This window comes from Megalodesulfovibrio gigas DSM 1382 = ATCC 19364 (assembly GCF_000468495.1).
GTDB lineage: Bacteria > Desulfobacterota > Desulfovibrionia > Desulfovibrionales > Desulfovibrionaceae > Megalodesulfovibrio > Megalodesulfovibrio gigas.
This window is the reverse complement of the sequence record NC_022444.1, coordinates 90,485-147,290: the sequence shown is the minus strand read 5'-3', so window position 1 is coordinate 147,290 and position 56,806 is coordinate 90,485. Positions and strand designations below refer to the sequence as shown.

Here is a 56,806-nt window from a genome sequence, read left to right as displayed (position 1 = left end):
ATTTCGGCCTGGGTCACGCGTTCGCAGTGGCAGACGATGTCGCCGGGGGTGCGCTGCTGCCAGGGCCGGTGCAGGTGTTCGGCCAGCATGGGCACCACGGGCCATTGCGGATTGGCCACGGGTCTGGCGGGTTTGAAGTGTTCGGCAACGGCCTCGGCGGCCATGGCGGCCACACCCAACGCCCCGGCCAGGCCCAGGGTGGCAATGCCGGCGATGGTGATCCAGCCGGCATCCGTGTCCACCTCGAACAGCAGTTCCTCGCTCAGATTGGCCGGCCGCACCCGGGCGTAGCCGGCCAGCACCTCTTCGCCGGCCAGGGCCGGCAACCGGGCCGCGGCCAGGCGCTCCAGGCGGGTCAGCTGCTTGGCGGCCGTTTCTGCGTTGCCGCGATCCTTCACCGTGGTGGTGTACGGGCCGGCCATGACATTGCCGAAGATGGACGGGAATACGGCCACGTCGCCGAAACCCGGGAACGGCAGCACGATGTGCTTGAGCAGCCGGGCGGCGTTCTTGGCGAAGCAAAGATATTGTTCCTTGCGCGGAGTCTGGTGGAATGCGCCAGACTGGCGCAAGGCTTCCACCACGTCGGCCTGCATGCCGGCGCAGTTGACCACCACGCGGCCGCGCACCGTGCCGCGGCTGGTGTGCAGCACCCATACGCCGTCCTCGCGCTGGCCGTCCTTCACTGCGGTCAGGAAGCGGAAGTCCGCCCCGTGCAGGGAGGCCTGCCAGGCCAGGGCCAGGGGGGTGGACCAGGGATCGACGACGGCTTCATCCTCCACCAGCAGTGCCCCGAGAGCGCCCGGGGTCAGACCTGGCTCCAGGGCCTGCACGGCCGGTCCATCCACCAGGGAGGCGGTGGCCCCGGCGGCCAGCGCCTGTTCCAGCAGATTCGGCAGGCTGGCGGCCTGTTCCGGCGTGGCGGCCGGCACCAGGGCGCGGGTGGCCAGCAGCGGCAGCTGGAAGCGGTCCTTGATGGCGGCGAACACGGCGCGCCCCTTGCGCACGCAGGCCAGGGACCGGCCCTGAAGGGGCAGATCGAAGCCGCTGCGCAGGATGCCGGGATCGCCCTTGCTGGCGCCGGCGGCCAGGATGTCCGCCCCGGCCTCCACCACGCAGACGTCCGCGCCGGCCAGGGTCAGGGCCTGGGCCACGGCGCAACCGGCCGCGCCGGCGCCAATGACCACGGCGTCATGGATGACGGGTTTTTTCATGAGAATGCAATGGCCTTGCAGGAGTGAGGTGCATTATGGGAAATGCCATTGCTTGCCGCAGCGGCGGCGGTCTTGTCAAGGGACCGCCTCCCGGCAGCGGTGGCGCATCTTGAATCTTCCCCCTGATCCATGTACTGCTACCGTGCAGCCCGAACAACCCGGGCTACCGGACTTCCTTGCTTAACCTTCCTGTTTCGGAGATCACACCCATGATTCCCGTCCCCAAAGGGTATTCCTTCGCGGCAGTGCCTGCCGGCTTCAAGAAGGACCGCAACGACCTTGCCGTGATCGTCTCCGACCGTCCTGCCGTGGCGGCCGGCGTGTTCACCACCAATAGATTTCAGGCCGCGCCCGTGCTGGTGGCCCGGGAGCGACTGGAACGGGCCGACGCCATGCGCGCCGTGGTCATCAATGCCGGCCAGGCCAACGCCTGCACTGGCGAAGCCGGTTTGGCGGATTGTCTGGAAAGCTGCCGCCTGCTGGCCGAAGCCCTGGGCCTGGAGGAAGGCGAGATCCTGCCAGCTTCCACGGGCGTCATCGGCGTGCGCATGCCCATGGACAAATGGGCCACGGCCATGCCCCTGGTGCAGGCGAATCTCGGCCAGGCCGCGGCCACGGACTTTGCCCGCGCCATCATGACCACCGACGCCTTCCCCAAAATGGCCGCCGCCAGACTCACCAGCCCGGACGGCAAGGAGTGCGCCATCTTCGGCATGGCCAAGGGCGCAGGCATGATCTGCCCGAACATGGCCACCATGCTGGGCGTGGTGCTCACCGATGCCGAGGTGGCCCCCGAGCAGTGGCGCAGCGTGCTGCGCGCCGCCGTGGACGCCAGCTTCAACCGCGTCACCGTGGATGGCGACACCTCCACCAATGACTGCGTGTTCGCCCTGGCCAACGGCGCCAGCGGCGTGACCATCGGCGACGGCGAGCTGCAGGGCCTGGCCGAGGGCGTGGCCCAGGTGTGTCAGACCCTGGCCTACATGATCGTCCAGGATGCCGAGGGCGGCTCCAAGGTGGTCCGCATCCATGTCAGCGGCGCCAGATCCATGGGGGATGCCGAAATCGTGGCCCGGACCATCGGGCATTCGCCCCTGGTCAAGACGGCCATGTACGGTCGTGACCCCAACTGGGGCCGCATCGTTGCTGCCCTGGGCCGCAGCGGCGTGGACTTCAACCCCGGCGACGTCAACCTCAGTCTGTGCGGCATTCCCATCTTCGCCAAGGGCGCGCCCATCCCGCAGGATCACAAGGCCCTGCTGGCCCCGCACATGCGCCGTCAGGACATCCATATCCATCTGTCCATCGGGTCCGGCCCCGGCTCCTATGTGCTGCTGGCCTCGGACCTGACCCACGAATACGTGACCATCAACGCCGAGTACACGACGTAATCATGTCGGATTCTTCAGAGTATTCAGATTTTCAGGCCAACTTCGCCGGGCGGGACACCCTGACCCGCCTGGCGGATTTCCTGTTTGAATGCGGCATGCTGCGCAAAACCCCGCGCACGGGCTACCAGTTTCTGGGCTCGGGCGCGGAAAATGTGGCCGAGCACTCCTTCCGCACCTCGGTGGTAGGCTATGTGCTCGCCACCATGACCGAAGGCGCCAACCCCTCCCATACGGCCATGCTCTGTCTGTTTCACGATTTGCACGAGGCCCGCACCGGGGACTTCAATTACGTGAACCGCCGCTACAACAGCTCCCAGCGCACGGCCGCCCTGGGCGATACCCTGGCCGGCACAGGCTTGGCGCCGCTGCTGCTGCCCCTGTGGCACGAGCTGGAAGCCGTGCAGACCCTGGAAGCCCAGCTGGCCCAGGATGCCGATCAGATCGACCTCATCCTTAATCTCAAGGAACAGCAGGACCTGGGCAACCCCTATGCCAAGGCCTGGCTGGATTGCGCCCTGGAACGCCTGCGCACCCCGGCGGGCAGGGAGCTGGCCGTACGCATTAGCCAGACGGATCATACCGACTGGTGGTTCAAGGGACCGGATCAGAGCTGGTGGGAGCGCAAGAACGGCAAGGCGTGACGATAGCGCATTGTATTCTTGAGGAAGATCTTTGCGAGAGGGGAAACCTTGTTGCAACAGGCTTTCCCCAGGGCGTTCTTTCCAAACACAACAGACCCTCGGGCGTTACTGCGGCCGGTCTGTCACGGTCATGCCGCACAGGGGCGAGTCGCAGGGCAGGGGCAGCCGCACCAGAAAGGTGGAGCCCTTGCCGGGTTCCGATTCCGCCCAGATGCGGCCGCCGTAGTGCTCCACAATCTGCCGGCAGATGGTCAGGCCCAGGCCGGACCCGCGCATGGAGGAGGGGAGCAGGGCGGCCTCTTCCGTCTGATAGAATTTATTGAAGATGTGCGGCAGGGAGGCCTTGGGGATGCCCACGCCGGAGTCCTGCACCCGGATGAGCAGACTGGCCGGGGATTCAGTCCTGGCATGTACCCGGATCACCCCTTGCTGCGTGAACTTCACGGCATTGGAGAGCAGGTTCACCAGCACCTGGGCCATGCGGTCGCCATCGGCCACGATGTTGGGCAGGTTGTGCGGCAGCTCCACTTCCAGTGTGAGATTGGGCCGGGAGGCAAGCTGCGGAGAAAGCGTTTCCACGGCATTCTGAATGAGTTCGTGCACATCCAGGGGCTGATCCCGCCATTCCATGCTGCCGGATTCAATCTTGTTCAAATCCAGCAGATCGTTTACCAGCCGGGCCAGCCGGGCGCCCTCGGTTTCGATGATGGCCAGATTATCCAGGATTCGCTTGGCCTTGGCCTGCACCTGGGGGTTGCCCTCCACCAGGGGTAGCAGGTGGCGGTTCAGGTCGCGCTGGATGAGTTTGACGAAGCCGAGCACCGAGGTCAGGGGCGTGCGCAGCTCGTGCGATGCGGACGAAAGAAACAGGGACTTGAGCTGATCCATTTCCTGCAGCCGGGCGTTGGCCAGCCGCAGTTCCGCGGTGCGGGCCTCCACCTGGCGCTCCATGTCGTCCCTGGCGCTGCGCAGGGCTTCTTCCGCGGCCACGCGCTGGGTGATGTCCCGGATGGATTCAATGGCCCCGATGAGTGCCCCGGTCTCATCGCGCAGGGGCGAGGCGATGCCGTGCACATGCGCGCCACGACCTTCGGACAGATGCGGGACGAACACATCCGCAATGTATGCCTCCCCGCGGCGCTCCAGTGCCCTGTAGCGCGTCGGCGCCTCGGGATGCTCCTCGAAAAACAGGTCAATGAGCAGGGATTTCGGCTCGCGATAAAAGGCCAAGGCGTAGTCGGCATTGCTTTTGCCCAGCATTTCCGCCTTGCTGCGGCCGGTCATCTCCTCCATGGCCTTGTTCCAGAACACAATGCGCCGGCTGGCATCCACCACAAAGGTGGCGTCCGGTAGGAATTCAATAATATCTTGTAGCTGTCTGTTGAGCTTACGCAGGGAGGCATCCGTCTCCATGCGCTCGGTCACGTCCTCCACCGCCCCTTCGTAGCAGACTTCGCCGGTGGCGGGGTCCATGGAAATCCTGGCAATGATTTTGACCCAAATCCGCCGTCCGTCCGCGCGGTGCACCTGGGTGATGAGGGGGCCGGGATCGCGCCCGGCCCGGAAGCTGGTCTTCCAGACCTCCAGGCGTTCGGAAGGGATGAGGATCTGATTGACGGGCACCGCCTGCAGGCTCTCCAGGTCCGGATAGCCCAGCATGTTCAGCAGGGTCGGGTTGGTCACGGTGAGTTTGTTTTCGAAGGACCACCGGAAAATGCCCACCGGAAGCCCGTGGAGAAAGCGGGCCAGATTCTCCTGACTCAATTTGCTGCGCTCCCAGAGCAGGGCGACGGTAATGCCGATGCAGTGAAACAGGATAAACTTGTAGATAAATTTATATGTATAATTAGGTATGCCGGCTGAGGTTTCGCCCACCAGGGGAGCGCCGGCCACCAGTCCAGCGGCCAGGGCAATGCCGAGACCGCCCAGGCGGCCCCAGGTGGTGGCTGCCAGCAGGATGGGGAGAATGAGGGAATACGTGAAGATTTCCTGCCACAGCGCGCCGATGGGTTCCACCTTGATGCAGTACAGCACCAGCAGCAGCCAGCCCAGGATAATCGCGGCCCTGAAAGGGGGGGCCCCCGGCGAGGCGCGAAAAATCGCAAGCAGTTTCGCCAGGCTGGAGGGATGGGAAGGGCCGTGTGGCTGGTGCATGGACGCTCGGGCTCCGCGAGAAACATGGGGGTGCCTGGGGCGCTGCAGGCCGGAGGCAATCGGCCTGCTCACATACCGCACCATGCCACAACTTGCCGTATTAGCAAAGGGCGAAGATGGCCAAGGCCCCCCGCGAAAGCATGGAAGAAGTCAAGCACAACAAATTCACGTGGCTGTAACCAAAAGGATTGCTCGTGAACTATTTCACCTTGACACAAACGGAACGAGATGGGAAAGAAGAACGCGCAAGTACAGCGGGATGTCCTGCAATCACTAAACTTTCAGAGGTGGTAGAGGGATATGGAGGAGAAGCGCGCGCACAACGCTGACACCGGCGGCCAGTGCTCGGTCCTGGGCGGCTTTCTGCCCTTCGGACTAGGCTTGGTCTTGTCTCTGCTCGTAGGATGGTGGCTTTCCCCGAAGCTGCTATTCAGCGAACAGTCCCAACCAGTCGCCTTCAACCACAAGATCCACAAGGAAGAGGCAGGGATGACGTGCTCCGACTGCCACTACTTCCGGGCGGATGGCTCCTACAGTGGCATTCCTGAGACCAAGGAATGTGCCGACTGCCACGAGTATCCCGTGGGCAGTTCCACCAGGGAGCGCGAGTACGTGAACGAGTATGTGAAGAAGGGGCAGGAGCCGGATTGGAAGGTGTACCAGATGCAGCCTGACAACGTCTTCTTCAGCCATGCCGCCCACAGTCTGGAGAATTGCGGTCAGTGCCACACGGACTGGACCGAAAAAGAACTCTGCAGCACGAGCGGCTGTCACCCCGACATTGGCGATTCTGAAACTCCGCCCAAGTATTCGGCGAACCGCATCAGCGGGTACAGCGCAAACACCATGAAGATGTGGGCCTGCGAATACTGCCATGCCTTGCCGGATCATCGCGCCTACAACGCCAACAACAACGCATGCTTCACGTGCCATAAGTAAAGAGGGCGGCGCAATGGGAATCGATAGACGCAGCATTGTGAAATTGCTGATCGGCGGGGCAGTGGGGAGCATGTTCACCCCGGTCCCCTGGAAGCTCACCGACGACATCTCCATCTGGACGCAGAACTGGCCCTGGGTGCCCAAGAACATCCGCGGCACGGATGCCTTTGTGCCCACAGTGAGCAAGCTGTGCCCTTCTGCCACGGCCATGCTGGTGCGCACCGTGAGTGGTCGCCCTGTGCGGACCATCGGCAACCCGGAGCATCCGCTTTCCGGCGGTAAAATTTCTCCGCTGGCCGCCACGGAAGTGCAGCTCCTGTACAGCCCCTCCCGCATCAAGCGGCCCCTGCGCAAGGCGGCCGATGGTGGCTGGAAGGAAATCTCCTGGACTGACGCCCTGGCCCTGCTGGACGAGAAGCTCGGCTTCGTCAAGGGCTCTGCCACCCGGCTTGCGGTCATTTCCGGCGACCAGACCGGCACCGTGAATGAGGTGCTCTCCGGCTTTACCGCCTCCATGGGCTCCAAGCAGTTTTTCCTCATGCCCTCCGAGGCCCAGACCTTGGCCCGTGCCTGGGAACTGATGGGCGGCGCTGGCATGCCGGGCTTCGAAACTGCCGGCAGCGACTACGTGCTGGCCCTGGGCGCGGACATCCTGGAGTCCTGGGGGCCGTCCACGCGTACCCGCCGGGCCTACAGCGCAGCCCGTCCCCATGGCGAGACCCCTGCCGCCACCTATGCGTATGTTGGGCCCAGCTGCACCAACACCGCCGTGGGTGCGGACATCTGGGTGGCAGCCAAGCCGGGAACCCAGGCGATCGTGGCCCTGGGGCTGGCCAACCTGCTCATCAAGGCCGGCGCCACCTCGCAGGCTCCTGATTTCGCCGCCTTCAAGACCCTGGCGGCCCGGTTCGAGCCGGCCACCGTGGCCCAGCTTGCCGGCGTGTCCGAAGCCAATCTGGTCATGCTGGCCGAAGGTCTGCAGAAAGCCAAGGCGCCGGTGGTCATCCCCGGTTCCGAATCCGGCCAGGGCGGCAGCGCGGCTGCAGCCGCTGCCGGCATGGCGCTGAACCTGCTGCTGGGCGCCTACAACCAGAAGACCGGCCTGCGCGCCGTGCCTGAGTTCGCCCCGGTGGTGGAAAAGGCCATGCCCCGCAAGGCCGTGATGGCCAACGATCTGGCTGCCTACATGCAGACCCTGGCCGGCGACGAAAAAGCCCGGCCCGAAGTGCTCATCACCTACGAAGCCAACCCCGTCTATGCCCTGCCGGGCGACGTGGCCGGCGTGGTGGCCAAGATTCCCTTCAAGGTCGCCATCGCCCAGTTCATGGACGAAACCGCCACCATGGCGGACCTGATCCTGCCCTCGCCCCTGGGCCTCGAACGCTATGACGACGTGGCCACCCCCATCGGGTGCGGCACGGCCATCTACTGCCTGAACAAGCCCGTCATCGACGCCGTGAATCCCGGCGCGAACATCCATGGCGGGGATGTCATCCTGGGGCTGGCTGCCAAGCAGAATGCCAACCTGGGCTTCAATTCCTTCAAGGACGTGCTGGCCGCCAAGGCCAAGGCCGTGGGCGCCAATGCCGCAGACCTTGCTGCCGGCAAGGCCTTTGTCGGCGAGGCCGTCACCGGCGGGCAGCCTTCCCTGGCGGCGGAAGCCATTGCCAAGAGCCTGGAAATCAAGGCCCCCGAAGGCGCATATGCCCTGGCCGTGGTGAACAAGCTGGGCTTCGGCACAGCCACCACTGCGGTGCCCCCGCAGAACCTCAAGCTCATCCGCGAATACGAACTCGCGGATACCTTGATGTACGTGCACCTGAACAAGGCCACTGCCGCCAAGGCCGGGGTTGCCCAGGGCCAGAAGATCACCCTCAAGGCTGGCGAAGGCAAGGCGATTCCCGCCCTGGTGAACATCAGTGAAATGGTCATGGACGGCGTGGTGATGGCTCCCTGCAACTTCGGCCACACGGCGTTCGACGAGTTCGCCAAGAACAAGGGCGCCAACGTGGCCCGGTTGTTCACGGCCCAGGTCGAGCCCGGCACCGGCCTTTCCATCTGGACCCAGACCGGCGTCGCAATCGAAAAAGCCTAAGGGGAAGGATCAGCAACATGTCAGGCGCTCAACAATCGTTCAAGATCCTCTGGGGGATGGCCATCGACCTGGACAAGTGCACGGGCTGCGGCGCGTGCATGGTGGCCTGCCAGGCTGAAAACAACCTGGCTCCCGAAAAGGATGCGTCCAATAAGCGGCGAGTCATGAACTGGCTCAAGGTCTATGAACTCTCCAACGGCAAGGCCTTCCCGGATCACGACACTGCCTTCCTGCCCCGGCCCTGCCAGCAGTGCGGCAACCCGGCCTGCGTGCCCGTGTGCCCGGCGACGGTGACCAAGAAGGACGAAGAGGGCGGCATCGTCAGTCAGGTGTACCCCCGCTGCTTCGGCTGCCGGTACTGCATGGCGGCATGTCCTTACAAGGCCCGGTACTTCAACTGGTACGATCCCGAGTGGCCCCAGGGTTGGGACAAGACCCTGAGCCCCGACGTCAGCGTGCGGCCCCGCGGCGTGGTGGAGAAGTGCACCTTCTGCCATCATCGCTGGATGAAAGCCAAGGACAAGGCCCGGGTGGCCGGCAACGATCCGTACGATCTGCCCGAAGGCGCGTACGTGACTGCCTGCACCGAATCTTGCCCCAACGGCGCCATCGTGTTTGGCGATCTCAACAATCCCAAGCACCTGGTGCACAAGCTGGCCCATAGCGAATACGCCTTCCGGCTCCTGGAACGGCTGGGCATGGACCCGCAGGTGTACTACCTGAGCCGTCGTGAGTGGGTGCGCCGCCTGGGCGACCACCACCTTGACAACGAAAAAACTGGTGACTTCACGCCTCTCGGAGGAGGACATCATGGATAAGGCGTTGCTCCCTGAGGGCTGCCCTCGGTGCTCCCTGGGCAAGTTCCTGATCTGGATGGGTGTCCTGGCCGTGGTGCTGGCCTGGGGCGGCTACTGGATGGCCCGGATCTTCCTGTTCGGCATCGGTGAGACCGCGTTGGACAACACCTTCGGCTTCGGGCTGTGGATCACCTTCGACCTCGCGGTGATTGCCCTGGGCGCCGGCGCGTTCTTCACCGGCCTGCTGCGGTATATTCTGAACATTGATCCGCTCAAGCACATCATCAACTTGGCAGTCATCATCGGCTTCATCTGCTACTCCGGGGCCATGATCGTCCTCGCCCTGGACGTGGGGCAGCCGCTGCGCTCCTGGTTCGGCTTCTGGCATGCCAACGTCCACTCCATGCTGGTGGAAGTGATGTTCTGCATCACCTGCTACCTCATGGTCCTGGCCATTGAGTATGTGCCCATCATCCTGGAAAACCGCCAGTTGAACAAGATTCCCTTCCTGCACAACATGGCGCACAACTTCCACCTGATCATGCCGCTGTTCGCCGGCATGGGCGCCTTCCTGTCGTTCTTCCACCAGGGCTCCCTGGGCGGCATGTACGGCGTGCTCTTCAGCCGGCCGTACTCCTACCGCCCCGGGTTCTTCATCTGGCCCTGGACGTTCTTCCTCTTCGTGCTCTCCGCCGTGGCCTCCGGTCCGGTGTTCACCATGCTTATTGCCACGGTCATCGAAAAGGCCTCTGGCCGCAAGATGGTGGACTTCAAGATCAAGGCCCTGATGGGCAAAATCGCCGGCACCATGCTGCTGGTGTACGTGCCTCTCAAGATCATGGATACCTGGGGCTGGGCCACCAGCGTGCTGCCGGAAATGGGCCTGAACTTCAGCGACCTGTTCCACGGCGTTGTGTATGGCCAGTGGCAGCTGTGGACGGAAATCGTCATCTGCGGCGTGATCCCCATGATCATGCTCAATGTGAAGTCCATCCGCGAGAATCCCATGTGGCTGTACACCGCCGCCATCCTGGACTGCATCGGCGTCAGCATCAACCGCTACGTCTTCACCGTCCAGGGCCTGGCAGCACCGGTCATGCCCTTCGATCAGTGGGAACTCTACATCCCCAACGAAGCCGAATGGGCCCCGACCTTCCTGGTCATCGCCTACGGCGCAGTGCTCATCTCCCTGTCGTACCGCTACCTGCCGGTCTTCCCGCAGGAAAAGGCGCTCAACGCCGCCAAGTAAGTGGCTGGCATCTGCTGCAATGCATCAAAGGGGCGGTCCTCACGGGCCGCCCCTCTTTTTGCGCGAATGGTTTCAACGAAGGCGTTGCAAGCGATACCGAGGGCGTTGCGAGGGATGCGGATGTGTCTTTGGACGTGCTCTCATCCCATGCGTTCCCGCGTGAGACTTCCGTGAGCACCTTGCCCCGGTGGGGCCTCCCCCTGGGGCACTGCGCAACCGCAGCGTGCTGTCGGATCAGCCCAGCAGATAAATGGTGGCCGGCACGGTGGCGACGGCCAGGATGGTTTGTCCGGTGATGATGGCCGCCATCAGCCGGTCGTCGCCGCCAAGCTGGCGTGCCAGCACCGAGGCGGAGGCCGCTGCCGGCACGGCGGCGAACAGCACGCAGATGGCCGCCGCCCGGGGCGGGGTGCGGTACAGGGAGCAGGCCAGCCAGGTCAGGCCCGGCAGGGCCACGAATTTGAGCAGGCAGGAGACCAGCACCGGCTGCCAGGAGCGGGGGAGTTCCTTGATCGTCAGGCCCGCGCCCACGGCCATGAGCCCCAGGGGCAGAGCCGCGCCGCCCAGCAGGCGGATGGTCTCAAACACCGGCTCCGGCAGGGGCAGGCCCGCGAGGTTGATGCCAAGCCCTGCCGCGCAGGCCAGCAGCAGCGGATTTTTCAGGATGGACAGGACAATGTGCCCGGCGCCGTAATCCCCGCGGCAGCCAAAGAACGACACCACCGGCACGCACAGTAGGTTGACCATGGGAATCATGACCAGCAGGGCCACGGCAGACAGGGTCAGTCCTTCCTGCCCGAAGAGGGCCGCCGCCGCCGCCAGGCCCACATAGATGTTGGGGCGCATGGACCCCTGGAAGATGGAGGAGAACTCCGGCCCGTCAAAGCGCAAGCGGGCCTGCAGGAACAGCCCCAGCCCGGTGACGCCCACCACGGCGGAGATGAGGGCCCCGGCCATGGAGACGGCCGGCAGGCCTTCTGCGGTCACCGTGGGGGCGGCCGCCAGGGTGGAAAGCAGCATGGCGGGGAGCAAGAGGTAATAGGTCAGCCGTTCGACGTCAGGCCAGAGTGTTTCCGGCAGCAGTCGCCACTGGCTGCAGCCCCAGCCCAGGGCCATGCAGGCGAAAAGGGGAAGCAATATGGTCACGAGATGTCTGCGGTGTCTTGCGGCAAGGAACATCAGGCGCGCGTGGCGGCACGGCTAGATTCCCTCGCCCTGGATGGTCTTGGCCCAGGTGAGGGCCTCGGCATAGGAATTTGCCACGGTCATGGGGTCCAGGTCCAGGGACGTGATGACGCCATCGATGTTGTCCCATTCCCCGCGTTCGAAATACCGGGCCATGTTCAGCCACGGCGTGTACCCGTTGGTCTCGCCGCTCAGGGCTGCGGTCAGGTCGTCATCCAGGGGCAGGTTTTTGGAAATTTCCTTGAACGGCACATCCAGCATGGCTTCCAGCAGGGAGAACAGGCCCAGCAGGTACAGCAGGTCGGCCTTGGCGATGGGAAGATCGTGGTTCAAGGCGGTGCGTTCCAGAAACTTGGCGCGGATGGCGGAGAGGTACGGCAGCTCGGAGGTTTTGTGCTTGGGGGTAATGTCCGTCAGGAAGATGAGCCACAGCCAGCTCTTGATCTGCTTCATGCCCAGGAGCACCAGGGCCTGGCGGATGCTGTCCACCTTGCGGGAGAGGCTGAAGTTGGCGGAGTTGGTGAGGGCCAGCAGCCGGTAGCTGATGGAGACGTCCGTTTCGATGACCCGGGCGATTTCCGCAAAATCCGGGTTTTCCTTCTCCAGCACCTTGAAGAGCATGAGCCGGGAGATTTGATTGGACGTGAGCTTGCGGCCCGGCACAATGACCGGTTTTTCAAAGAAAAAGCCCTGGAACAGCGTGTAGCCCACCTTGCGCAGGAACTCGAACTGCCGGATGTCCTCCACCCGCTTGGCGCCGAGCACGGCATGGTGCGACTGGGCCAGGATGGTCAGCTCCTTGAGGCGGGGGACCTCCTTGCTCAGGATGTCGATGAAGACGATATCCGCCAGCTCCAGCAGGCCCTGGGCCTCGGGGTCGCCGGTAAAGTCGTTCAGCGCCACCTGAAAGCCAAGGGCCTTGAGCTCGCCGAGGGTGGCGAGCACCTCGGCGCGGTGGCCGAAGCTCTCTTCCACCAGCAGGATGGTGCTGGAGGCGGGCAGGGTGCGCGGCACCCGGCGCAGGATGCTTTCCTCGGTGAAATTGATGCACAGTTTTTTGATGCGCTCTTCCCCTTTGGGAAGATTCATGATGGCATTGGAAATGACTGTGAGGGTGGCAATGTCCTTGTCGTCAAAGCGCGCCTGCGTGGCATCGGAGGAATGCCGGTAGAGCAGGGCGTATCCCCAGATATTCTTGTCCGCGTCAAAAATGGGTTGACGGGCGAAGAAGGTGTCCACGTACAAGGCGGCGGTCCCGTCCTTGCTCGTTTCCAGGGTGTGCTCGGCCATGCGCTCCTCTCAACTGACTGGTTCCCGGGGCTTTACGAACAGCGTGCGAGCCTTGTATCATGGAATCGGACAGGCTGAAAGAGCACAATCCCTGCCGGCGTCGGCAGAGACGATGATCGATCGGCAATCCGTTGAAACTGGAGGCACGCCAGGGCAGCGCGGCGGATGCAGGGCACCTCGTTTAGGACTGGACGACGCGCAGCGCTTGACGTACAGCACCAGCGAGGATCGGCATGGTGTCCCTGCCGGGGGGGCTGCCGCAAGGTGGCTGCCATGGCGGACGCCGGGCCTGTCTGCGAGGGTGCGCTGCCGTGCAGTAGGCCTGTTTCGCAGGCTGCTGCGCAGATTGTTCCAGCTGCAAGGATGTTGTGACCAGGGCAATGATGAAGCCAGCGGATGCACCCGCCATGCCGGGTTTCTCTTCAGAAGATGAAATGCGCCAGGCCCGGATGGTGCAGCGCAAGTCCGGGCTCAAGCTGGCCGAATACTTGCGCCATCAGGGCAAGCTCAAAGAAGACGAGCTGATGGAGTATGTGGCCAATCAGCTCCAGATAGACAAGTATTCCGTCGAAAAATATCCTGTCGATACGTCCCTCTCTCGCATCTTGCCCATGGATGTGGCCCGCAAGCACCATGTGGCTGTGTTGCGGCAGAAGGGCAGCATGATCTGGCTGGCCACCTCGGACCCCCTGAATGTGGGCATGCTGGACATCCTGGAGAAGTCCACAAAGTTTGATATAGAGCCCGTCTACTGTCCCAAGGGCGAGCTGGACGAGCTGCTCTTCCAGTACTACGGCAAGACGACGGACATGAAAGACCTCATGGGCGCCATCGAGGAATTTCATGTCGAACGAGACGAGGAGCTCATTGCCGAGGGCCTGGGGGACATCTCCCTGGCTGCCCTGGAAGATGCGCCCATCGTCCGCCTGGTGAACCAGGTGCTTTCCCAGGCCGTGGCGGAAAACGCCTCAGATATTCACATCAGCCCCCAGCGCGACCGCGTGCAGCTGCGTTTTCGTATCGATGGCGTGCTGCGGGAGTATCCGGCCCCGCCCAAGTCCGTGTTCATGCAGTTTGTTTCCCGCATGAAGCTGCTGGCGAACATGGATATTTCCGTCACCCGCGTTCCCCAGGACGGCCGTTTTTCCTTCAATGTCCAGACCAAGGAAGTCAACGTCCGCGTTTCCGCCCTGCCCACCATCTATGGCGAGAACATGGTGTTGCGTCTGCTCATGAAGGCCCGCAAGTCCCTGAGCCTCGAAGACCTGGGCATGAACGAGGAGGACCAGCGGCGGCTGGAAGAAAATCTGTACAAATCCTATGGGATGCTCCTGGCCTGCGGCCCCACCGGCAGCGGCAAGACCACCCTGCTGTATGCCATGCTGGCCCGCGTGGACAAGCCGGAGATCAACATCATCACCCTGGAAGATCCCGTGGAAACCCGGGTGGACACCATCCGCCAGGTGCAGCTGAACCGCAAGGCCGGCATGACCTTCGCCTCGGGCCTCAAGTCCATCCTGCGTCAGGACCCGGATGTGCTGATGGTGGGGGAAATCCGGGATCAGGAAACCGCCCAGATCGCCATTGAGGCCGCCATGACCGGCCACCGCCTGCTTTCCACCGTACACACCAACGATGCCCCCGGCGCCATCACCCGGTTTATTGATATGGGCATTGAGCCCTTCCTCATCTCCTCCACCCTGCTCATCACCGTGGGGCAGCGTCTGGTGCGCCGCAACTGCCGCTACTGCCTCATGGAATACCAGCCGTCACAGCCCATGGTGGACGCCTTGCACCTCAAGCGGCCCATTCCGTTCATGAAGGGCAAAGGCTGCCCCCGCTGCCGCGACACGGGCTATGCCGGCCGTGTGGGCGTATACGAGGCCCTGTCCATCGACGAAGAGATTCAGGAGATGATCGTGGGCCGCAAATCCTCCAAGGAAATCGGCCGGACCGCCTCGGCGGCCAAGAAGTTTCGCTCCATGAAGCACGACGCCCTGACCAAGGTGGCCAAAGGCATCACCACCCTGGAAGAAGCCGCGCCCATTCTGTTCATGTGAAAAGAACTCTCGGGGGAACACCTTTCTAAAGAAAGGTTCTTCCCCNGGTTTCCCCTCTCGCAACATGTCCCCCCCAAACGCCTACATCCCCCGCGCGATGGCCCCCAGCCGGGCCACGGCCTGCTCCACCTGCGGCGTGAACCGCAATCCCGTGGAAAGCCGCAGAAACCGTTCGAATCCTCCGCTGTTGGAAAAGAGCAGCCCCGGCGAAATGCCGATGCCCTCGGCCGCTGCACGCAGAAACACATCCACGCCCGTGGGACCGCCCGGGGGCAGCTCCACCCACAGGATGCAGCCGCCGCGCGGCGTGGTGGCGCGGGTACCCTCCGGAAAATGTCGGGACACCGCCAGCCGCATGGCCTCGGTCTGCTGCTCCAGCTCGCGGGTGACGCGGACCAGATGCCGATCGTACAAGCCGCGCTCCAGGTATTCGGCCACGGCCAGTTCCGTGGGGGCAGCTCCAGACAATGTAGACATCCCCTTGAATTCAAGCGCCTTGGTCGCCACGGCCTTGCCCGGCAGCAGGTAGCCCACCCGGTACCCGGGCGTGAGCGTCTTGGAAAAGGACGATACCAGCGTCACCACGCCGTGATCGTCAAAGGCCTTGCAGGCCGGCGGCCGCGGCGCATTGCCGGGCTGGGAGGAGGGGAAGACGAGGTCGCCGTACACATCATCCTCCACCAAAGGGATGTTGCGGCTGCTCAGGAGCTGCACCAGCTCGGCCTTGGCCGCGGGCGGCATGCAACTGCCGTCGGGATTGTTCCAGGTGGGCGTGAGGACGCAGGCGGCGATGTCGAACCGGTCCAGGGCCTCTGCCACGTCGGCAGGGCTGATGCCGGTGTGCGGGTGCGAGGGCACCTCCACGGCGCGCAGGCCCATCAACTCCAGCATTTGCAAAAAAAAGTGATAGGTGGGAGAGGCAATGAGCACGGCGTCTCCCGGATGGGTGAGGGCCCGCAGGGCGATGGACATGCCCTCGGTTGCGCCGCAGGTGGTCAGCAGCTCCTCGGGCGCGGCCAGCACTCCGGCCAGGGCCAGCCGACGCGCCACCTGCCGCCGCAGCTCCATGCTGCCGGCCACGGGCGCGTAATGAGCCACGCGGTCCGGCTCGCGGCGGCTGACTTCGGCCAGCAGACGGGAGAGGGTCCGGGCCGGGAGCAGGGCCGGATCCACCTGCGCCACGCCCAGGGGCAGCACTTCGTCACGGCCCAGGGTTTCCAGCACCCGGCGGACGATTTCGCCCCGCCGCACCGTGCGGGCCACGGGCGCATCCATGGTGGGCGCTCCGGCCGGGGGCAGGGCGGCGGCCGGCTGGCGGACCACGAACCCAGACCGCGGCCGGGATTCCAGCACCCCGATGCGCTCCAGGGATTCGTAGGCCTGCACCACCGTGGTCAGGGAGACGCCCATGGCCGAGGCCGTCTCGCGCAGGGAGGGGATCTTGCGGCCAGGGGGGATGGATCCAGTCTGGATCATGCCCAGAATGCGCTGCTCCACGCGTTTGTACAGGGGGGCGTCAGACGCCGGCAGGGGCGATGCCATGGGGGAACCTCGTCATCTGTACTGGGTGAATTTTCATTTTCTGTGTCTGTTCACATGACAGATTCCGGCGCAATGTCCAGTCCTGCGTCGGGCAATGAGGCCCGGCGGAAGGAGGAGTTTCAATGCAGACGCGTATGTCCGGTCGGGATACGGCCGTGGCCCTGCTGACGACGTTCATCTGGGGTCTGAATTTTGTGGTTATCCGCTGGGGCCTGGGCGAGTGGCCGCCGCTGTTCTTCGCCGCCCTGCGTTTTGCCGTGGTGGCCGTGCCCGCGGTGTTCATCATCGGCCGCAATGGCCTGCCCTGGCGGCTGGTGCTGGCCACGGGTTCGCTGGTGGGCGTGGGCTACTTCTCCCTGCTGTTCGTGGGCATGCAGCTGGGCATGCCGCCCGGGCTGTCGGCGCTGGTGTCCCAGGCGCAGGTGCTGTTCACGGCGCTGTTCTCCGTGTGGCTGCTGCGGCAGCGTCCCACGGCCTGGCAGTGGTGCGGCATGGGGGTGGCCGGGGCAGGACTGTACCTCTCCGCCGGCAACTCCCTGGACCTGGCTCCGCTGGCCGGCTTCGCCCTGGTGCTGCTGGCGGCGCTGTTCTGGGGGATGGGCAACATCATGATGAAAAAGCTCGGCGGGGGCATGAAGGTGGACGGCTTCCGTCTGACCATCTGGATGTCCCTGGTGCCCATCGTCCCCAACCTGATCCTGTCTTTCTGGACGGAGCAGGGCCAGTGGGAAGCGCTGTCGCACATCAGCTGGATGGGTGCATTCGCCGTGCTGTACACGGCCTGGGGCTCCACCATCATTGGCTGGGGGGCCTGGGCCTGGCTGCTGCGCAAGTATGCCGCGCCGCAGGTGGCTCCGTTCTCCCTGCTGGTGCCGGTGGTAACATTGGTCATTGCCGTCAGCCTGGGCATGGAACCCCTGAAGCCGGAAACAGGCATGGCCGCGGCCCTGTTGCTGGGTGGCGTGGCCCTGACCCTGTTTGGTGACAGGCTGGGCGGATTCTGCCTGCGCCGCCAGTGGCTGCGGCCACGCGCGGCGGAAGACGGCTACTCCACCAAATCCTGATAGAGCAGCTCGATTTCGTCGAACCGAACCACCAGCGGCGCAGCCCGCGAAAGACAGACAAACAATGGCATGGCGCCGACTTCCAACGGCGCCTTGACCACATTGCCCGGCAAGGCGGGGCGGTGGCGCTCCCAGGCCACCGCTTCCGCGGCCAGGGCATCGATGGTGCCGGACGCCAGCGCCGGCAGCAGATCGGCCAGCCTTCCACGGGGGATGCGCGTCTGAGATTCGGATTCCACGGCTGGCAGCCGCACACCGTCGGCCAGGCCGGTGCGGTATTGTGTCAGGTCTGTTTCAAACTGCAGAAAATGTTCCGCCCCCTTGCGAACGTAGATGTGCAAGGCTCCCTGAACGCGGTGGGGCGTGTGAAAGCATTGCAACACCTTGCGCAGGGTCACGGTATCTGCAATGCCGGCCACGATCTCCGCGCGGCCTTCCTGGAGGGGGGCCAGATTTTCCGCCGCCGCCAGGGGCACCCATTGGGCAGAAAAATCAAGACGTTTCGCCAGCAATTCCAGGAATTCCACATCCGGCCCGCGGCCCTGGCCTGCCTGCATCCATTGCCAGGGGGGCAACGGCGCCACGGCCACCAGCAGATCCGATTTTGCATGCCCCGGTGCCGGCCACTGCAGCAGCCAGGGCAGGCACAAGAGTATGTACCGTGCCGTGGTGCAAATTTTTGCATATTGACAACGCATGTGGTTCCTGTACAGTTTCACCATGAAATCATCAAGACGCAGCGGTTCCATGCGCCGGCTGCGGCATGATGGCGCGGAGGGGACGGCTGTTCGCCCCCGGGGGCGGCCGAACGCGCAAGTCATGGCAAGTCATGGGGTTTCCTTGGAGTCGGGCATGGCGCTCAACGCAATGGTTCGCCGCATTCTGCTCCTATGCTGCGCCCTGGGCATGCTCGCCCTGGCGACGCTTTCCCTGGGAGCGTGCGCCGGCATGTGCCCGGACAAGGCCGCGCGCCGCAGCAGCGAGGCCGTCCGGCAGGCCTTTGCCAGCCTCCCGCACTACAGCGCCGCCACCCGCGACGTCTTCCATCGTCCTTCTTCCAATACCACGGTGATGCTGCTGGATCGGCATCCTGCCCCCGGCGAGTGGACAGGCCCCCTGACCATGGGGGCGGCCATCCGCATTGGTCTGGCCCGCAACGCCGCCTTGCAGGAATTCCTGATGGAACGCGGGGTTCCCCGCGAACGCCTGCGGGCGCAGTCCATCCCGCCAGGGCAGGGCGAGGCGCTGGAAGCCTTTTCCGAAACGCCGTTCGGCTACGCGCAGCTTGCGCCGGGGTGGCCGAGGGCGCTTGCCGAAGATTATGTCCGCAGCATGCTGGGCGAGATCTCAGCCGGGGCGGCGACGCAGCCGGCCGCACGGGACGCCCGATTGGAACTCTCCGCCGTGGCCGCGGCCCTGGATGTCATCCTGGACGTGCGCGAACATTGGTACGCCATGGTGGCGGCCTCGCAGGCGCACGTGGCCACCATGGACGAACTGCTCGCCGCAGAAGCCGCCTGGCAGATGGCGCAGGCCCTGCCCGCGGCCAGACCCACATCCCCGGCCGGGCAGCAGCGGCTGGACACCCTGGCCAGATTCGAGATCGCGCAGCGCCAGTCTGCCGCCACAGAGGCCGCCCTGCACGAGGCCAGGCGGCGCATGCAGCAGTGTATGAGCCTGGAAGGGGACGACGCCGGCTGGCACGTGCCGCCCCTGCTCCCCGGACGTCCGGTGCAGGAGGCTGTGGTGGATGAGGCCATGCTGACGGATGCCGAACAGCGTTCGGTCAAGGTCAGCCTGGACCTGGCGCTGGTCCGGCATGAGGTTCTGCGGATCAAGTATGACACCCACGCGGCGGCTGCCATGGGGCTTCCGGAAAACAGCACCGAGTCCGGCACCGTCCGCGTCTGGCTGCCGCATGGAGACGCGCAATCCTCGTGGGCCAACTGGGCGTTCCCTGCGCCGTTTTTCGCGCCGTCCTTCACCACGCGCACGCCGGCCCAGGCCGCGCAGGAACGGGAGTGGCGGCGCTATCAGGCCATGGCATCGGTGGTGCGCACGGCCACCCGCGCTGCGGGCCAGGAGCTGCTGGCTGCCCGACAGACGCTGGAGCGCCTGGAGCAGCAGCGCGCCGCCCGGAAAGCGCCGCAGCTGGCCGTGGGGCGGCTGGAAAGCATGCGCGGCGGCGTGAGCCTGCTGGAAAGCGAACATGAGGCCCTGGCTCGGCGTCGGGCGCTTATTGCTGCCCAGCTGGACTACTGGCTGGCCAGAACCCGCCTTGAGCATTTGTTGGCCGGCCGCATGGCCGTGCCGCAATCGCCGCTGGCCTTCCGGCAGGTCAGCATCATGCAGCCGCCCGCAGAGTAAGCGAACCAGCCGCCATGATCAGACGTTCCTCCCGGCGGTCTTGCCTGCATCGACCTTTGGCATGGTCCTGCCGTACAATCTGACCTTCAGCCACGACCTGCTTTCCCGGCACCTGCGGCCGGGGGATCTTGTCCTGGATGCCACGGCCGGCAACGGCCGCGACACCGAATTCCTGGCCCGGGCCGTGCTGCCCGGCGGCCACGTCTTTGCCTTCGACATCCAACCCATCGCCCTGCAACGCACCCGGACTCGCCTGGTCGACGCCAGCCCGGCAGGCCTGGACCTGATCCAGGCCTGCACGCTGTATTTGGCCAGCCATGCGGACCTGGCACAGCATCTGCCCGCCGCGGCCAGGGGCAGGCTGCGGGCGGCCATGTTCAACCTGGGCTATCTGCCGGGCGGGGATGCCGCCGTCATCACCCGGGCGTCAGGCACCGTGGCGGCGTTGCAGGCGTTGGAATCCTGGATGATGCCGGGCGGACTGATCACGGTGATGTGCTATCTCGGCCATCCCGGCGGAGCGGAGGAAGGGGCCGCCGTGGAGGCCTACTGCCGCGGCCTGGACTGGCGTCGGGCGCGGGTGCTGCGGCAGGGGTTTCTGAATGAGCCAAAAAATTCTACTGTTTTGTATTGTGTGCAATATAAATGACAGTGGCCGGGCCGCACGGAAACATTTTGCGGAATTTTTTGAAATCTCCCTGGAACATTTGAAGATCCCTTGCTAATGATGGAGAGAGTCGAACAACCCGGCGGTGAAATCGTCAACCCTGCAATGACGGGGGAGAATCCATGAATCGCGCATGTATGATGTTTTTGCGTGTGGCTGTGCTTGGGGGCGTGCTCGTATGCGCGGCGCTGGGCATGGTGTGGCCCGCGGCGTCCTGGGCAGAAGATCTGCAGCAGAATGCGTTCATCCACTTCTTCGTGGTGCCGACGCAGGGAGAAGGCGTGGAGGCCGCCACCGAGGCGCTCAAGGGGGAGCTCGTCGATCTGGCCGGCGGCTATACCGAGCTGGGGGCGGCTTCTGGCGGAGATCGCGATGCCGATGGCAGCTTGCATCGTTCGGACCATCGCGCCTTCCTGGTGGCGGCCAGGAAGGACCTTTCCATGCAGCTTGAAGCGCTCCTGGCGGCAACGTTCCACAAGGAAAAGCCGTTCATGCTGGTGTGGCAGGGAAACTGCTCGTTGTATCGCAATTAATCGCGTCATCATTTCACGCTGGATCACTCCATGTACACATCAAAAATGTTTCTCCGCACTGCAACGGCAGTGGCATTGCCTGGCGCATTGGCGCTGGCAGCAGTTTTTTTCATCAACTCTAGTGCCATGGCCGCGGCTGCTGCCAGCGAGTCCGGCAGCTCCGGCGTGTTCCCCTGGCTCATGCTGGCGGCGGGGCTCCTCGCAGGCGGCGGGGGAATGTTTTTTTGGCGATCCGGCAAGGCCTTTGTGCCGCTCATCGATGCTGCCGAGTCCCTGGCCCAGGGCAAAGGCGCGACCCTGAATCCGGCCGGCGGGGGGGATGCCGCCCGACTGTCTGCCGCCCTGGCTGGGGTGCAGACGCGGCTGTCCTCGGCCGTCACGGCGCAGTCGGCCCTGGAGGCGTTGCCCTTCGCGTGCGTGCTGGTGACACAGGATCGGACTTTGGCGGCGGCCAGTCGGGCGGCGGGCGGGACGGCGGATCGCATTGGCAAGTCCGCCGCCGCGCTGCTGGATGCCATTCCCGGCGCGTCCCTGCTGGCGGACAAGGCGCTGCGCGGCGAAACGGCCACCATGTTGGCGGATGCCGCCGGCTCCCGATGGCTGGTGGCGGCGGCGCCCGTTGGAGGAACAGGCGGGGGAACTGGCGGGGGAACTGGCGGGGCAGCCAAAACCGCTGTGGTGGCCTGGGCCGATGCCGGCGCATTGCAGCAGGAACTGACCAACGTCCGCGGGCAGCTGGAGCACCTGCTGGCCCAGGGCTCGGGAGTGAACGAGCTGGCCCAGCGTGTGGCCTCGGCGTCCGAGGAATTGTCGGCCACGGCCGATGAACAGGCCACCGGCGCGCAGAACCAGAAGGCGCAGGCCGAAACCGTGGCCACCGCCATGGAAGAGATGCACGCCACGGTGTTTGAGGTGGCCAAGAATGCCTCCGAAACCGCAGATGTGGCGGAAGAGGCCTCACAGGCAGCCACCCGCGGGGCCGGGCTGGTGCGCGAGGCCGTGCAGTCCATCAATGTGGTGGCCGACTCCGCCTCGCGGCTGGAACAGGTTCTCAGCGACCTGGACAGCCAGTCCGGCGAGATTGGCCGCGTCATCAACGTCATTAACGAAATTGCGGATCAGACCAACCTGCTGGCCCTGAATGCCGCCATCGAAGCGGCCCGCGCTGGCGACGCCGGGCGTGGCTTTGCCGTGGTGGCCGACGAGGTCCGCAAGCTGGCGGAAAAGACCATGGCCGCCACCAAGGAGGTGGAAGCCTCCATCCGCACCATGCAGGATGGCTCCCGCCACGCCATGCACTCCATGAAGGAAACCCGGACCCAGGTGGAAAGCTCCACGGCTTCCTCCAACCGGGCTGGTGCGGCGCTGGAGGAAATTACCGCCCGCATTCAGGACATGACCGGCCGCGTGGCCCAGATTGCCACCGCCGCCGAGGAGCAGAGCGCTGCGGCGGACGAGATCAATCGGAACATCGAGGAAATCTCCACCATCGCCAACGAGGCCGAAGAAGCCGCCACCCAGACGGCGGCTGCCACGCGGGATCTGGCGACCCTCGCCATGGAGCTGCTGACCCTCTCCCAGACCCTGTCCGGCGCACGGGAGGATGCCCGCAAGCTGCGCGCCTCCAAGGGCGAGATGCGCGGCGTGCTGCCCAAGATGATCCAGGAGTGGATCAAGCGGCAGTACCCGCCGCATGTGGTGGAGCGGGTGAAGGAGGAGACGGGCAACGTCACCTTCCTGCCCACGGCCAGTTACCCGGACCAGGTGATGCACCAGATGGTGGAGACCGTGGCCCGGGCCATGGGGAAGCCGGCCCGTGACATCTTCATCGAGTTCGGCAAGTTCACGGCCGTGGAATTCCACCGCATGTACAAGCGGTATTTCAAAACCACGGACCTGAAGCAATTCTACCTGACCATGAACGAGACCCATGCCCAGCTTACGCGGGACATGCCCGGCATCAAGCCGCCGCGGTTTACGTATGAGGACAAGGGCGACACCCTGGTGATGACCTATCACTCCAGCCGCGGGTACCAGGAGTACTTCGAGGGCATCCTGCGCGGCGCGGCGGAGTTCTTTAAGCGCCGCGTGGACATTCGCATGGAAAAGCTGGACGCTGCCACCGGTCGGGCGGTGATTCGGTTTCTGTAAGCGCATGTTCCGGGGAAGGCTGCCCCGTGTGTGGCCTTCCCCGGTGAACGGTTTCGCCGTTCAGGCGCGCCGTCTTGGATGCCACCCTCTCCATCCCCCGCAGAAAAAGTGTCCACGTGGGGCGCGGTTGCTGCTGCCCGGCAACTGTGTCATCATCTGCAGAGGGGCATGATTTTGCACGTCAGCGCCCTGGGCAATCAGGAGGAGACGCGCATGCAGTTGGGCACGATGATGGAGCGGGTGCTGCGGTTTTTGCGGACTGATCTGTGGATTGGCGAGACCGCCCATTCCGGCTTGCTGGGCCATGGCCTGGTGGTGGCGCGTTGGCTGTACATCCTGTGGCAGAGCATTGCCAAGGATCGGCTGCTGCTGCGAGCCTCGGCCCTGACTTATGCGACCATCCTGTCCATTGTGCCGTTTCTGGCCGTGGCCTTTTCCGTGCTCAAGGGCTTCGACTTTCAGCGCACATCTTTCATCAATGATCTGCTCGTCAAGGTGTTCGCCGGCCGCGAGGCCGTGGTGGAGAACATCATCGATTACATCGACAAGACCAACGTCAAGACCCTGGGTGCGGTGGGCGTGGGCTTTTTGTTCGTCACGGTGGTGGGGCTGTTTTCCAACGTGGAAAGCACGTTCAACACCATCTGGGGCGCGCCGCGCAGCCGGCCCATGGTGCGCAAGGTGGCGGACTATATTTCCGTGAGCTGCATCTTTCCGGTGCTCATGGTCATGGCCGTGAGCCTGAGCACCACGTTTCAGAGCACATCCATCATGCAGCATTTGCTGCAGAACGAAATCATCAGCCTGTTTTATTACAACCTGCTCAAGCTCACGCCCCTTGTCAGCGTCTGGGTGGCCCTGAGTTTTTTGTACATCTACCTGCCAAATACGCATGTGCGGCCGCTGCCAGCCCTCTTTGGCGGCATGGTGGCCGGCACCTTGTGGCTGGTGGCGCAGTGGGCCTACGTGCATTTTCAGTTCGGCGCGGCCAATTACAACGCCATTTACGGCAGCTTTGCCCAGTTGCCGTTGTTTCTGGTGTGGTTGTACATTAGCTGGATTATCGTGCTGCTGGGGGCGGAGATGAGCTTCACCTTCCAGCATTACAACACCTTCGTGCGCGAGGCCCGTTACAAGAACGTGAGCCATGGCGAACGCAAGGCCGTGGCCCTGGCGTGTCTGGCGGCGCTGGCGCAGTCGCAGGAAGACCGGCTGCCCCCGCCCAGTCTGGAAGTCCTGGCCGAGGCGGCGCGAGTGTCGCCCAATATCGTGCAGGACGTGCTGACCGTGCTGGGGCAGGCCAATCTGGTGAGCCCCGTGTGCATGGACAAGGAAGACCGCTTCGGACTCATCAAGTCTGCCCGGAGCGTGCGTGTGGTGGAGGTGCTGGAGCTGCTGGACGATGCCGGCCGCGCCGGCGTGCTGCACGAGCTGGCCATGGCCAACCCCCGGCTGACGAGCCTGCTGCGGGACCTGACGCGGCAGCAGCAGGAGAGCGAACGCAACCTGACCCTGGCCGAGCTGGTTTCCGCTGCGCCTGATCCCCGCGCCTGATGCCTGCGCCTGATGCCTGCGCCTGATGCCTGCGCCTGATCCCCGCGCCTGATGCCTGCGGCGGTGTGTGTGGCGTGGCTTTTTGGGCGCGCGCCTTTTACGGTTGAAAAAGGACGTTGCGGGGGAAGAACCTTTCGGTAGAACGGTTTTCCCCCGTGAACTCCTTTCAAAAAGAACGTGCCCTATTTGAGCCCCAGCTGGCCCTTGATGTATTCGAAGTCCAGGTTGGCGGAGACGAGCTGCGCGCCCTGCTTGATCTTGATGACGGCCCGGAGCTTGTGCCGGCTCAGGATGGTTTCCATCTTCTTGGCCACGGTGAAGGTGTCGTCCCGGACCACGATGATGGGGATGGACAGCACTTCCGAACGCGTGAGGATGATGTCGTTGGGGTAGAGATTGCCCGTGAGCACCAGGCAGGGGCAGGCGCCTTCCAGGGCCACGAGCTGGACGTCCGAGCGGTCCCCGCCCACGATGACCGCAGAATTCTTGTTCTTGCGGAAGTGGGTCATGAAGTTTTCCACCTGCATGGTGCCGATGAGGAAGTTCTCCACCACCTTGTCCGCCTTGTTGTGGGCGGAGATGATCTTGCCGCCCAGGCGTTCGGCCAGCTCGCCCACCTTGATGGCTCCCATGAGGGGATCCTTGGGAATGACGCCCACCACCTTCACGCCGTTGTTTTCCAGGAACGGCTTGAGGAGGGTTTCCACCTCGTTCATGTAATTGGGCGGAATATCGTTGAGAATGCAGCCGGCCATGGCATCGCCCAGGGTGTCTCGCAGAACCACCAGATAATCGTAGTTCAGCTCCTTGCGCAGCCGGTCGATGACAATGCATTTGAGCCCCAGGTCGCGCACCACGCGCACACCGTCCAGCCGGGAATAGCGGCCGGAATACATGGAGCCGGAGCCAGCCACGAGCATGACATCACGCTGGGCCTGCAGGGTGTCGTAGGCGGCCTTGATGTTGGCCATGCGGTCAGGCTCCTGACCACTGAAGGCGCGGACCTTGAAATCTTGCGTCACCACCACCGGAGAGACGAGGGCGGGATCTTCCTTCAGTCCCAGCACATCCTGGACGAAGAAGGCGTCTTCGTCGCCCATCTTGCCGTTGATCTCCTGAGGCATGGCGCCCACAGGTTTCATGTAACCCACATTGAAGCCTTCCTTTTGCAACCGAAGGCCCATGCCCATGACGATCATGTTTTTGCCCGAGTATCCCTCGGTTGAACCTATATAGATGCCGGCGGCCATGGCGTTCTCCTTGAGGCGGGAAAGGTCTGTTTGGAAGGCTTTAGCAGCATTGATCGAATCAGCCAAGGGGCGAGGGGTCGAATCCCCCGGCAGCAAGCAGGGGTTGACCGCCGGGCGCGTGGTTGTATACCGGGCGGAGGCGTGGGCGGGCAGTGCGGCGTTTCTGCCCGGCGCAAATTCATCAGCCGCAAGGCGCTACGCACACAGGGGGAATGTCGCCATGCCGACGGAACCGTCCCGGGACGAACTGCTTGCCATGTTTCAGCATCGTATTCACTACCCGTTTCGGGAAGTCAAGTTGCTGGACCAGGCGCTGACGCACAGCTCCTGGGCCAATGAACACGGCGGCAAGTGGCCGCACAACGAACGACTGGAATTTCTGGGCGATGCCGTGCTGGAATTGTGCGTAACCCAGGAATTGTTCGAGCGCTTCCCGCATGTGCGCGAAGGCGAGCTCACGCGCATGCGGTCCCGGCTGGTAAGCCAGCCAGCCTTGAGCGGCCTGGCCCGGGAGATTGGCCTGGAAACCTGCCTGCGCCTGGGCAAGGGGGAAGAGAGCCAGGGCGGGCGGGACCGCGCCTCCCTGCTGGCGGACGCCATGGAAGCCGTCATCGGCGCGGTGTTTCTGGATGGCGGGTTCGAGGCAGTGCGGACTTTTTTACGGGCGTTGTTCGCCGAGCGGTGGCCGGCGGATGTGGAGCGGAAAAAGGAGAAGGACTACAAATCGCACCTCCAGGAGCTCACCCAGCGGCTGTACCGGGAGCGGCCCGGCTATGCGCTGCTGGAAGCCGCCGGGCCAGAGCATGCCAAGGTGTTTGCCGTGCTGCTCACGTTGCCCACGGGCGAAACCGTCACGGCCCAGGGCCCCAGCCTCAAACGCGCGGAACAGGCCGCAGCCAAGGCAGCCATTGCCCGGTTGGAACAGGACGGAACTGGCTGACGGCATGGGTGTTTCAAGCACCTATGCTGTTTGAAGCAGACATTGAATCCGGCAACCACCTGCCATTCCCCCAGAAAAATTCACAGTCAACATTATTGTCAAATAAATAGATTGATGCATCGGTCAGTGCGGAATCAGGCGGATGCGATCACGAGTTCTGTTTTCGCCGTGTCTGCCCCTGCTTGACTTTGCCGTGTGCGGGGAATAGCCATTATACTGATTCTACAGGAATGATCGTGCAGCGGGGACATCCTGTTACGCAAATGAATAAGGAGGATGTGGAGTATGGCCATTCCAAGCAAGACGAACAAGGGGTGGGCGGATATTGTTACCGGGAAAGCAAAACACCAACTCAAATTTCTTGCGGCCAAGGTCATGCTGGGGCGGCTGGTGCATGCGGTGCAGGAGAACCCCACGCCTGCAAACATCAGTGCAGGAGTTGACCAGCTCCATGAACTGTATGTGAAGAACGCGCACATGCCCAGTGTACAGGAAGACATGAAAACCATTTTCGGGTAAAGGGGGGTGCTTTATGAGCCAATCCATCTTGACGGTTGACGAGGCGAAAGCAGCCATTGCCGGCGGGCGCGTATTGCTGCTGGCAGGCGACGAAACCGTGCTGCGCTCTCTGCCCAAGGGGGCGTGGGTCGGTGGCACCATCCCGTATTTCATGTCCAAAAAATTCGGCGGGCTGGCCTCCAAAGACATGGTGTTCGCCACGGACCTCACAGAGATTGTCGCCAGCTGGGAACTGCAGCGGTACGATGCGGAAAGCGTGGCGCAAGTGTATGTGAAGGCTCCGGAAAATGGCTTCAGCTTCATCATCATTCCTGCCACCAGCCCCACGCACCTTTCGTTTGCCCTGAACGCGCCCAATTACGAGCAGTTCGGGGTGCGGCCGCTGGTGGGCTGGATTTCCGGCGTGCATTTGGAAGACTTGGGCAAGGTGACGCCCAAGGTTTTTGATGGGCAAACCGGCGAGGGCATCGAGGACGGCGCGCTGGTCATGGCGGTGACGTTGCCTGCGGGCAAGGCGGCCTCCCTGGGCATCGTGAACCTGTTTGAGCAGGGCGCGGGCGATACTTTGACCTTCCCCGAGTCCGGCTTTGCCACCCAGGACGTGTTTGTCAACGGCAAACGCACCAACTTTGCCCACTACCTCACGGAAAAACAGCTGGATACCAAGCTGCCGCTGGTGGCGGACTATTACGGCGCTTCTGTGAACATCAGCTTCCAGAGCGTGGATGCGGAAAAAGGCGTGGTGAATTTCTACGCGCCAGTGTTCAGCGGCATTCGCTACAAGTACGCCAAACCCGTGGCGGATTATGTGACGGATTTCAAGGACAAGCTGGCTCAGGATTGCACGTTGGATGATACGCGGCTGGTGTTCTCCTGCAACTGCATCCTTAACTATCTGTATTCGGAACTCGAAGGCAAAAAAACAGAACCCTTCGTCGGGCCGATTACTTTTGGTGAAATCGCATACCAGTTGCTCAATCAGACGCTGGTGTACGTGGAATTGCACGACGTGTAAGCAGGCGCAGCCCTGTTCGCGTGAGGGCAGTGCGCGTTGACTCCGCGTTTGAATCAGCCTATCGTTTCAAAAGGGGCAGACGCGGGGGGCATGTCCGGGGAACCCGGGCATGAAACACGGGGAGCGTTGCATGGCAATTCCAAGCGCAACCAATCAGGAGTGGCTGGACATCGTCACTGGAAGAAAGTCGCATGCATTGCGTTTTCTGGCTGCCAAGGTGCTGCTTGGAAGGCTGGTGCATTCCGTGAAGGAAGACCCTTCACCAGAGAACATTGCAGATTGCATTACGCAGCTGCACCAGTTGTATGCCTCCAACCTGCATATTCCCAAGGTGCAGGAAGATCTGAAGACCATCTTCGGGTAGAGCTGACCAGTTGCGGGGTCGAGCTCCCTCCCCGGCCGGGCCCGATGCGCCGGCCGGGGAGGATGTCCCGGTCATGAATCACTACGCGGCACGACTCAGTGCTCGGCTTAGCCGCCGCCGATGAGCTGCATGGCCAGCCGCGGCAGGCTGTTGGCCTGGGCAAGCATGGCCACCGCGCCCTGGGTGAGAATTTGGTTGCGGACGAATTCCGTCATTTCCGTGGCCACATCGACGTCGGAAATACGCGATTCCGAGGCCTGCAGGTTTTCAGCCTGGATGGACAGGTTGGTGATGGTGTTCTGCAACCGGTTCTGCAAGGCGCCCAGCTGGCCGCGGATGGTATCCTTGGAAATGATGGCCAGGTTGATGACGCTCAACATGTTCTGGGCCAGGCTCTGGGTGTCGATGCGGTAGTTGGCCCCGGTCAACGGGTTCCAAAAGCCCAGGGCCGATGCCGTGGCAGCACCGATGTTGATGAAATAGTAGTCTTCCGCAGAATCGTTGCCTGTGCCGAAGTGGATCTTCAGCGGCCCCGTGGATACTACGCCGTCGCCGTTGTGGGTGGCGCCCGGGTGAAGCGTGGGGTCGCCGGAAAGATTGCCGTCCAGCAGCTTGACGCCGTTGAAGTCCGTGGCGTTGGCGATTCGGGTGATTTCCGACATCATCGCCTGGAATTCGGAGTCGATGAGCACACGCTGGTCAGAGTTGTAAGTGCCCGTGGCCGCCTGTTCGGCAAGTTCCTTGAGGCGGATGAGCTTTTCATCAATGACCTGCAGCGCGCCATCTGCTGTCTGGATCAGGGAGATGGCGTCGTTGGCGTTGCGGATGCCTTGCTGCATGGTGGCGATGTCCGCGCGCATGAGTTCGCGGATGGCCAGACCGGCGGCGTCGTCTGCCGCGGTGCCGACTCTCAGGCCGGAGGAAAGACGCCGCGTGGAGGTGGAGAGCCGTCCATAGCTCTCGCCAAGATTCCGGGCGGCGTTCATGGCCATGAGGTTGTGATTGATAACCAGGGACATATGCATAACCTCCGTGTTAATGCTTGCGCGGAGATAAGCAAACACGGTGCCACGAACGATATTGCGCTGTATTTCAGTATGTTAACCAGATGGCGCGCCGGAGGGCGGCAGTAACTGTCAATTTTTTCCCATCCCGTCGGGCTCCAGGACCCTCGGGGACCGGATCTGGGGAAAAAAACGCCGCCCTGATGCACGATCTGCCCCCTGACCGCCGGGACCATGGGAGCATTGTTCCCAGTATGCCGGGATGCTGGTGTGATGCCCCTGAAATAAGCTGATTTTTTCATCACGGTCTCCCGGGATGGCCACTCCCCAAACCCGTGAGGCTGGCCAACTCACGGCGGCTGCGACTCCGGGACGGGCTATTGCGGATGCGCCACCGCATCGCCCAGGGCCGCACCGTACAGGCGCATGCAGCACGCCGCCGTATCCCAGCTTCGGGATGCGGCGGCGTGCTGCATGCGCGACGGGGAAAGCACCCGGAAGGATGCTTTCCCCGCGTATTGTATTCGGAGGCAATGCGCTGTTAGGGCATTTTAATTTTGAAAAAGGACATTGCGAGAGGGGGTTCGGGGGAAGAACCTTTCTTCAGAAAGGTTCTTCCTCCGAGAACTCCTTTCAAAGATAACTTGCTCTAGCGCTTGAGCATGATGACTTCGGCGAGCATGGAGTCCGTGGTGGTGATGACCTTGCCGTTGGCGGAGAAGCCGCGTTGGGTGGTGATCATATCCACAAATTCTTCAGCCAGGTCCACGTTGGAGAGTTCCAGCGAGCCGGAGGAGATGGAGCCCATGCTGCCGGTGCCTGCCGGTTGCGAGCTGGTCAGGGGCGCCTCGCGCGTTTCGGAGAACAGGTTGCCCCCTTCGCGGCGCAGGCCCGTCTTGTTGTTGAAGTCGAACAGCGCCAGCTGGTAGAGATCCAGCGTCACCCCGTTGGAGAAATTGCCCTGGATGACGCCTTCGCTGGTGACAAGCACGTTTTGCAGGTAGCCGAAGGTGTAGCCGTCCTGGGATTGGTACAAGTCGGAGGAGGCGCTGTCGAAGCTGGTGGAGGCAGACGAATGGCGCGTGGCGTTGGTGCCGAAGCTGGGCAGATCGGCCGTGGTATGGGTGTTGCCCATGTCCGAGGCCCGGGACGATCCGCCGGCCGTGGCCAGGGGGTCCACCCAGGTGCGGGTGTTGGAGGCCTGCAGCCCGACGTTCAGCTCAATGAGCTTGCCTGAGGCGTTGGCCAGCGGCGGATCGATGGGCGTGCCGTCGGCATTCACCACTGAGCTTGCGTTGCCCAGCCCGGTAAAGTTTGCCGCAAACTGGGGATAGCCGTTGTCAGAGATGCTCGTGGGCCGCCAGTAGTCCAGGTTTTTGAAGCCGTCGGTATTGTTGGCGTCGGCCTGCAGGGTGTAGGCAGACATGCTTTCGATCTGCCCGTACGAATTGAAGGTGAGCGTGCCAGCCATGAGCAGCCCGGCGGCAGAGGTGCCGGCGACGGTGTTGTCTGCGGTGGCGGTGCCGCCAAAGAAGCGCTTGTCCTCGGAGGGGTCCATGGTGACGATGTATTCCCAGGCGTTTTTGCCTTCGGCGTTGGAAACCTGGTCGTAATACACGGTCAGCGTATGCGGGCTGCCTGCTTCGTCGTAGACCTTGAGGGTGGTCTGGTAGGCGTACTGCATGGAGCTCAGGGGCGTTTCCTGCGAGCCGTCCCAGGCGTTGAGCAAAGAGAAGTACGGGTTGGCCGGATCGCTGGTGTTGTCGCCGCCATCCAGATCCAACTGCGTGATGAGGCTCACGTTGCTGGTGTGCTGCGGGTCGGCCACGCCACCGGCATCCAGCTTGATGTTGGTGATGCTGCCCGTGCGCGTCACCTGGGTCAGGCTGTCCGAGTTCTGAGACGTGCTGCTGGAGTCCAGGGTCCGGGTGGTCAAGCCCCAGCCTTGCAGTACGTACCCGTTGGGATCCTTGAGGTAGCCATTCTTGTCGAACCGGAAGTTGCCGGCCCTGGTGTAATACCGCTCGTCCGAACCCAGGGGGGAGACGCCGAAGAACCCGTTGCCGGAGATGGCCAGGTCCGTGGATTCGTTGGTGGTCTCAAAGGAGCCTTGGGCAAAGTCTCCATAAATGGCCGACACCTTGGTGCCGCGGCCAATTTGCGCGGGCGTGCTGCCGGAGGTGACATAGTCCTGGCTCATAAAGTCCGCAAAATGCATGTGGGACGACTTGAAGCCCACGGTATTGACGTTGGAGATGTTGTTGCCCACCACCGTCATGCGTTCTCCATGAGTGAGCATGCCGGAAACGCCGGTCCACAGGGAAGATGTCAGGCTCATTGCCTTTCTCCTTGAATTCTTGCTGGATGCATCGTGCTGCCCTAGCTGGTCGAGCTGGTGTCCTCGGTGTCGTCGCCAGTGTCTTCAGACGCGCTGCTGTCGCTGACCACTTCCTTGATGGAAGCGAAGTCCACGCTGCGGCCGTCCTTGAGCTGCAAGTAGAACGTGCCGCTTTCTGCCTTGACCCCGGAAACCACGCCCGCCACATCCATGTTGACGAGCACCAGTTCGCCATCCACGCCTTCGCAGGACATGCCCACTCCGTAAATGCCGTTGGGCTGACTGTTTCCTTTGTAGTCCGTGCCATCCCAGGTGACCTCGTGGCGACCGGCCTGGTAGGCGCCCAGTTCGAGGGTCTGCACGAGACCGCCGGACTGATCGTAAATGTTGACGAAGCCACTGGCCATGGGTTCTTCGATTTCGAACCACAGGGTGGTGACGCCGTCTTCGGTTTTGGAGAAAGTATTGCCTTCGGCAACCACTTCCTTGCCGATGAAGCTCACGGAACTGAGCATATCTTGCCGCTCGGTGCCGTCGTTGAGCGTGTCCACACCGTCGGCAATTTTGGTCAGCTGTTCCAGGCTGGAGAACTGGGCCAACTGGGACGTGAATTCCGTGTCGGCCATGGGGTTCAGCGGGTCCTGGTTGGACAACTGGGTGATGAGCAGGGTGAGGAACGTGTCCTTGCCCAGTTCATCGGAGCCGGTGGCGGAGCTGTCTTTGACGGTGTAGCCGGTACTGCTGAGACCGAGGCTGTCATTCACATTGACAATCATGGACGGCTCCTGGACTAGGCAATGATGTTGATGCCAGCGGCTGCCCCGGCGCCATTCAGGGAGGCCACGCGGGAAGAAACTTCCCCTGCTGCACCATTCTGCATCTCTCGGGCCAACGCTGCATCCTGGGCGGCGGCGCGGCGCAGGAAGCCCCATGCGCGCTGTTCGGCCATGCGTGCGCCCTGCTCCTGGGAAAAATTGTGCTGGCCGGATCCCTGCCAGTTGGCGGCATTCTGGTCCTGGGCCAGGTTGGTCTGCACGTCCAGCTTTTCCACCTTGAGGCCCTGCTGCTCCAGGCTCTGCTTGAGCTGGGTCAGCTGTTGGGAAAGGGCGGCGGCGGCTTCCTGGTTGTCCGGACGCAGGCTGGCGGTAACTTCCTTGTTGGACGACACCTGCAGAATGACCGTCACCTTGCCCAGATCCGGCGAATCCAGCCGCAGGGTGAGTTGCTTGGATCCCTCGGCCAGGGAGCGCAGCGCGCCCTGTTCCACGGCCTGCAACACCTTTTCCGACTGCACGGCTGCCCGCTGGAACACGGCATCGCCCTTGGCGGCCTTGGCCTGCTGCTGGGTGACGGTCAGCGCTTCCTGAACCCTGGCGGCGGCCAGCAGCGGATCGATGCGCACGGACTTGCGGCCCGCGGGTTCGGTCTCCACCTTGCTCCACATGTCCCGCCAGAGCTGTTCTTTTTGGGAAAAGGCCTGCCCCTGGGAGGAGTCCTTGCCGGTCGAACCGTGGCCGGACCCATCGCTGCCGGCGACCTTTTTGCTCGCCAGGGCATTGGCCAGGGCGTCCTTGCTGGCGGGGTCAACTGCCTTGACGTCCGCCTTGATGTCCGCCTTGGCGTCTGTCTTGACCAGCTCGTCGGCATCGGCCGGGTCGGCAGTCTCCTTTTTGGAGGCCTGGGCGATGGATGCCTTGAGGGCGTGGGGGTCCATGGTTTCGCCGCTGGAGCGGCTTGCCGCGGCCTCGCCGCTCTGGCGATGGTTCTGGGCTGCGGCTTCCTTGATCCTGAAGCGCTGGGACTGGACGTCGCGGCTTTCCTTGTTGCTGGCCAGGGAATCGCGCTGGGCTTCGTCCAGGGCCTGGTTGAGGGCGCTCTTGAGCTTGTCGTTAAGGATCTGGCGGGCCGGGTCCCGCAGTTGCTGGGCCAGTGCCCCATGGGTGGCGGCGGCGGTCTGGCGCAGGGTCAGGGTGATGGCCTGCAGGCCGCTGCGGCCAAGCCGGGCTTCGCCATTGGCGTTGAAGAGGCCGGCAAAGTTGTTGGCAATGGCCGGGTCCAGCCCCGTGAGCTTGGCCAGGGCGGCGAGTTCGCCAAAGCGCATGGAGACGGTCTTGCTGTCGCTCATGCCGGCGAGCTTGGCCTGAATCTGCAGCCAGGCGGCATCGCCCTGGCCATTGGAGAACTGGCTCAGCAGGTCCTTGGCTTCCGTGGGGTTGAAGCCGATTTTCTGGAAAAAGCCGTGCAGGGCCCGCAATTCCTCGTCCGTGAGGGACGCCTTGCCGGCGCCTTCGGTGTCCTTGGCGTCGAGCTTCTGGTTCACCTGCTGCATCAGATCCTGCCAGCTCAGGCCACTGTCGCTTTCCACCAGGGTTTGCAGATCCCTGATGTCCGACTTGGACAGGCCGGCATTGAACAGATCTTCTGTCAATGCGGCAAAATCTTCCGCAGACACCTGCAGGGTGGAGGCGTTGGCGCGGTCCATGTCGTAGGCGGACTGGCCCTGCACCTGCGAGGCAGTTGTGGATGAGGACGTGGAGGCCGTGGTGGACGATTCTTCCAGCTCACTTAAAATACTGGAGAAGTCCTGTCCGGTGGCAAGGCCGGTCGCCAGGTTGTTGGAAAGCGACTCGGTCTGCTGCTGCAGTTGTTTGCTCAAAGGAATAATCTGCATGGCGGGCTCCTTACCCTGCCATGATCAAGAGCCGTGCCAGCGCGGCCGGTCGGCATGCAGCAGGCTCAGCGGGTCAGCCCGTGGGCGCGTTCCACGAGGGAGAGCGCCCGGGCGTAGCCCTGGGGGGAGAAGTCGTGATTCTGGAGGGTGAGCTGCAGCACGCTGGCCAGGGGCCGCAGCAGGGGCGGGTGCGCGGCCCAGAAGGCCTCCTCCAGGGGCGAGCGGGTGCGCAGGGCCTGGGAGAGGCATCGGCCCAGCTCGCCAAGGCCTTTGCGGAAGCGCATGCCCAGCACGGGATGGGCGTGTTGCAGGGCCTGCCAGGCGGCGCGGGGGGCGGCATCGTCCCACAGGCCGAAGGCGTGGCCCATGAAGTCCCGCCACAGGCCGGAAAGCGCTTCCCGGGCCGGGGGCGGCTGGGTTGGATCCAGGGGGATCAGGGCGTACAGGCCCCGGGCATCGCGGCCGGTGGCAAAGAGGCGCAGTCGCTCCAGGCGGCGGATGGGCAGTTGCAGGGGATCGGCCGTCACCAGAAACCGTCGGGCCAGGGCGGCGATGGCCGTGGGCGGGAAGGCCTCGCGGCAGCAGGGGGATTCGCCGCGGGTGCAGCGCCAGCAGCCGGTGCAGCTCATGGCGGCCTGGACCACCAGATGCCCCGGCGAGTGCGGGCCCGTTTCCCAGGGACTGACAGGCCCCATGGACAGGTTGATGGTCTTGAGCCCGGTCCAGGCGGCCAGATGCATGGGGCCTGTATCCGGGGTGATCATCAACCCCAGCGTCTGCCCCATGCGGGCGAAGGCGCTCAGGTCGAACCGGCCGCAGAGATCGGCCACGGGTGCAGCCAGGGCGGCCTGCACCTCCCGGCCCAGGGCCACATCCCCAGGACCGCCCAGGAGCACAGGCCGCACATTGCGGGCCAGCAGTTCCCGGGCCAGGGCCGCCCAGAAGGCCGGTGTCGGCCGCTTGGCCGCTTCGCTCGCGCCCAGGAACAGCCCCACGGCAGGCGTATCCTGGGGCGGGGTGCGGGGGGAGGGCATGGAGGTGGCCTGGATCTCTCGCAGGGGCACGCAGTCCAGGGCGTTCAATTCGGCCCAGTGGAAGCGATTGTGCCGGTTGTTGTGCACCAGGGAGGCGCGATACAACTGCCAGTCGCCATGAATGTAGGTGGCGCCATTCGGGGTGCGCACCGGCCCCAGGCGGGTTTCGGCCTGGAGCACGCCGGCCAGCCAGGCGGCCTCGGGCCGGTGGCTGAGGTTGAGGAGCATCTTGAAGCGATGCGCCTTGAGTCCCTCGGCTTCGGTCCAGTCCACATAGGCGGCCTTGGGGCTCAGGGGCAGGAGGGGCTCGAAGAAGCGTCGCTCGGCCACCACCCACAAGGGATGCCCGGGGTAGCGTCGGGTCAGCCAGAGCAGCAGCGGGAAGGTGAGCAGCAGGTCGCCCATGCGCTGCATCTGCAGGACAAGGATAGGCTCGGAGGACATGGCTGCCGGCTACCCGAAGGTGGCCTGCATCTGTTCGCACAGGGCCAGGATGCGGCGGTCGTAGGTGTGTTCGGCCAGCACGCGGGCCCTGGCTGCGGCGACGATGCGCAGGCGTTCGGCAGGGTGGGTCAGATAATGACGGGCGAGGGATTCCACCTCGTCCGGATGTTCGTACACGGCCACCTCCGTGCCCGGCTCAAAGAGATCCGCCAGCTGTTCGCGCATGTCCGTGAGCACGAAGGCCCCACAGGCCGGACAATCGAAGACGCGCTGGTTCACCGCGCCCTTCATCTGCTTGCTGGTGGTGTTCAGGTTGACGGCCTGGGCGGGATAGAACGCCGGCAGGTGGTCGTAATAGCTCAGCTCCGGATGCCAGGTCCAGGGTTCGGGACGGTGGCGGAACAGGATGGGCCAGCCCTTGTCGCCGCAGATGAGGGGATGCAGGGGCAGGATTCCGGCCACGCAGGCAACGCGATACTGCCGGGTGGCCTCCCAGGTGAGCATGGCTTCCAGGGCCAGACGGCGTTCGGCCGTGGGCAGGGCCTGCCAGTCCGCATACCGGTCCGGGTGCTGCTCCTGCAGAAATTCCAGCACGCCGCGGCAGTCGCTCGCACCGAATTCGCGGGCCAGATTGCGGTATTCCAGCAGCAGACGCCGCGGCGGCCGTGCCTTCCTGAGCCGGTGGCCCACCTTGAAGACCATGGAATTGCCCACGAAGCTCGCCCCGGCCCGGGGCATGCCCGGCCAGGCTGGCGCACCGGGGCGGAAGCGGTGGGCGTCCGTGCCCAGGGGCAGATAGTGGACGTGCTCGAAGCCCAGGGCCTTGAGGGAGGGCAGGTTGTCCCGGTCCCAGGTGAAAATGGCCGTGAGGGGATGCACCACCTGCTGGTACAGATGCAGGATGAGGTGCGGGTTGTCCACAAACCAGGAGGCCATGGGCAGGCGCATCTGCTCCAGCAGGGAGATGAGCACGCCCTCGCGGTCCACGCCCAGGTGGTTGATGGTGAACAGGAAATCCGGCTTGAACTCCAGCACGGCCGTGAGCAGCTCTTCCATGAACCGGCCGGCGCCGATTTCCTGATCCTCAATGTGGATGCAGTGCAGGGGCACGCCCAGCCGGGTGCAGGCGGCCTGCACCTCGCCCATGAGAAAATACTGGCTGGTGACGCCCAGGATGCGCGGCGGCCAGTTGCGGAAGCGGGGCTGGCGGGCCTTTTCCCAAAAATTGTGGACCTGGCTGGCGGCGAGGCGGTCCGCCAGGACCTGATAGTGGCTGCGGTCCTGGCGCAGGTAAAAGGGCAGGGCGATGGGATGGAAGGGCGCGCCGCCGTGGGCCATCTGCCAGCGGGTCAGGCTGGCGAGGGCGGCTTCGGGGGTGGCATCGAGGACCCAGGCCACCTGCGGGTATTGCGCCACAAGGCCGGTGGCGGCCAGGATGTCCGCCTCCTTGTCCACCACGGCCACGGGGCCGGGATGCGCCTGCAGCACGGCCTCCAGGGCTGCGCCCAGGCCGGCGCCCAGGAGCACGGGCAGGCTGCGCGCCGGGGGCAGGGCGTCCTGCACCAGGGCGGCTTCGCGCTCCCGGCCCTGGCGGCCGGCCATGCGCCGGGTGCGGCCCTCCTGGGTGATGACCACATCCTGCAGTTGGCCGTCCTGCTGCAACAGGTCGATGCGTGCCGTTGTCACCAGCTTCGATCTCCCGGGCGATGGAAGAAGAATTCCGTGCGCCGGTTGGTCTGGCGGTTTTCGTCGGAATTGTTGGGCAAGAGGGGCTGGGAGTCGGCATAGCCCACAGCCTTGAGCCGGCTGGAGCGGATGTCGCCTTTTTCGATGATGGAACGCAGGGCCGTGGCGGCCCGGGCCGAGGAGAGCTCCCAGTTGCTGGGGTAGAGGTTGTTGCTGGTGGGACGGTCGTCCGTATGGCCCCGGACCACCAGATCGTAGTTGTGTTCCTTGAGGATGGCGATGACCTTGGCCAGGGCCTTGTCGGCTCCCGGCTTGAGGGTGGCGGTGCCGGGCTCGAAGAGGGCGTCGTTGTCCACGCGCATGATCACGCCCACGTCGTCGGTGGTGACTTTGGTGGATTTTTTCAGATCGTCATCATCGAGCAAGGTGTTGAGCTGGACCACCATGCCCAGCATGGCCCGGTCATCCTGGGTCATCTTGACTTCCTTGCGCTCAAGCTTGGACGGCGAAAAGGCGGAGTAGGGGGCGTCCGGCCGCCTGGTCTGCACGCCGAAGGCCTCCTTGATGGAGCCGATCATATCTTTGAACTTCTGCACGTCCATCTGCGCAAAGGACAGCAGCAGCACGAAGAAGCAGAGCATGTTGGTGGCAAGGTCGGCAAATGTCGCCAGCCAGGGCGGCAGCCCCTCCTCGCATTCCTGCTCGGCGCATTTTTTCGGCGGCGGACAGTTTTTTGGTTTCGCCATGGTGGACGCCTACTTCTCGCGGGCTTTGGGCGGCAGGAACGAGGCCAGCTTTTCCTTGATCACGCTGGGATGCTCGCCATTGAGAATGGCCAGCACGCCTTCCATGGTCATTTCCATGTATTGGCTTTCCTCGCCGCTGCGCTCGGCCAGTTTGTTGGCCAGGGGGGAGAAGACTACGTTGGCCAGCAGGGCGCCGTAAAACGTGGTCAGCAAGGCCACGGCCATGGCCGGGCCGATGGATGCGGGATCGTTGAGGTTCTGGAGCATCTGCACCAGACCGATGAGCGTGCCGATAAGCCCGAAGGCTGGCGCATACACGCCCATGGCCTTGAAGACGTTTTGCCCGCTTTTGTGGCGTTTGATCATATTGGCGATTTCCGTTTCCATCACCGCGCGCACAATGCCTTCCTCGGTGCCGTCGGCCACCAGAAGGATGCCGCGCTGCAAGAACTGGTCGGAAACGCTCACCTTTTCCAGGGCCACCAGGCTTTCCCGCCGTGCTGTTTCCGCCAGCTGGATGATCTGGCGCACGTTGGCCTGCGGATCCGGTGACTTGAACAGAAAGGCCTTCATCACTGCCTTGAGGGAGCCGAACACCGCGCCCATGGGGAACATGACAAAGGTGACGCTGAAGGTGCCGCCGGCCACGATGATGATGGACGGAATGTCGATGAACCCGCCGATCCCAGTGCCCATGGCAATGGAGCCAAAAACCAGCACGAAGCAGAGGATGAGGCCGAGTAAGGTGCCGATGTCCATCGATTCAGTGTCCTGCGTTCAGAGTCTGTATACCGTGTTGCGCGCGCACGGCAGGGTTACAACGGCGAGGTGCTTATCACACCGTTGATCAACCGGAACCGCACGCGTTCCATGGGAGCGTCCACCATCAGTTGCGCCGTGCCGATGCTGAGCTCCACCAGCGGCCGCACGGTCCCTTGGACCACCAATTCGCATTGCGCCAGGCTTTCGGGCGTCTCCAGGCGTTCCTGCACGGCGGAAAGTTGCTGTTCCAGCTGCGCCTTGCGGGCCAGGGCCTGTTCCTGGCGCGGCAGAAATTCCTGGGCCGATGCCGGCCCTTCCCGACGGCGTTCCGCCAGATAGCACAATTCATCCTGCACTTTTTCCAGGGCCTGGAAAATGGCGTCCTGTTTGAGCAGCATGAAAGGGTTGCGCCCCAGCACCACCTGGGTGATGGTGCCTGCACCACCGCCGAGCTGATTTCCCACGAGCAGACTGCCCATGCAATAGGTGGAACCCCCCTGCAACCGTCCACCGATGCGGATGTCCCCGCCGCAGTAACACTGACAATGTAGCATGGAATGCTTGATTTGTATCAGTTTCCCAGCCACCAGTTGCGCATTTTCGGCAAATCCGGCTTCCAGGGCGTGCCCTGCCCGTAGCACGGCCTTTTTTTCGCCCTTGATGCCGCTGCGGCATACCATGCGCTCTTTGGCCTCCAGGGTGGAGCCGCCCACGGTGCCGTCCACCAGCAGATTTCGGGCCTTGAGGGCAAAGCCGGACTTCACTTCGCCGTGGACGCGCAAATCTCCCACAAACGCCACGTTGCCAGTGTGGAAGTTCACATCCCGGCGGATGTTGAGCTGGTCGTGCACGCGGATCAGCCCGTCCCGATAAAAGACATACCCGCTCACCGCAGCCAGGAGCTTCATGGGGTTGGCAGGGTCTGGCCGGGTGCCCGGGCCGGCCGGGAGCTCGGGGCGATCGAACACGAATCGGGTTTGCCCGGCGGCCTGCTCGGGGGGGATGCTGGCGAATTCGGCCAGCACCTGTCCGGCGAGGACGTTTTGCACGTACCCCATATTGTAATGATCCACGCCGCCGTTGCCGGCCAGACGAGGCTTGAGCTGGGTGTAGTCGAAGTCGGGGTCGAAGTGGTGCATGAGGAGGTATGGCATGGCGGGCCTTTGTCATTGCGGCGCGAAGGCGAGCAGCGTGTCGAGGTCCTGGGATGTGTCCACGATGGTGAAGGCGTCCGTCAGGTGCACCAGTCCCAGGGCCTTGAGGACGTGAACACCGGGTCTGTACAGATACAGCTCCTTGCCGCGGGCGTTGGTCCAATGCCGGGCTGCCACCATGAGGCCGATGCCGGAGGAGTCCACAAAGACGGCCCGTTGCAGATCAAAGACCACCTGCGCCAGCCACGCCTGCCCCACGGCGTCCTCCATCTCGCGCTTGAGGGCGGGGATGGTCTCCGCGGGGAGATGATCCGGCAGGATCACCAGCAGGGAGGCGTTGACCCGTCGCAGGTGCGGGGGGTGCATGGGCGTCCTGTCTGGCATTACGACGCGCTGCCCGGCAGGCCGAGCTGGCTGGCGTCATCCACCATGGAGAAAAACCGCGTCAGCTGCACCAGTTCCAGCGTCCTGCGTACCTGGATGCTGGGCTTGAGCAGATGCAGGGGGGTGCCCAGGGCCTGCAGCCGGCTGTTCAGGGCCACCAGGCAGCCGATGCCCGAGGAGTCCATGAAGCGGACGTGCTCCAGGTCCATCACGGCCATGGCGCAGCGTTTGGCTTCCAGGAACGGCTCCACAGCCTCGCGAAAGCGGCCGGTGGCGTCCAGGGTGAATTCTCCCTGGATGCGGCAGCGCAGGACGTCCGCCTCCAGGACAATGGAAAAGGGGAGCGTGGGATCCGTCGGGTGGCTCATGGCGTCTCCGGCGCGGGCGTTTGGTCGGGGGTAGTGAACGAAGTGGCGGCGTTGGAGTGTGCCCACTGGCGGTGCCACTGCTCCGGGGCCACCTGCATGCGCATGAAGACGCTGTTGCGGTGGTGGCCTTTGCGGCATTCAAAATGACTGGCCAGACGGGACATGATAAACAATCCCCGCCCGCCCTCGGCCTCGGGATGGGCATTTTCCACCACCACCGGCCAGGTGGAGAAACCCACGCCCCAGTCCGCCACTTCCACTTCCACATGACTGTCCGGGGCCAGGGTCAGGACAATTTCCAGATTCCCGGGTCCGGCGTGGGGGTAGGCGTGGCGCACCACATTGGCGCAGGCCTCGGTGAGGGCGAGATCGATGTTGTAGAGCAGGTCTGCATCCGCAATGGCTTCGGCCAGCAGGGCCACGGCCGCCTTGCCCAGCCGGCGGCTCAGGCCGGGCAGGGCCAGGCAGCGCAGCAGGTACGTGTTTGGCGGCAGGGTGTCCCGGGGGGGGGCATCGTCGCGGATGCCGTGGGGCGCGTTCATTCCAGGGCCTCCACCCAGAGGGCTGTGCAATCGTCGCGAAAAGTCGGCGCCAGGGGCGCGGCTGGCATGGCCTGTGCGGGGTCGGGAAACTCGGCCACAGGGAGCGCATTGGCCAGACGGCTCAGGGCCTGATCCAGCCGTTCCAGGAAGCGTGCGGGCGAGGCGTCCTGCTGTCGGGCGGCTTCCAGGGAGATCGCCAGCTCCACAAACCGGTCCAGCCCCAGCATGTGCTGGTCGGCATCGGGCAGCAGCCATTCAAAGAAGCCGTCGGTGTAGCAGAACAGGCGGCTGCCGCGGGTCCAGGGCAGGGTGTGGGTGAGCCAGGGCGCGCGGAAAAAGCCCATGAGCGGGGCCGTAGGATCCAGCCGGCGGGAGAAGCCATTCGGCGAAAAGAGCAGGGGCGGGCAATGGCCGGCGTTGCACCAGGTGATGGTGTTGCGGCGGCGGTCGATGTCGGCCACGAAGCAGGTCAGGTGATCCGGCGCGGCGGCGAGGATTTCCAGGAACTGATCGTTGAGCAGTTCCATGGTGGGCGTCAGATCCATGTGCAGGGTCTTGGACACATGGAAAATGGTGCGCACGATGGCCATAAGGCAGGCCGCCCGCGCGCCATGGCCGGAGACGTCCGCCACCACCAGCCGCAACACGTGTTCGCCCACGGGGAAATAGTCGAAATAGTCGCCGCTGGCATGGCCCGAGGGGCGGTAGAGGCTGTCTACCGCCAGACCCTTGAGGAACGGGCTGGCCTGGGGCAGCATGATCTGCTGCAGCCGGCCCACGGTGTGCAGCTCGCCGGCCAGGGAGGCCAGGGAGGCCTTGAGGCTGCGGGTCAGGCGCATCTGTCGGGCAGCCACCTGGGTGCGGGCCAGCAGCTCCACGCGTTCGCAGGGCTTGGCCAGGAAATCGTTGGCGCCCAGGGAGAGGATGCGCGGCCGCACGGTGCGGTCGTCCTCGGCAGTGAGGACGAGGATGAACGTCTCCTGATCATGGACCTCATTGCGCACGTAATCCACCACGCCGAAGCCGTCCAGCTCGGGCATGTTGACATCCAGAATCATGATGTCCGGCTTTTCCAGGTGATACTGGGCAATGGCGTCGCGGCCGTTGCGGGCCTCGCGCACGCGGTAGCGCCCGCCGAGCATGGCCGCAAGGCTCAGGCGGATGACTTTGGAGTCATCCACAAGCAGAACGCTGATATCGGCCTCGCTGGCCGTGGCCGGGGTGGTGTTCGGCATCCCGGGTGGGTGCGTGCTGGATGGTGCGTGCATGCCGTGCCTGTGCAATGATCCTTGTCGGCCAGGGCCAGATAATGGTTACGGGCCGGCGAAGTCGGCGGAATCCAGCTGCATGGTCACCGGTCCCCAGTTCAGCAGGGTCACGTCCATGTCGCCGCCAAAGACGCCGCCGGCCACGCGGCCCGGGGCCAGGGCGTCCAGATCCGTCAGCAACGTGTCGTACAGCGCCCGGGCTGTCTGGGGCGGTGCGGCGTTGGAAAAAGAGGGCCGCCGGCCGCTGCGCAAATCCGCGTACAGGGTGAATTGGGACACCACCAGCAGCTGCCCGCCGTGCTGCAACACGTCTTCGTTCATCCTGCCCGCCATATCGGGGAAGATACGGAGACTGACGAGTTTTTTCAATATGGTCTGCCAGGATTTCGTGGCCGGCAGCTCCGGGCCGTCAGCCGCGCCGAAGCCGGCCAGCACCAGCAGGCCCGGCCCGATGCACGAGACTTCCCGGCCCTCGCACTGCACGCTGGCGTGGCGCACACGCTGCAGCAACAAGCGCATCAGAACGCGCCCGTGGGGCTGTAACTGGCGCACTGGCCGGGTTTTTCGCAGACCGTCACGGACACCAGCCGCACCGGAAAGGCCGCCAGCAGCGGCGTCAGGGTGTGGAAAATGTGGCGGGCCAGATTTTCCGAGGAGGGATTCAGGCGGTCGAAGGGCGGCACCTCATTGAGATGTCGGTGATCCAGCGCGGCGAGGGCCTGATCCGTGCACTTTTTCAGATCCCCGAAGTCCATGAGGATTTCCACCTTTGGATCCAGGGTGTGGCCTTCCACCACCACGTGTGCGGAAAAGTTGTGGCCGTGGAGCTGCTCGCACTTGCCCTGGTAGTGCCGCAGGCAGTGGGAGGCGGCAAATTCGCGGGTGACGCTGAGGCGCCAGGTGTCCGTCATGTCAGGAAAGTCCTTTGCAGAATCGGTCCATGGCCAGTTCGAAGGCCGGGGTGGGGTCCACGGTCAGGCGATCGTCCAGTTCAAAGTCGCAGACGCAGGTGTCCAGCAGCAGCCGCAGGCGCACGGGGGTGTCGCCTTCATGTTCCTGGAGCAGGGCCTTGAAGGCGGCCAGGCCGCCGTGCTCCAGCCGGTTGGCGGGCAACTGCAGGCGCACGGGCTCGGTGCAGGCGGCCACGGCCAGTTCCAGGAGCTTCGCTTCCTCCACCAGGAGTTTTACGGTGGTCGAGGGTGCGTCGTCATCGGACGATTCGCCCTGCGCCTGGGCGGCGCCGTCCTTGTCGTCAATGAGGGCGGTGAGGAGCAGGGGCTTTTCCTCCAGCAGCAGGGCCTTCACGGCCTCGTAGGTGCGGGGGAAGAAGGTGGCCTCGGCCGAGCCGCCCAGATCCTCGATCTGGCAGAAGGCCATCTTGTCGCCCTTTTTGGTCAGGTGCTCCTTGATGGAGGTGATCATGGCCGCCACGCGCACCTGGCGACGGTCCGACATGCCGCGACACTCCTCCAGGGGCGTGAGTTGCAGGCGCTGCAACTGGCGGCGGAAGGGCATGAGCGGATGGTTGGACAAAAAGAAGCCCAATGCCTCCTTTTCGTACCGGGAAAGGATTTCCGCCGGCCACTCCGGCAGGGAGGCCTCGGGGCAGTCGAACCCCACGCCGGGCATGGGCGGCGGCGCTTCCGTGGCCGGGGTGAGGGAGAAGAGGGAAACGATGGCGTCGTCCTTCTCCCTGGCCTTTTTCTGGGCCCGGGCGACGGCCTGTTCCAGGGACTCGAACAGCGCGCGCTCGGTGGCGCCCAGGCTGCACAGGGCCCCGCACTTGATCAGGCTTTCCAGCACGCGCTTGTTGGCCTTGCGCAGGTCGATGCGGATGAGGAAATCCAGCAGACTGGTGAACGGCCCGTCGGCCTCGCGGGCGGCCACGATGGAGTTGATGGCTTCGTCCCCCACGTTCTTGACCCCGCCCAGCCCGAAGAAGATGACGTTCTCTCGCACGGAAAATTCCCGGCGCGAGGCGTTCACGTCCGGCGGGCGCACCTCCAGGGGCCGGCCCTGGGCGTCCTTCATGTCCTTGCAGGCGGCGATGTACTGCAGCAGCTTGTCCTGGTTGCCAAGTTCCGAGGTCATCAGGGCGGCCATGAACTCGGCCGGGTAGTGCGTCTTGAGCCAGGCCGTCCAGTACGAAACCAGGGCATAGGCCGCGGAGTGGGACTTGTTGAAGCCGTACTCCGCAAACTTTTCCATCAAGTCGAAAATTTCGTTGGCTGTTTTCTGGGGCACGCCATTATTGGACGCGCCTTCCACAAAGATGGCCCGCTGCTTGGCCATCTCCTCGGCATTTTTCTTGCCCATGGCCCGGCGCAGCAGATCCGCGCCGCCCAGGGTGTACCCGGCCACGATCTGCGCAATCTGCATCACCTGTTCCTGATACACGATAACGCCGTACGTGGGCTTGAGGCACTCCTCCAGGCTGGGCCAGGGATAGGTGACGGCCACCTTGCCGTGCTTGCGGTTGATGAATTCATCCACCATGCCCGAGTTCAGCGGCCCGGGCCGGTACAGGGCCAGCATGGCGATGAGATCGTCAAAGCAGGTGGGCTTGAGCATGCGCAGGTACTTGCGCATGCCTGAGGATTCCACCTGGAAGATGCCGTCCGTCTCCCCGCGCTGAAAGAGCTTCCAGGTTTCCTCTTTGGCGTCGTCCAGGGGCAGGGCGTCGAGATCCGGCACGGGCGCGCCCTGGCGGCCGATGCTGTCCAGGGTGTCCTGGATGACGGTCATGGTGCGCAGGCCCAGGAAATCGAACTTGATGAGGCCGATTTTCTCGACCATCTTCATGTCGAACTGGGTGACGATTTCCTCGCGCTTGCCGCGGTACAGGGGCAGGCGGTCCGACAGGGGCCGGTCGCCGATGACCACGCCCGCGGCATGGGTGGAGGCGTGGCGGCACAGGCCCTCCAGCCGCTGCGAGACATTGAGCAGCCGGGCAATCTGCGCATCCCCGGCCTGCAGGGCGGCCAGATCCTGGCTTTGCTCCAGGGCCTTCTTGAGGGTCATCTTCAGATCGTCGGGAACGAGCTTGGCAATGCGGTCCGTCTCCGCAAAGCTCATGCCCAACGCCCGGCCCACGTCCTTGATGACCGCCTTGGCCTTCATGGTCCCGAAGGTGGTGATCTGCGCCACGGAATCGCTGCCGTATTTCTCGCTGACGTAGCGGATGACCTCCGTGCGCCGGCGTTCGCAGAAATCCACGTCAATATCGGGCATGGACACGCGTTCGGGATTCAGAAACCGTTCAAACAGCAGGTTGTACGGGATGGGATCGATGTTGGTGATCTTCAGCGCCCAGGCCACCAGCGAGCCGGCCGCCGAGCCGCGCCCCGGCCCCACGGGAATGCCGTGGTCCTTGGCCCAGTTGATGAAATCCTGCACGATGAGGAAGTAGCCCTCGAAGCCCATGCCGCCGATGACCTGCAGCTCCGTTTCCAGTCTCTCACGGTAGGCTTCCTGGTCCACGGCATAGGGCATCCGCTTGAGCCGGAATTCCAGACCTTCCCGGGCCAGCCGCTGGAATTCCTCGCTCACGGTGCTGCCCTCGGGCAGTTCGTAGCGCGGGAAGTGGTGGCTCTTCAGGTCCAGCTTCACATGGCACATGTCTGCAATGCGCAGGGAGTTTTCGATGGCTTCCGGGCAATGCGGGAAGGCGGCGCGCATCTCCTCCGGGCTTTTGAAATAGAGATCCCGCGTCTCGAAGCGCATGCGTTTGGGATCGTCCACACAGGCGGCGGTCTGGATGCACAGGAGGACGTCGTGGGCGTCCACATCCTCCTTGGTCAGGTAGTGGCAGTCGTTGGTGGCGATGAGCGGCAGCTTGAGCACGTCCGCCAGTTCGATGAGCTTCGTGTTCAGCCGGGCCTGTTCGGGGAGGTCGTTGGCCTGGACCTCCAGGAAAAAACGGCCCGGGAAGATGGCGGCATAGTCCCTGGCGGTCTGGATGGCCGCGTCCATGCCCTGGCGCAGCATGGCCCTGGGCACCGCCCCGGCCAGGCAGGCCGAAAGCGCCACAAGGCCTTCATTGTATTGGGAAAGCAGCTTCAGGTCCACCCGGGGCTTGTGGTAGAACCCGTGCAGGTGGCCGATGGACACCAGCTTGACCAGATTCTGCCAGCCGGTCTCGTTCTTGGCCAGCAGCACCAGGTGATGCCGGCTGCGGGCGTGCTCGGGATCGCGGTTGGTATGATCGATCTCCTTGCCGGCCACATACACTTCGCACCCCAGGATGGGCTGGATGCCCTCCTTCTGGCACTGGGTGTAAAAAGTCAGCGCGCCATAGAGGTTGCCATGGTCCGTGATGGCCGCGGCCGGCGCGCCATGCGCCTTGGCCTGGGCCACCAGATCCCTGATCCGGATGGCGCCGTCCAGCAGCGAGTATTCCGTGTGGCAATGGAGATGAACAAACGACATGCAAGGCTCCGCGGTGAAGACGTCTCCCGGCGGTGTAGCAGAAAGCGGGACGGAAGCAAACGCCGCAGCAGGGGGCGGAAATGGCGGGAGGCTTCCTTTCCGCAACGGCTGGTGCTAGGTTGCGCGGGGCAGCCGTCGGGACATGGCGGACTGGTTGTGCAACCTTCACACTGCGCGAGGCCACGATGCGGATAGGCATTGACCTGCATACGGTGCATCATCTCATGCAAGGGTCCAAAACGTATATGTATCAAATGGCGATGCACCTTGCGCGATCTTCGCAAGCGGGTGACTTCGTCTTTTATGTCCCCGAAGAAGCGCATGCGGAATTTGCGCAGCATGATTTTGGAGGGCGTGTTGCTGTTGAGTCGATGCCCTTGTCCCGGATCAAACGACTCGTGACGGCATTTCCCCGCCAGTGTAAGAGAAGCGGGATTGATCTGCTGCACGTGCAATACATCGCGCCATTCCGCCTTGCCATGCCGTATGTCGTGTCGCTGCATGACATCTTGCACGAGACGTACCCGCAATTCTACCCGCGGAAAATCCGTCGTCTCATGTCGCTGCTATATCCCCTCAGTGCACGAAAGGCGGCAAAGGTCATTGCGCTCTCCGAGTACACCAAGATGGAGGTGATGACGAAGTACAATGTGCCTGCCGGGCAGATCGAGGTCGTGTATCCCGGGGTATCCGACGAATTCAGGCCCCGCACCGATGCCGCACAGGTGGCGCGGGTCAAGTCGAAGTACAAGATAGACGGCGACTATCTGCTGTACGTGGGACGCATCGAACCGCGCAAGAACATCCAGTCGATCATCAAGGCGGCGCTGCTGCTGCACCAGCGGCGTGAATTGCCGTGCAAGGTGGTCATTGCCGGCATGATGGATCCCATGCTGCCGGAGTATTACCACAGCACCAGGGCCATGGGACAGCATGAGCGCATCATCTTTACGGGCGGCGTGGCGCAGGAGGATCTGCCATACCTGTACAACGGCGCCACAGCCTTTGTGTATCCCAGCTATGGCGAGGGCTTCGGCATGCCCATCACCGAGGCCATGGCCAGCGGGGTGCCGGTGATCGCCTCCAACGTCACTGCAGTGCCGGAAGCCGTGGGCGACGCCGGCATCATGGTGGACCCGCACGATGTGGACGCGCTGGCCCAGGCCATGGGCACTGTACTCGGTGATGCAGCACTTCGGGAACGCATGACGGCCAACGGCCTGGCCCATGCAGCCAGATTTCCCTGGAGCGGCATGGCGGCGCAGGTGCTTGGCGTCTATGCGCAGGTGCTTGGCACAGCGTGACGGGACGCCATCATGCCTTCGGGATGATGTGGAGCCCGGGCGCGAAGGTGTCCAGAAAATGCATGCAGCCCGGCCACTGCGCCACGTATGGTGTGTAGCGGGCGACAAATTCCCGTGCGGCGAAGCTGGCTGCCGTTGCGGCGTCTGCATCGGCGGGCATGGTGATGGGGGCTTCAATGGTGCATTGCCACGGCGTGTGCGCGCCGGGATGCACAAAGAGGGGCAGCAGCACTGCGTTTGTCCGCAGGGCAAGACTCGCCGCGCCCAGGGGAAAATGCATGGTGTGGCCGAAAAACTCCAGGGGCTCATGGCGGCCATGCATGGCCATGTCTCCCGCGCCGTCCGCCGTGATCATGACGAGGTTGTTTTCCTTCAGATGCCTGAACACGCGGCGGTAGTCGCTTCCGACGGGGACGATCTCCGCAGGCATCCTGCCCTCGTAGCGCAGTCGCAGGCGGAAGGCGACATTTCTGCCGATCCAGGACAGCCCCTCGTCGCTGGGCTTGCCGATCTGTTTGACGGCGTAGCCCAATGTCCCAAGGGCGAACAACGGCAGGTGCACCGGTCCGAAGTGCGGGTGCGCCAGCACCACACCGCGGCCCTGGGCAAGGGCGGCCTCCAGATGCTCCAGCCCGCGCCAGGCAAGCAGCCTGCCGAGCGCGGCCGGGGTGAGGGAGGGAAACACAAAGATACTCAGCTGGTTCAGATAGTGCACGCGCAGGTAGCGCCGGACTTCCTGCCGGGCCTTGTCTGGGGCGATGTCCGGCTGCAGGCGGGTCAGGTTGTCATGCAGCCACCGCTGTTTGCCTTTGGAAAGCATGCAGTGCAGGTCGCCAAGTCTGGTGATGCACCATATGCCCGCCATGGGTGGCAGCAACAGGATGAGCCAGCGGAAGGGATACCAGATGCACAGCCGCAGCACATCTCGCAGAATGCTTTCACGCGTACGCATGCAGGTTATTTCCCAAGGAGCTTGAGGAGAACGTTCCAGAGCGTTTCGATGATGACAGTCCGTCGTTGCGTGTAGTAGGCCGGGCGCAACAGATCGGTGGAGGCATCGCACAGGCCTTCCTGCGCGGCGATGTCGAAGAGCCGGGTGTGGGGCTCGATGCGCAAGGAGTTGACCTCGAAGTGCACGCGGCCGCGCAGCGTCAGCTTGGCCCTGAACAGGAACCAGACCAGATGCAGGAAGCCGGCCCAGGTTTGCCCCGGCGGGTTCTTGAAGAAATTGTAGCTGACCTCAAACCCTGCCCGCTCCCGCGCCAGGGTGGACAGCATGCGCCAGGCATTGAGGATGTCGCGCCGACGTTGCACCTTGCCCAGGGATTGCAACGTGCCGTCCGTGATGCCGTCCGGGCTCAGGATGAACGTGGTGCAGCCGGCGGCAAGACACAATTCCGCGAATTCCCTGTCCAGTTCCTTTTCACTGAACCAGGCCGACCATTGCACGCGAATGCCGCGGCGGATGATGGCTTCGCAGATGGCCGCCGCATGTGATTTTGGGATGTTGAACACGGAATCCAGAAAGGTGAATCTGTCGATGCCATGCATGGACACCAGCGTCTCGATGCGCGAAACCACATCTTCCGGAGGCAGCAGGCGGTATTCCCGGCCATTCAGAAACCCGTACGGGCAATAGATGCAGTGCAGGGCGCAGCCGCGTTTGCTTTCCACGCCGATGGGCTCCGGGCCATGCGTCACGGCGTTGTACAGGGCCACATTGGCGACGGTGCGGAACACATCCGGGGAATCGCGCAGGTCCATCTTGGCCGGCGGTCCGGAGAAGCAGACTTTGCCATCGCGCCGGGAGTACACGCCCGGCACGGCCCAGGGCGCGTCCAGATGCTGCAGCAGCGCAGCCGTGGTCTGCTCGCCTTCCAGGTAGATCCCGGCGTGGATGGCGGGATTCTCGTGCATGATGCGTTCGGCGAACAGGGAGAAGCCGGCGCCGCCCACCAGAATGCGGGCCTTGGTGCGCTGGGCGATGTATTCCAGCAACTCCTGGAAGTGCTGATAGTAAAATACCACCACACGCTTGTTGGTGGAGTCGATGTTGCGCAGGGAGATACCCACCACGTCCGGGTTCCACTGTTGCAGTATGGCGTCCAACGGGCTGTACGGTGCGTCTGGCGGGCCTTCCACATTGGGGTCAAACAGGCGCACCTCGTGACCGGGCAGGGCTGCCGCCACACAGGCCAAACCGATGGGATAGACCGGCGGCTCTGCGCCGCCCAGCCAGCTTTGCACAAGCAGTACGCGCATGGTCAGTGGGAGAGGAGGGGTTTAAGCATGGATTTCAGGCGCTTGAGGGCCAGAAACGTGCCGCGGATCACCGGCTCCAGGGCGTGGGATCCGAACACGCGCCAGGGCAGGGGGGAGATGGCGAGGCGCAGCAGCCAGGCGGGCATCTTGCCTGTCTTGGATAAGGAAATGAGCAGGTTGGAGTAGCTCGGCGCGCGCATGGTGTAGTGCTTGGAATACACGTCGCGCCGTTCGTTTTGCAACAATCCTTCCGCTGTGGCTTTTTCGTGCAGGGCCGTGCCGGGATACAGCACCAGGGAGAACGGCTGCAGCCTGAAGGGTTTTGGAATGCGAGAGATCAGTTCCAGGGAGGCCCGGCGATCTTCATCTGTCTCCCACGGGGCATCCAGGATGAAATCATAGCTCGGCGGCAGCAGTCTGTCCCGGAATTTGTGGATGATGTGCATGGCTTCCAACAGCTTTGCATTGTTCATGCGGGAGCGGTTGAAGAGCTCCTGGATATGCGGGCTGCCGGATTGCACACCCATTTGCAGATACACAAGACCGGCATCCACCAGCGCGGCGAGCTTGTCTTCCCGCATGGTCAGGGGACTGGCCAGACAGGTGAAGGGCAGGCCGATGCGCTGCTTGTACTCGCGGCAGAATTCCAGGATGTCCTGCATGGGTCGGCCGAAAAAGGCATCGTCTGATATCCAGATGAAGCCGATGAACGGAAACTGCCTGATGATGGACTCCAACTCATCCATGACGTGACTGGTGCTGCGCCAGCGCAGATAGTTGCGCGCGCCGTAGAGCTTCTTCACGGCGTCGTTGATGCAGTAGCTGCAGCGGTGGGGGCAGCCGCGACCAGTCATGGTCTGATAGCCGATCTTGCCCAGCAAGGTTGAAACGGTGCCGCCGGTCAGGTGCTCGCGCACGGCGTCATCGGTCATGGGCGTCACACGGTCGCCGGCAAGGATGTGATGGTCGGTCCCGCTCCAGTCCGGGGGCGGGTAGATGTCCAGCCCGGGGGGCAGGGGACGCACGGGGTTGCGGAAGACGTCTCCCTGATGCGTGCCCCACAGGCCTTGGATCGTTGACGGATCCCCGCCGCGCTCCAGGATCTGGGCCAGTTCCAGCAGGGTTTCCTCGCCATCGCCGATGCACACGAAGTCCGCATGCTGCAGGCATTCCTCTGGCCGGATGGTGGCATGCACGCCGCCCCAGACCACGGGCACGGCGCTTGCCTGGCGCAGGGCCGTGGTGAGCTGCAGGGCGTTGTCGAAATAATTGGTCATGAGGGTGATGCCCACCAAGTCCGCATCCTTGCAGCATTCCACAAAATCCTGCAACACTGCCGGGGAATAGCGCTCGGGCTGGGCCGCCACTTCATCGCCGAACTGGTCCGGCAGAAAGATGCAGCGCGTCTGGATGCCGTGGTGCCGCAGCCAGGCGGACAGCGAGCGCAGGCCGAAGCTGGTGATGTCCGGATATGGCGAGACGAGAACGACGCGCATTAGCCTTTCCTTCCTGCGACCACGGGATCATGCCGGCGCTGGCGGTCTATCCAGGCGCGGATGCGGGAGATGTCGCCGCGGGCGATGAGTTTCCAGGCCTTGGCCACCGCGCGGCAGGCCTCCCCGACCACGTGGAACAGCCCATAAAACCAAGCCGGCCGGCCTTCCAGCAGACGCCGCACCGGCCCTTCCCTGAGAAGCACCGCAATGATGGACTGCGGAAAGTGCATGAAGCTCTGCAGATAGAGCAGCAAGCCGGGATAATGCCGGGTGGGCGGAATGTAAAACGGCTGGCGAAAGACCTGCTTCTCTTCATCGTCGATGATGCCTTCCTGCATGGCCTTGCGCGCAATGGCCGTGCCGGGGAAGAACACCAGGCTGGAGATGGCCAGGCCGTAGGGCTTGGGAATCTGGTGCAGCAGCTGCACCGTCTGCATCAGATCGTCCATGGTTTCCCAGGGGTTGTCCATGATGACGTGATAGTGCGGCGGCAGCAGCGGCGGCACGTGCTTGTGCACCAGCCGGGCGCCAGCCACAATCTGCGCGTTGCTTTCCTTGCGGCCGTACATGGCGCGGATGCGGGGCGAGCCGGTCTGCACGCCCATTTCCACGTACACCATGCCTGCATCCATCAGCAGCCGCAGCTTTTCCTGCGTCAATGTGGTGGGACTGGCCTGACAATAGAACGGCATCTTGATGCGTTTTTTATACTGCTCGGCAAATTCCCGCAGCCAGGTGACGGGGCGGGCAAAGAAGGTGTCGTCAAAAAACTGTACGGCCTTGATCTGCGGAAAGCGGGCCAGCGCGTCTTCAAGCTCTGCCATGACGTGCGGCACACTGCGGGACCGGAAATAGGGAACCGCATCCCCGGCGAACTTATCTTTCAGCGCCGGCACATTGCAGTAGCTGCAGCGGTGCGGGCAGCCGCGGTCGGTCATGATGCGGTAGGCTTTCAGGCGTGCATTGTGGTAGTATGGCACCAGGGGCAGGGTGTCGATATACAATGCATCGGTCAGAGGAATGATTTGTTCGTGGATGGGATCCAATACGTAGTGTTCCACATTGGACACATCCGGCGCGGGCAGGCTGTCCAGATCGGCGATGAGGGGCCGGCAGCCGTTGTCCCGGATGCGGCCATCCACCTTGGTCCAGACGCCGGGGATGGCGTCGGCGGCGGTCTGGCTGGTCAGGGCCGCAGTCAGCTCCAGCAGGGCCTCTTCACCTTCGCCCACGCACACATAGTCAGCGTATTCAAGGGCCTGCTCAGGACGCAGGGTGGCATGGACTCCGCCCCAGATGACCGGGACGCCGGCGATTTCCTGGATGGCCCGGGTGCACTGGGCGGCGCGGTCCAGGTAGTTGGTCATGAAGGAGAGGCCGACCAGCGTGGCGCCGCGGCAGTGTTCCGCCACCTGGCGCAGGGCCGCCTCGGGGTATCGATACACGAAGGTGCCGCCCTGCTTGAGCAGGCCGAGGCTGCCGGGCAGGAAGATGATGCGAGTACGCAGCCCCTTGCGTCGCAGGTGCGCGGAAATGGAGCGCACGCCGAAGGCGGACAGATCCGGCGGCGTGGGCGTGACAAGGACGACCAGCGGCGGAAGACCCATCGGCGACGGCGAGGCGCCGTCCGCATTTGACGCCGTGGGCGCGGTGGCGTAGTGGAGCGACATTCGACACTATAGGCGCTTAAGGGCGGTTGTTGTCAAACAAAAAAAACAAATCAAAATCAGCATGTCATGAAACTTGCACGCGACATGGCCCTCTGGGCCGTCTGGGGCCCGTTCAAACGGCTGCTGTGGCTGCTGCCGGCAACGTGGGGCCTGCGTCTGGCGCGCCTGCTGGGCCGCGTCTATTATCATGTGGCCGGCGGCAAGCGCCGGGGCATGGAGGAAGCCGCGCGGCTCATCCTCGGCAACAACACCCCGCCCGAGACCGTGCGGGGCTTGGTGCGTCAGGCAGCGGTGAACTTTGTCTGCAACGACGTGGAAGTGCTGCTCTTTCCCACGCTCACCCCGGCGCGGACCCAGGCCATCACGCGGCTGGAGGGGCAGGAACACCTGGATGCCGCCCTGGCGGCGGGACACGGCGTCATCCTGGCCTTCGGACACTTCGGGGCCAACCAGATGATCATGCCGGCCATCGGCCACCGGGGCTACCGCATGTGCCAGCTTTCGGCCCCGGCCTGGGTGCTCAACGAGCGCCTGCCCGAGGCCCGCAGCGCCCTGGTGCGCCGCACACGGGAGATGCGCTGGGCGCACGAAGCCTCCCTGCCGGTGCAGCACATCAATATCTTTGGCAATCTGAAGGAAGCCTTCGCCTGCCTCAAGCGCGGGGAGGTGCTGGGCGTGGCTGTGGATGGCGGCGGCGGCGAGCGCAAGTTGCCGGCTACATTCCTGGGCCGGCGGGCGCTCTTTTCCATCGGCGCGGCGGGCCTGGCCATGCGCACCGGCGCGCCCCTGGTGCCGTGCGCCATGCTGCGGGACCCGGCCACGGGCATCAATACCTTGCGCATTCGTCCAGCCCTGAGGCTGGAGGAGTCGCCCCGCAAGGACAAAGACACGGCCGTCCTGGAACGCAATCTGCAGCGGCTCATCTCCATTCTTGAAGAAGACGTCCTGCAACGGCCGGATCACTATCTGTATTTTCTGGCATTTCGCCTGCACATGGCCCTGAAGGAAGATCCGTTGTTCCTGGATGCATAGCGCATTTGAATTTTGAAAAAGGACATTGCGAGAGAGGAGACCTTTTGCAAAAGGTTTTCCCCCGAGAGTTCTTTTCAAAAACAACGTGCCCTAGCCCGAACGGCCAACACTCACAGGAGCGCCTATGCTTCGCGCCGGACTCGCCACCCGCGGCATGGATGCCGCCACGAAATTCCGCATCCTCAAGCGCCATCTGGCGGCCGTGCTGCGTCACGCCACGCCGCGCAAGCTGCTCAATCTGGTGAAGACGGAGCGAAACATGCGCCGCAAGGCGGAAGTGCTGGACTCCTTCCCCTACATCCTGAAAATAGAATCCACCAACATCTGCAATCTGCATTGCGCCTTCTGTTACGACAACCGCCGCCAGCCCAGCGAGGGCGAGCGCGGCTACGGCCGCATGCAGCCGGCACACTTCCGCCATGTGGTGGATCAACTGGCGCCGTATTTGTTCAAGATCAACATGTACGGCTTTGGCGAGCCCTTTCTGTTCCCCGAGGGCTTCGAGATGATCCGCTACGCCACGGACAGGAACATCGGCGTGGGCGTGTCGTCCAACATGAATATCAAGGACGATCTGCTGGCGGAAAAGATCATCGACTCAGGACTCGAAGTCCTCATCTTCTCCTGCCACGGCGTCACGCCGGAGAGCTACGCCACGTTCATGGGCAAGGGGAACATGGAACTGGCGCTGGAGAACATCAGGCGGCTGGTGGCCCTGAAAAAGGCGCGCAATCGCAGCACGCCGGTCATCGACTGGCAGTTCTGCGTCACCGGGTTCAACGAGAACGAGATTCCCCTGGCCGAACAACAGGCCCGGGAGCTGGGCGTGGATCAGGTGCGCTTCATCAAGCCCTTTTTCCCGAAAGATGCCCCGGCCCAGTGGTGGAGCAGCAAGTTTCCCCGCAACCTGGACGATCAGGCCGCCGACGTGGAGCCGGATTGCTCCTGGCTGTACCGGTCGGCCTTTGTCAACTTCGATGGCGGTATCTCGCCCTGCTGCAGCGACGTGCGGCCCCTGGCCAACGACTTTGGCAATGCCCTGACGCAGCCCTTTGCGGAGATCTGGAACGGCCCGGCCTATCGCGCCGCCCGCCGGCTGCTGAAAAATCCGCACGCTGCCGATGCGCAGGCCGCCCGGGTGTGCCAGCGCTGCCCGCTCATCGTCAACGCCCGCAAGCAGGCACAGTGAGGGGTTTTTTGAAAAAAGAGACTTGCGAGAGAGGAAACCTTTT

The 56,806-nt window shown here is 63.7% G+C and carries 47 protein-coding genes (1 of these 47 only partly in view); 20 read left to right on the top strand and 27 right to left on the bottom strand.

Going from position 1 to position 56,806, the window contains the following annotated elements:
* A protein-coding gene (locus tag DGI_RS00640) for an NAD(P)/FAD-dependent oxidoreductase (protein WP_021758647.1) crosses the window boundary here: on the bottom strand, positions 1 to 1,214 show its 5' portion. 196 nt of this gene lie to the left of the window's left edge; 1,214 of the gene's 1,410 nt are visible here — the first part of the coding sequence; its start codon is at positions 1,212 to 1,214; its stop codon lies off the left edge, out of view.
* 209 nt (positions 1,215 to 1,423) lie between these two features.
* Between DGI_RS00640 and argJ the strand changes: the two genes are divergently transcribed.
* Together argJ and DGI_RS00630 are read left to right on the top strand one after the other, a co-directional pair.
* Entirely contained in the window at positions 1,424 to 2,605 is a 1,182-nt protein-coding gene (gene argJ / locus DGI_RS00635; RefSeq protein WP_021758646.1) for a bifunctional glutamate N-acetyltransferase/amino-acid acetyltransferase ArgJ, read from the top strand.
* 2 nt (positions 2,606 to 2,607) lie between these two features.
* Positions 2,608 to 3,246 carry an HD domain-containing protein gene (locus DGI_RS00630; protein WP_021758645.1) on the top strand — a complete coding sequence of 213 codons (639 nt, stop codon included), beginning with the start codon at positions 2,608 to 2,610 and terminating at the stop codon, positions 3,244 to 3,246.
* Positions 3,247 to 3,351: 105 nt separating this feature from the next.
* On the opposite strand, the gene DGI_RS00625 is transcribed toward DGI_RS00630, so the two are convergent.
* Complete coding sequence (locus tag DGI_RS00625; RefSeq protein ID WP_021758644.1) at positions 3,352 to 5,400, bottom strand: sensor histidine kinase; 2,049 nt, start codon at positions 5,398 to 5,400, stop codon at positions 3,352 to 3,354.
* A gap of 300 nt (positions 5,401 to 5,700) precedes the next feature.
* Between DGI_RS00625 and qrcA the strand changes: the two genes are divergently transcribed.
* The 4 genes from qrcA to qrcD are packed head-to-tail and all read left to right on the top strand — an operon-like array spanning position 5,701 to position 10,480.
* Positions 5,701 to 6,339: a menaquinone reductase multiheme cytochrome c subunit QrcA gene (qrcA, locus tag DGI_RS00620; RefSeq protein ID WP_021758643.1), complete on the top strand. Its 639-nt coding sequence runs from the start codon at positions 5,701 to 5,703 to the stop codon at positions 6,337 to 6,339.
* 13 nt (positions 6,340 to 6,352) lie between these two features.
* A complete protein-coding gene (qrcB, locus tag DGI_RS00615; RefSeq protein ID WP_021758642.1) occupies positions 6,353 to 8,434 on the top strand; it encodes a menaquinone reductase molybdopterin-binding-like subunit QrcB in 2,082 nt (693 codons plus the stop codon).
* Between the two features lie 17 nt (positions 8,435 to 8,451).
* Positions 8,452 to 9,252 (top strand): menaquinone reductase iron-sulfur cluster-binding subunit QrcC, encoded by an 801-nt coding sequence (qrcC, locus tag DGI_RS00610; RefSeq protein ID WP_021758641.1) that lies wholly within the window; start codon positions 8,452 to 8,454, stop codon positions 9,250 to 9,252.
* Positions 9,245 to 10,480, top strand: a complete 1,236-nt coding sequence (qrcD, locus tag DGI_RS00605; protein WP_021758640.1) for a menaquinone reductase integral membrane subunit QrcD — start codon at positions 9,245 to 9,247, stop codon at positions 10,478 to 10,480. The genes qrcC and qrcD overlap by 8 nt, the downstream gene beginning before the upstream one ends.
* A 234-nt stretch (positions 10,481 to 10,714) precedes the next feature.
* Here qrcD and DGI_RS00600 read toward each other — a convergent pair whose 3' ends face one another.
* Positions 10,715 to 11,626, bottom strand: coding sequence for an AEC family transporter (locus DGI_RS00600; protein ID WP_021758639.1), 912 nt, complete (start codon positions 11,624 to 11,626; stop codon positions 10,715 to 10,717).
* 54 nt (positions 11,627 to 11,680) lie between these two features.
* Entirely contained in the window at positions 11,681 to 12,955 is a 1,275-nt protein-coding gene (locus DGI_RS00595; RefSeq protein WP_051286299.1) for an EAL and HDOD domain-containing protein, read from the bottom strand.
* Positions 12,956 to 13,389: 434 nt separating this feature from the next.
* Here DGI_RS00595 and DGI_RS00590 point away from each other — a divergent pair, with 434 nt between their 5' ends.
* The gene (locus DGI_RS00590; RefSeq protein WP_235619907.1) at positions 13,390 to 15,015 is read left to right on the top strand and encodes a GspE/PulE family protein; all 1,626 of its coding nucleotides are present in this window, start codon (positions 13,390 to 13,392) and stop codon (positions 15,013 to 15,015) included.
* 81 nt (positions 15,016 to 15,096) lie between these two features.
* On the opposite strand, the gene DGI_RS00585 is transcribed toward DGI_RS00590, so the two are convergent.
* Positions 15,097 to 16,557: an aminotransferase-like domain-containing protein gene (locus DGI_RS00585; protein ID WP_021758636.1), complete on the bottom strand. Its 1,461-nt coding sequence runs from the start codon at positions 16,555 to 16,557 to the stop codon at positions 15,097 to 15,099.
* 122 nt (positions 16,558 to 16,679) lie between these two features.
* On the opposite strand from DGI_RS00585, the gene DGI_RS00580 reads away from it, so the two are divergent.
* Positions 16,680 to 17,621: an EamA family transporter gene (locus DGI_RS00580; protein WP_051286295.1), complete on the top strand. Its 942-nt coding sequence runs from the start codon at positions 16,680 to 16,682 to the stop codon at positions 17,619 to 17,621.
* Here DGI_RS00580 and DGI_RS00575 read toward each other — a convergent pair.
* Positions 17,603 to 18,271 carry a transporter substrate-binding domain-containing protein gene (locus DGI_RS00575; protein ID WP_158407266.1) on the bottom strand — a complete coding sequence of 223 codons (669 nt, stop codon included), beginning with the start codon at positions 18,269 to 18,271 and terminating at the stop codon, positions 17,603 to 17,605. The two genes, DGI_RS00580 and DGI_RS00575, sit on opposite strands and share 19 nt — an antisense overlap.
* A 202-nt stretch (positions 18,272 to 18,473) precedes the next feature.
* Here DGI_RS00575 and DGI_RS00570 point away from each other — a divergent pair, with 202 nt between their 5' ends.
* The 5 genes from DGI_RS00570 to DGI_RS00550 all read left to right on the top strand — a co-directional run bounded on the left by DGI_RS00570 (position 18,474) and on the right by DGI_RS00550 (position 24,893).
* The gene (locus tag DGI_RS00570; RefSeq protein WP_027192887.1) at positions 18,474 to 19,988 is read left to right on the top strand and encodes a TolC family protein; all 1,515 of its coding nucleotides are present in this window, start codon (positions 18,474 to 18,476) and stop codon (positions 19,986 to 19,988) included.
* Positions 19,989 to 20,049: 61 nt separating this feature from the next.
* Positions 20,050 to 20,637, top strand: a complete 588-nt coding sequence (locus tag DGI_RS00565) for a class I SAM-dependent methyltransferase (RefSeq protein ID WP_021758632.1) — start codon at positions 20,050 to 20,052, stop codon at positions 20,635 to 20,637.
* Positions 20,638 to 20,777: 140 nt separating this feature from the next.
* Positions 20,778 to 21,188: a hypothetical protein gene (locus tag DGI_RS00560; RefSeq protein ID WP_021758631.1), complete on the top strand. Its 411-nt coding sequence runs from the start codon at positions 20,778 to 20,780 to the stop codon at positions 21,186 to 21,188.
* Between the two features lie 126 nt (positions 21,189 to 21,314).
* Positions 21,315 to 23,339, top strand: coding sequence for a methyl-accepting chemotaxis protein (locus DGI_RS00555; RefSeq protein WP_051286293.1), 2,025 nt, complete (start codon positions 21,315 to 21,317; stop codon positions 23,337 to 23,339).
* Between the two features lie 168 nt (positions 23,340 to 23,507).
* On the top strand, positions 23,508 to 24,893 hold the full coding sequence (locus DGI_RS00550) for a YihY/virulence factor BrkB family protein (protein ID WP_051286291.1): 1,386 nt from the start codon (positions 23,508 to 23,510) through the stop codon (positions 24,891 to 24,893).
* Between the two features lie 182 nt (positions 24,894 to 25,075).
* On the opposite strand, the gene DGI_RS00545 is transcribed toward DGI_RS00550, so the two are convergent.
* Entirely contained in the window at positions 25,076 to 26,143 is a 1,068-nt protein-coding gene (locus DGI_RS00545; RefSeq protein ID WP_021758628.1) for a phosphotransacetylase family protein, read from the bottom strand.
* Between the two features lie 220 nt (positions 26,144 to 26,363).
* On the opposite strand from DGI_RS00545, the gene rnc reads away from it, so the two are divergent.
* The 4 genes from rnc (at position 26,364) to DGI_RS00525 (ending at position 28,981) form a co-directional block, all read left to right on the top strand.
* Positions 26,364 to 27,083 carry a ribonuclease III gene (gene rnc / locus DGI_RS00540; protein ID WP_081696737.1) on the top strand — a complete coding sequence of 240 codons (720 nt, stop codon included), beginning with the start codon at positions 26,364 to 26,366 and terminating at the stop codon, positions 27,081 to 27,083.
* A gap of 285 nt (positions 27,084 to 27,368) precedes the next feature.
* Positions 27,369 to 27,602, top strand: a complete 234-nt coding sequence (locus tag DGI_RS00535) for a hypothetical protein (RefSeq protein WP_021758626.1) — start codon at positions 27,369 to 27,371, stop codon at positions 27,600 to 27,602.
* A 13-nt stretch (positions 27,603 to 27,615) separates the two neighbouring features.
* Positions 27,616 to 28,617, top strand: a complete 1,002-nt coding sequence (locus tag DGI_RS00530; protein ID WP_021758625.1) for a DUF6976 family protein — start codon at positions 27,616 to 27,618, stop codon at positions 28,615 to 28,617.
* Between the two features lie 130 nt (positions 28,618 to 28,747).
* Positions 28,748 to 28,981 (top strand): hypothetical protein, encoded by a 234-nt coding sequence (locus DGI_RS00525; RefSeq protein ID WP_021758624.1) that lies wholly within the window; start codon positions 28,748 to 28,750, stop codon positions 28,979 to 28,981.
* Between the two features lie 107 nt (positions 28,982 to 29,088).
* On the opposite strand, the gene DGI_RS00520 is transcribed toward DGI_RS00525, so the two are convergent.
* From DGI_RS00520 to dnaE, 16 genes are all read right to left on the bottom strand, one after another.
* Positions 29,089 to 30,000: a flagellin N-terminal helical domain-containing protein gene (locus DGI_RS00520; protein WP_021758623.1), complete on the bottom strand. Its 912-nt coding sequence runs from the start codon at positions 29,998 to 30,000 to the stop codon at positions 29,089 to 29,091.
* Between the two features lie 634 nt (positions 30,001 to 30,634).
* Positions 30,635 to 32,323, bottom strand: coding sequence for a flagellar hook protein FlgE (locus DGI_RS00515; protein ID WP_021758622.1), 1,689 nt, complete (start codon positions 32,321 to 32,323; stop codon positions 30,635 to 30,637).
* A 41-nt stretch (positions 32,324 to 32,364) separates the two neighbouring features.
* Positions 32,365 to 33,099 carry a flagellar hook assembly protein FlgD gene (locus DGI_RS00510; RefSeq protein WP_021758621.1) on the bottom strand — a complete coding sequence of 245 codons (735 nt, stop codon included), beginning with the start codon at positions 33,097 to 33,099 and terminating at the stop codon, positions 32,365 to 32,367.
* 14 nt (positions 33,100 to 33,113) lie between these two features.
* Entirely contained in the window at positions 33,114 to 34,994 is a 1,881-nt protein-coding gene (locus DGI_RS00505) for a flagellar hook-length control protein FliK (protein WP_021758620.1), read from the bottom strand.
* A gap of 65 nt (positions 34,995 to 35,059) precedes the next feature.
* Positions 35,060 to 36,472, bottom strand: a complete 1,413-nt coding sequence (locus DGI_RS00500) for a glycosyltransferase family 9 protein (protein WP_021758619.1) — start codon at positions 36,470 to 36,472, stop codon at positions 35,060 to 35,062.
* A gap of 9 nt (positions 36,473 to 36,481) precedes the next feature.
* Entirely contained in the window at positions 36,482 to 38,158 is a 1,677-nt protein-coding gene (locus DGI_RS00495; RefSeq protein ID WP_021758618.1) for a CgeB family protein, read from the bottom strand.
* Positions 38,155 to 38,904, bottom strand: coding sequence for an OmpA family protein (locus DGI_RS00490; protein WP_021758617.1), 750 nt, complete (start codon positions 38,902 to 38,904; stop codon positions 38,155 to 38,157). Before DGI_RS00490 ends, DGI_RS00495 begins: the two co-directional genes overlap by 4 nt.
* A 9-nt stretch (positions 38,905 to 38,913) precedes the next feature.
* Positions 38,914 to 39,663, bottom strand: coding sequence for a motility protein A (locus tag DGI_RS00485; RefSeq protein ID WP_021758616.1), 750 nt, complete (start codon positions 39,661 to 39,663; stop codon positions 38,914 to 38,916).
* Positions 39,664 to 39,719: 56 nt separating this feature from the next.
* Positions 39,720 to 40,820: a DUF342 domain-containing protein gene (locus tag DGI_RS00480; RefSeq protein WP_021758615.1), complete on the bottom strand. Its 1,101-nt coding sequence runs from the start codon at positions 40,818 to 40,820 to the stop codon at positions 39,720 to 39,722.
* Positions 40,821 to 40,832: 12 nt separating this feature from the next.
* On the bottom strand, positions 40,833 to 41,186 hold the full coding sequence (locus DGI_RS16705; RefSeq protein ID WP_021758614.1) for an STAS domain-containing protein: 354 nt from the start codon (positions 41,184 to 41,186) through the stop codon (positions 40,833 to 40,835).
* Positions 41,187 to 41,203: 17 nt separating this feature from the next.
* Positions 41,204 to 41,572 (bottom strand): STAS domain-containing protein, encoded by a 369-nt coding sequence (locus tag DGI_RS00470; RefSeq protein ID WP_021758613.1) that lies wholly within the window; start codon positions 41,570 to 41,572, stop codon positions 41,204 to 41,206.
* Positions 41,569 to 42,114 carry an ATP-binding protein gene (locus DGI_RS00465; protein ID WP_021758612.1) on the bottom strand — a complete coding sequence of 182 codons (546 nt, stop codon included), beginning with the start codon at positions 42,112 to 42,114 and terminating at the stop codon, positions 41,569 to 41,571. The genes DGI_RS00470 and DGI_RS00465 overlap by 4 nt, the downstream gene beginning before the upstream one ends.
* Entirely contained in the window at positions 42,111 to 43,349 is a 1,239-nt protein-coding gene (locus DGI_RS00460; RefSeq protein WP_021758611.1) for a PP2C family protein-serine/threonine phosphatase, read from the bottom strand. The genes DGI_RS00465 and DGI_RS00460 overlap by 4 nt, the downstream gene beginning before the upstream one ends.
* Before the next feature lie 78 nt (positions 43,350 to 43,427).
* On the bottom strand, positions 43,428 to 43,901 hold the full coding sequence (dtd, locus tag DGI_RS00455) for a D-aminoacyl-tRNA deacylase (protein ID WP_021758610.1): 474 nt from the start codon (positions 43,899 to 43,901) through the stop codon (positions 43,428 to 43,430).
* Positions 43,901 to 44,293, bottom strand: a complete 393-nt coding sequence (queD, locus tag DGI_RS00450; RefSeq protein WP_021758609.1) for a 6-carboxytetrahydropterin synthase QueD — start codon at positions 44,291 to 44,293, stop codon at positions 43,901 to 43,903. The genes dtd and queD overlap by 1 nt, the downstream gene beginning before the upstream one ends.
* A gap of 1 nt (position 44,294) precedes the next feature.
* Positions 44,295 to 47,810, bottom strand: coding sequence for a DNA polymerase III subunit alpha (gene dnaE / locus DGI_RS00445; protein WP_021758608.1), 3,516 nt, complete (start codon positions 47,808 to 47,810; stop codon positions 44,295 to 44,297).
* A gap of 80 nt (positions 47,811 to 47,890) precedes the next feature.
* On the opposite strand from dnaE, the gene DGI_RS00440 reads away from it, so the two are divergent.
* Complete coding sequence (locus DGI_RS00440) at positions 47,891 to 49,114, top strand: glycosyltransferase family 4 protein (protein ID WP_081696733.1); 1,224 nt, start codon at positions 47,891 to 47,893, stop codon at positions 49,112 to 49,114.
* Positions 49,115 to 49,124: 10 nt separating this feature from the next.
* Here DGI_RS00440 and DGI_RS00435 read toward each other — a convergent pair whose 3' ends face one another.
* The 4 genes from DGI_RS00435 to DGI_RS00420 are packed head-to-tail and all read right to left on the bottom strand — an operon-like array spanning position 49,125 to position 54,542.
* The gene (locus tag DGI_RS00435) at positions 49,125 to 50,066 is read right to left on the bottom strand and encodes a lysophospholipid acyltransferase family protein (RefSeq protein WP_021758606.1); all 942 of its coding nucleotides are present in this window, start codon (positions 50,064 to 50,066) and stop codon (positions 49,125 to 49,127) included.
* Between the two features lie 5 nt (positions 50,067 to 50,071).
* Entirely contained in the window at positions 50,072 to 51,376 is a 1,305-nt protein-coding gene (locus DGI_RS00430; protein ID WP_021758605.1) for a B12-binding domain-containing radical SAM protein, read from the bottom strand.
* 2 nt (positions 51,377 to 51,378) lie between these two features.
* The gene (locus DGI_RS00425) at positions 51,379 to 52,872 is read right to left on the bottom strand and encodes a B12-binding domain-containing radical SAM protein (protein ID WP_021758604.1); all 1,494 of its coding nucleotides are present in this window, start codon (positions 52,870 to 52,872) and stop codon (positions 51,379 to 51,381) included.
* Positions 52,872 to 54,542, bottom strand: a complete 1,671-nt coding sequence (locus DGI_RS00420; protein WP_235619906.1) for a B12-binding domain-containing radical SAM protein — start codon at positions 54,540 to 54,542, stop codon at positions 52,872 to 52,874. The genes DGI_RS00425 and DGI_RS00420 overlap by 1 nt, the downstream gene beginning before the upstream one ends.
* 66 nt (positions 54,543 to 54,608) lie before the next feature.
* Here DGI_RS00420 and DGI_RS00415 point away from each other — a divergent pair, with 66 nt between their 5' ends.
* Positions 54,609 to 55,574 (top strand): lysophospholipid acyltransferase family protein, encoded by a 966-nt coding sequence (locus tag DGI_RS00415; RefSeq protein ID WP_021758602.1) that lies wholly within the window; start codon positions 54,609 to 54,611, stop codon positions 55,572 to 55,574.
* A 124-nt stretch (positions 55,575 to 55,698) separates the two neighbouring features.
* Complete coding sequence (locus DGI_RS00410) at positions 55,699 to 56,763, top strand: radical SAM protein (protein ID WP_021758601.1); 1,065 nt, start codon at positions 55,699 to 55,701, stop codon at positions 56,761 to 56,763.
* Positions 56,764 to 56,806 lie beyond the last annotated feature (43 nt).

What these genes read in the sequence shown, in the direction of transcription:
- argJ (WP_021758646.1), top strand. Translation starts at nt 1,424, where the DNA reads ATGATTCCCGTCCCCAAAGGGTATTCCTTCGCGGCAGTGCCTGCCGGC.
- DGI_RS00630 (WP_021758645.1), top strand. Translation starts at nt 2,608, where the DNA reads ATGTCGGATTCTTCAGAGTATTCAGATTTTCAGGCCAACTTCGCCGGG.
- DGI_RS00625 (WP_021758644.1), bottom strand. Translation starts at nt 5,400, where the DNA reads ATGCACCAGCCACACGGCCCTTCCCATCCCTCCAGCCTGGCGAAACTG.
- qrcA (WP_021758643.1), top strand. Translation starts at nt 5,701, where the DNA reads ATGGAGGAGAAGCGCGCGCACAACGCTGACACCGGCGGCCAGTGCTCG.
- qrcB (WP_021758642.1), top strand. Translation starts at nt 6,353, where the DNA reads ATGGGAATCGATAGACGCAGCATTGTGAAATTGCTGATCGGCGGGGCA.
- qrcC (WP_021758641.1), top strand. Translation starts at nt 8,452, where the DNA reads ATGTCAGGCGCTCAACAATCGTTCAAGATCCTCTGGGGGATGGCCATC.
- qrcD (WP_021758640.1), top strand. Translation starts at nt 9,245, where the DNA reads ATGGATAAGGCGTTGCTCCCTGAGGGCTGCCCTCGGTGCTCCCTGGGC.
- DGI_RS00595 (WP_051286299.1), bottom strand. Translation starts at nt 12,955, where the DNA reads ATGGCCGAGCACACCCTGGAAACGAGCAAGGACGGGACCGCCGCCTTG.
- DGI_RS00590 (WP_235619907.1), top strand. Translation starts at nt 13,390, where the DNA reads ATGCGCCAGGCCCGGATGGTGCAGCGCAAGTCCGGGCTCAAGCTGGCC.
- DGI_RS00585 (WP_021758636.1), bottom strand. Translation starts at nt 16,557, where the DNA reads ATGGCATCGCCCCTGCCGGCGTCTGACGCCCCCCTGTACAAACGCGTG.
- DGI_RS00580 (WP_051286295.1), top strand. Translation starts at nt 16,680, where the DNA reads ATGCAGACGCGTATGTCCGGTCGGGATACGGCCGTGGCCCTGCTGACG.
- DGI_RS00570 (WP_027192887.1), top strand. Translation starts at nt 18,474, where the DNA reads ATGGCGCTCAACGCAATGGTTCGCCGCATTCTGCTCCTATGCTGCGCC.
- DGI_RS00565 (WP_021758632.1), top strand. Translation starts at nt 20,050, where the DNA reads ATGGTCCTGCCGTACAATCTGACCTTCAGCCACGACCTGCTTTCCCGG.
- DGI_RS00560 (WP_021758631.1), top strand. Translation starts at nt 20,778, where the DNA reads ATGAATCGCGCATGTATGATGTTTTTGCGTGTGGCTGTGCTTGGGGGC.
- DGI_RS00555 (WP_051286293.1), top strand. Translation starts at nt 21,315, where the DNA reads ATGGCCGCGGCTGCTGCCAGCGAGTCCGGCAGCTCCGGCGTGTTCCCC.
- DGI_RS00550 (WP_051286291.1), top strand. Translation starts at nt 23,508, where the DNA reads ATGATTTTGCACGTCAGCGCCCTGGGCAATCAGGAGGAGACGCGCATG.
- DGI_RS00545 (WP_021758628.1), bottom strand. Translation starts at nt 26,143, where the DNA reads ATGGCCGCCGGCATCTATATAGGTTCAACCGAGGGATACTCGGGCAAA.
- rnc (WP_081696737.1), top strand. Translation starts at nt 26,364, where the DNA reads ATGCCGACGGAACCGTCCCGGGACGAACTGCTTGCCATGTTTCAGCAT.
- DGI_RS00535 (WP_021758626.1), top strand. Translation starts at nt 27,369, where the DNA reads ATGGCCATTCCAAGCAAGACGAACAAGGGGTGGGCGGATATTGTTACC.
- DGI_RS00530 (WP_021758625.1), top strand. Translation starts at nt 27,616, where the DNA reads ATGAGCCAATCCATCTTGACGGTTGACGAGGCGAAAGCAGCCATTGCC.
- DGI_RS00525 (WP_021758624.1), top strand. Translation starts at nt 28,748, where the DNA reads ATGGCAATTCCAAGCGCAACCAATCAGGAGTGGCTGGACATCGTCACT.
- DGI_RS00520 (WP_021758623.1), bottom strand. Translation starts at nt 30,000, where the DNA reads ATGTCCCTGGTTATCAATCACAACCTCATGGCCATGAACGCCGCCCGG.
- DGI_RS00515 (WP_021758622.1), bottom strand. Translation starts at nt 32,323, where the DNA reads ATGAGCCTGACATCTTCCCTGTGGACCGGCGTTTCCGGCATGCTCACT.
- DGI_RS00510 (WP_021758621.1), bottom strand. Translation starts at nt 33,099, where the DNA reads ATGATTGTCAATGTGAATGACAGCCTCGGTCTCAGCAGTACCGGCTAC.
- DGI_RS00505 (WP_021758620.1), bottom strand. Translation starts at nt 34,994, where the DNA reads ATGCAGATTATTCCTTTGAGCAAACAACTGCAGCAGCAGACCGAGTCG.
- DGI_RS00500 (WP_021758619.1), bottom strand. Translation starts at nt 36,472, where the DNA reads ATGTCCTCCGAGCCTATCCTTGTCCTGCAGATGCAGCGCATGGGCGAC.
- DGI_RS00490 (WP_021758617.1), bottom strand. Translation starts at nt 38,904, where the DNA reads ATGGCGAAACCAAAAAACTGTCCGCCGCCGAAAAAATGCGCCGAGCAG.
- DGI_RS00485 (WP_021758616.1), bottom strand. Translation starts at nt 39,663, where the DNA reads ATGGACATCGGCACCTTACTCGGCCTCATCCTCTGCTTCGTGCTGGTT.
- DGI_RS00480 (WP_021758615.1), bottom strand. Translation starts at nt 40,820, where the DNA reads ATGCCATACCTCCTCATGCACCACTTCGACCCCGACTTCGACTACACC.
- DGI_RS16705 (WP_021758614.1), bottom strand. Translation starts at nt 41,186, where the DNA reads ATGCACCCCCCGCACCTGCGACGGGTCAACGCCTCCCTGCTGGTGATC.
- DGI_RS00470 (WP_021758613.1), bottom strand. Translation starts at nt 41,572, where the DNA reads ATGAGCCACCCGACGGATCCCACGCTCCCCTTTTCCATTGTCCTGGAG.
- DGI_RS00465 (WP_021758612.1), bottom strand. Translation starts at nt 42,114, where the DNA reads ATGAACGCGCCCCACGGCATCCGCGACGATGCCCCCCCCCGGGACACC.
- DGI_RS00460 (WP_021758611.1), bottom strand. Translation starts at nt 43,349, where the DNA reads ATGCCGAACACCACCCCGGCCACGGCCAGCGAGGCCGATATCAGCGTT.
- dtd (WP_021758610.1), bottom strand. Translation starts at nt 43,901, where the DNA reads ATGCGCTTGTTGCTGCAGCGTGTGCGCCACGCCAGCGTGCAGTGCGAG.
- queD (WP_021758609.1), bottom strand. Translation starts at nt 44,293, where the DNA reads ATGACGGACACCTGGCGCCTCAGCGTCACCCGCGAATTTGCCGCCTCC.
- dnaE (WP_021758608.1), bottom strand. Translation starts at nt 47,810, where the DNA reads ATGTCGTTTGTTCATCTCCATTGCCACACGGAATACTCGCTGCTGGAC.
- DGI_RS00440 (WP_081696733.1), top strand. Translation starts at nt 47,891, where the DNA reads ATGGCGGGAGGCTTCCTTTCCGCAACGGCTGGTGCTAGGTTGCGCGGG.
- DGI_RS00435 (WP_021758606.1), bottom strand. Translation starts at nt 50,066, where the DNA reads ATGCGTACGCGTGAAAGCATTCTGCGAGATGTGCTGCGGCTGTGCATC.
- DGI_RS00430 (WP_021758605.1), bottom strand. Translation starts at nt 51,376, where the DNA reads ATGCGCGTACTGCTTGTGCAAAGCTGGCTGGGCGGCGCAGAGCCGCCG.
- DGI_RS00425 (WP_021758604.1), bottom strand. Translation starts at nt 52,872, where the DNA reads ATGCGCGTCGTTCTCGTCTCGCCATATCCGGACATCACCAGCTTCGGC.
- DGI_RS00420 (WP_235619906.1), bottom strand. Translation starts at nt 54,542, where the DNA reads ATGTCGCTCCACTACGCCACCGCGCCCACGGCGTCAAATGCGGACGGC.
- DGI_RS00415 (WP_021758602.1), top strand. Translation starts at nt 54,609, where the DNA reads ATGAAACTTGCACGCGACATGGCCCTCTGGGCCGTCTGGGGCCCGTTC.
- DGI_RS00410 (WP_021758601.1), top strand. Translation starts at nt 55,699, where the DNA reads ATGCTTCGCGCCGGACTCGCCACCCGCGGCATGGATGCCGCCACGAAA.